Genomic DNA, 53498 nt, shown 5'->3' on the forward strand with positions numbered 1-53498 from the left:
ATCACTGGGATCACATCGAAGGGCAGGGTTCGCTTTATCATGTATCTTATTCCGGCGTGACCATGGCGCTGATCCATGGCGGCCAGCCGGATGCGCTGATCCTGTGCCACGAACCCACCCGGACCCATATGCGCGGCCTGCCGGAGTATTCTCTGCCAACGCTGCAAGAACTGCGCGACGCCGCCCTTCCGATGGCTCGGATCGCGAACCCGGCCTGTCAGGTTGTCGGTGTGTCGATCAACACGCAGAACCTGAGCGAAAAGGACGCTTTGGCCTATATCGCCGAGGTTGAGGCCGAGATGGGTCTGCCCGCCACTGATCCCTATCGGTTCGGTGCGGGTAAACTGGTGGATGCGCTGGCCGCGCTGTGATCTAAGCGCTGGGCCGGTGGCGTTTGTTGCCGGCCTTTTCGACACTAAACTGAAAGGGTAGGCGCGTGCAGATAGAAGTCTCTCGTGATGTGTTTCGGCTGGCGCAGGTGTTCACCATTTCGCGCGGGTCGCGGACCGAGGCAAAAGTTCTGACGGTCCGGTTGTCGGATGGCGTGCATCAGGGCTGGGGCGAATGTGTTCCTTACGCGCGTTATGACGAAACGCTGGAGTCCGTCGAGGCCGAGATCGCGGGTCTGCCAGCCGAATTTACACGCCAGTCGCTGATGGACCTGTTGCCCGCCGGGGCTGCACGAAATGCGGTGGACTGCGCTCTGTGGGATCTGGAGTGCAAACGCGCAGGGAGGCGTGCCTGGGACCTTGCTGGTCTGCCGGTTCCGGGGCCAGAGATAACCGCCTATACTCTTTCGCTGGACACGCCCGAGGCGATGCAGGCGCAGGCGGCGCAAAACGCGCATCGCCCATTGCTGAAGATCAAGCTGGGCACGCCGGACGACATGCCCCGGCTGGAGGCTGTTCGCGCAGGCGCGCCCGACGCGCAGATCATTGTCGACGCGAATGAGGGCTGGTCTGCTGCCGTTTATGCCGATCTGGCCCCGCATCTGGTGCGTCTGGGTGTTGCGCTGGTCGAGCAGCCCCTGCCCGCAGGTGAAGATGACGCGTTGATCGGGATAGAGCGCCCGGTGCCCGTCTGTGCTGACGAATCCTGTCATGACCGCGCCAGCCTTCCGGCGCTGAAAGGTAAATACGACGTGGTCAACATCAAGCTCGACAAAACCGGCGGCCTGACCGAGGCGTTGGAACTGCGCAAGCAGTCGCTGGCCGAGGGGTATCAAGTGATGGTCGGCTGCATGGTCGGCAGCTCGCTTGCGATGGCCCCTGCGACCTTGTTGGCGCAGGGTGCGATGGTAACGGACCTTGACGGCCCGCTTCTTCTGGCCGAAGACCGCACCAACCCGCTGATTTTTGATGACGCCGGAGTGCATCCGCCTTCAAGCGCGCTCTGGGGCTGAGGAGAACACCATGACCCGCACCGTTTACGTGAACGGAGAATACCTGCCCGAGACCGAGGCCAAGGTCTCGATCTTTGACCGTGGATTCCTGATGGCTGACGCCGTCTATGAGGTGACCAGTGTGCTGGACGGCAAGCTGATCGACTTTGAGGGTCACGCGGTGCGCCTGAAACGCTCGCTGGACGAATTGCAGATGGCCGAGCCGTGCGACAAAGATGAATTGCTGGAAATTCACCGCAAGTTGGTCGAACTGAACGGGATCGTCGAGGGCCTGATCTATTTGCAGGTCACACGCGGCAGCGATGGCGACCGGGATTTTGTGTTCCCTGCCGCAGACACCAAACCAACGCTGGTTCTGTTCACCCAGAACAAGCCAGGTCTGGCTGACAGTCCGGCGGCGCAGAAGGGGGTCAAGATCATCTCGATCGACGATATCCGCTGGGGCCGTCGCGACATCAAGACAACACAGCTGCTTTATCCGTCCTTGGGCAAGATGATGGCCAAGGCCGCCGGGTGCGACGATGCGTGGATGGTCGAAGATGGGTATGTCACCGAAGGCACCAGCAACAATGCTTACTTCGTGAAAAACGGTAAGATCGTCACCCGCCCACTGTCCAACGACATCCTGCACGGCATCACCCGCAAGGCCGTGCTGCGCATGGCGGCTGAGGCGCAGATGGAGGTCGAGGAACGTCTGTTCACCATCGACGAGGCGAAAGAGGCGGATGAGGCCTTTACCACTTCGGCCAGTGCTTTCGTGATGCCAGTGGTTGAGATCGACGGGGTTGCACTGGGCAACGGAACACCCGGCCCGATCGCCAAGCGCCTGCGCGAAATCTATTTGGACGAAAGCCGGAAAGCGGCAATCTGACTAAAATGGCCCGCTGGAATGGCGGGCCTTTTAGCTATATGACCTCAGCCTTTCTTGCCGACGTTTTCCTCAAACGAGACCTCGAAGGCAGCCTGTTTTTCGGGGCTGGCTTCGGTCTGATAATTGGCTTTCCATTCATCCATGGTCATGCCGTAGAAAATCTGGCGGGCCTCGTCCTTGCCCATCTCGATGCCTTTTTCATTGGCGGCTTCTTGATACCAGCGCGACAGGCAGTTGCGGCAGAACCCGGCCAGATTCATCATGTCGATGTTCTGAACATCGGTGCGGTCTTCCATCAGGTGTTTTTGCAAGCGGCGGAACGCGGCGGCCTGAAGTTCGATTTCGGTTTGCTTGTCCATGGTCTGGCTCCGGGTAAACACTATCGTTGTCTCTGACCTAGCGGTCCGGTGGTGATGTTTCAACAAACAGGACGTCACGCCAGCTTCAACGCAAGCCAAGGGACGATGCAGAAAATCAATGTCAGAATCTTGTAGTTGGCGAGATACCTGAAATAGGCCCGTTTCACGTCCGGGCGTTCCATCTGGAACATCCTGCCGTGGATACCGGCAATCCAGTCCTGCAAAAGCAGGACCATTGCTGTGGTAAACAGCAATACCGCGATGTTGAGTACGGCCATCCAACCAAAGACGGAGGTGAGGAATTCCTGAGTCACAGTCGCCCCCTTTCCCTCGAAATATATGTGTTGGCGGCGAACCTCACAATGTCGTGCGCTTAAAGGTCGCTGTCGTCCAGAGCGTCCTTCAGGACGACTGCCAACCGTTCAGCCCATGCGCGCTGTCCTGCATGATCGGCGATCAGGTCGTTGCGTAGCTCGATCAACGCATTGGGGCGGCCAAATCCCGTGCAGTGCTTGTCGATCGCGTCACCGGGCAGCACTCCGGTATAGGGTTCGTTGATGCCAACGCACAGATCGTCCTCGGACTGCAGTCGGTTGATCAGCGGGCGCGCAAAACGTTCGTCCGGGGTGTGCAGAACACCCACGTGCCAAGGGCGCGGATCACGGCCGCGAAGCTGCCGGGTGAAAGAATGCATCGACACAATCACCGCGTGGGGCAGGGCGGCCAATTCAGCCAGCGCATTGTGATACGGGCGATAGCACATGTTCAAGCGGCGTTCGCGCTCGGCGTTGTCGGCGTGGCGGTTGCCTGGAATGATCGAGCCGTCATAGAGCTTCATCAGCAAGGTCGGGTCATCCTCACCCCGGTTGGGGTCGATCACAAGGCGAGAGAAATTCGCGGCAATGACGGGTGCGTTCAGGATCTCGCCCAGATGCTTGGACACCTCATAGGCGCCAACGTCATAGGCGATGTGACGTTCCATATCCTCGCGCGGCAGGCCGAGATCGCCGCCGTTGATATCGGGCGGAACGGTGTTTGTTGCGTGGTCGCATGTAATCAGCCAGCGCGACGGGCGATCAGCGCCGTGGATAAAAAACGGAGAATACGTCATAAGCCTGTCATCTAGTTTGTCGCAGGTGTAGGGCAGTTGCTTTGAAAAGGGAATTGCGCAATAAGCAGCCTGCGGCAATGTTTGCGATAACATTGCCGCGAAGCCAAAAGACGACGTGAGGAGAGCAAGACCAATGCGACGCCTGAGAAGTGTAAAGATCGTGGCGACGCTGGGACCGGCGTCCAACGATTATGATACCATTCGTGCCCTGCACGAGGCGGGGGCAGATGTATTCCGCCTGAACATGAGCCATGGCAGTCATGATGAAATTCGCGAACGTCACCAGATCATTCGGCAGGTAGAGAAGGATCTGGACAGTCCGATTGCGATCCTTGCGGACCTTCAGGGCCCGAAACTGCGCGTGGGTGTCTTTGCCAACGATGCAGAAGAACTGGTTGAGGGTGCAGTCTTCCGGCTGGACCTTGATCCCAAGCCCGGGGATGTCAGCCGCGTTTGTTTGCCACACCCCGAGATTTTTGCCGCGCTGGAGCCAGGCGCGCGTCTTTTGGTGAATGATGGCAAGATCCGTCTGGTCGTGCAGGATTGTGGGCAGGACTTCGCCAACTGTTCTGTCGAAGTGGGCGGGACGATTTCAAATCGTAAGGGTGTGAACGTACCCGACGTCGTGCTGCCGCTTGCAGCACTGTCGGCGAAGGACCGTGACGATCTGGAATTTGTCTGCCAACTGGGTGTCGACTGGCTGGCGCTGAGCTTTGTGCAGCGCGCGAAGGACGTGTTTGAGGCTCGCGCATTGGCTGATGGTCGCGCGTCTATCTTGTCCAAGATCGAAAAACCGGCAGCGGTTGAAGCATTTGACGATATCCTTGATGCGTCTGACGGTATCATGGTCGCGCGGGGTGATCTGGGCGTCGAGCTGCCGGTGTCAGCCGTGCCGCCGATCCAAAAACGTCTGGTTCGGAAATGCCGTGGTGCGGCCAAGCCGGTAATTGTGGCGACGCAAATGCTGGAGAGCATGATCGAAAGCCCAATGCCAACGCGCGCCGAGGTGTCGGACGTGGCCACCGCAATTTACGAGGGCACCGACGCTATCATGCTCAGCGCTGAATCCGCTGCGGGCTCTTACCCGATTGAGGCGGTTCAGACGATGAATAAAGTCGCCATCGAGGTTGAGGCAGACCCAACTTATTCTCAGATCATCGCGTCTTCACGCTCGGCCAAGGGCACGTCTGTGGCCGACGGCATTGTTGCCGCCGCGCGAGAGATCGCGGAAAAAACTGAAATCAAGGCGATCTGCTGCTTTACACAAAGTGGAACGACCGCCTTGCTGACCGCGCGCGAGCGTCCGGCCGTTCCGATCCTTGCGTTGACTCCGGCCACGGGTACGGCCCGCCGCCTGTGCCTGACCTGGGGGTGTCATTGCGTGATGACGCCCGAGCTTGAGCGGTTCAAGGGCGCCGTGGTGAATGCAGCTCGAGCCGCCCGTTCCGGGGGGTTTGCAGCCGAAGCGGACCAGATCGTTGTCACGGCGGGTGTGCCCTTCAACGTGCCGGGTACGACCAACATCTTGCGTATCGCGCCCTGCGACGAGCGGTTGATTTACAACACTGATCCGGGTTGAACCAAGCGGGAGCGATCCCCAGTCAATGCCTGTAGCCTAAAAAATGGGCAAAAAAAGTATATATAAAGCAACAGTATATCTAAATGGAGGGTGAGTCTTTCAGTTTCCCCTCTATTTTTTGGTGTTTTTCTTGGATACTGATCCGCAAGGGCGGTCTACTCAGTAAGTTCCAGGTTCCGGCTGCCCGGCCGGGGGCACGGGCCCCGGTATAATCAACAAAATCGGAGGAACGTCATGACAACCAAAATTGTCATTGGACTGGACGGGACAGAAACCGGAGAGCGTGCGATCGCTTTTGCCAAGGATTTGGCTGAACGGATCGGAACGTGTGAGTTGCTGGTGGTTTACGTTATCGAATGGTCCCCTTTCACTTTCCAAACACCTGAAGAAAACGCGTTGCGGCACAAGCGGCGCGAAGAAGAGGTCGACTTGGCGACGACGCGGATCGTAAGCCCGGCCGTGGATGCGCTGACCGCTGCCGGATTTACGGCGCATGGCATCGTGCGTCACGGCGATGTGGCAGAAACGCTGAATGCAATCACAGTTGAAAATGGCGGGACGCAGATCATCGTTGGCCGCGCGTCGGCCGATGGGTTCAAGAAACGGCTGTTTGGCAGTTCAACGCAGAATCTAGTGATGCATGCCGATGTTCCGGTCACTGTAGTGAATTGAGGGGGTGACGATTATGAACATGTTGAAACACTTGGGTCTGGCCATAGCTGCCATGTTCCTTGCAAGCCCCGCGCTGGCGCAAGATGCACCGGGGCTGGACGAAAAAATCAATCAGGCTTTCGCCGATTTCACCGGGCCGTTTGTCAGCTTTATCTTCGCGCCCTTCCCGGGCACGGGATTCCCTTGGATCGTGGGATGGCTGGTCGTCGCGGCAACAGTCTTCACGCTGTATTTTGCCTTTGTTCAGCTTCGGTTCTTTGGTCATTCAATCAGCCTGGTCAAAGGCGACTATTCCGACCCTAACGACGCGGGTGAAGTCAGCCACTTTCAGGCGCTGGCGACGGCTCTGTCCGGGACGGTTGGTCTTGGTAACATCGCTGGTGTGGCGGTGGCTGTCGGGATCGGCGGGCCGGGTGCCACATTCTGGATGATCGTTGCGGGCCTTTTGGGTATGGCGTCGAAATTCACCGAATGTACGCTGGGCGTCAAATACCGCAATGAATACGAGGACGGCACGGTTTCCGGTGGTCCGATGTATTACATGTCCAAGGGCTTTGCCGAACTGGGTCTGCCCGGTGGTAAAATCCTTGCGGTTCTGTTCTCGATCTTCTGTATCCTTGGTGCGCTGGGCGGTGGCAACATGTTCCAGGCCAATCAGGCGCATCAGCAGATCGCGGGCATCGTCGGCGACTATCCGGGGTGGATCACAGGTCTGGTCTTTGCGGGTATCGTGTTTGCCGTGATCGTCGGTGGCTTGAAATCCATCGCGCGTGTGACTGAGAAGGTCGTACCGTTCATGGGCGTCATGTATGTATTGGCCGCGCTGGTCATCATCATCATGCACGCAGATCAGATCGGATGGGCCTTTGGTCAAATCTTCGCGGGTGCCTTTACAGGTCTTGGCGTTGCTGGCGGTATGGTCGGCGCGCTGATCCAGGGCTTCCGTCGTGCGGCGTTCTCGAACGAAGCGGGCGTTGGTTCTGCGGCGATTGCGCACTCGGCGGTGCGGACGAAAGAGCCGATCACCGAGGGCTTTGTGTCCCTGCTGGAGCCGTTCATCGACACCGTTGTGATCTGTACGATGACCGCGCTGGTGATCATCATCACCCAGCAGCTGATCATTGATCCGGCAACCGGCAACTACATGCTGAACGAAGCGGGCAACGCCATTGCGACGGTCGATGGAAACTCGGGCGTCAGCCTGACCTCGGCAGCCTTTGCCAGCGCCTTTGGATGGTTCCCCTATGTGTTGGCCATCGCGGTGGTTCTGTTTGCCTTCTCGACCATGATCAGTTGGTCCTACTATGGCCTCAAGGCCTGGACCTACCTGTTTGGCGAAGGTCACACCAAAGAGCTGATCTTCAAGATCATCTTCTGCGTTTTCGTGGTGATCGGTGCGGCGGCCAACCTTGGCCCGGTCATCGACTTCTCGGATGCGGCGATCTTTGCGATGGCGGTTGTGAACGTCTTTGCGCTCTACTTCCTGATGAAAGTGGTGCGCGAGGAACTGGCCAGCTACGCGGCCCGGTTGAAGAGCGGCGAAATCCGCAAATTCGGCCATTAAGTCTTTCTACCGGGGCGGCGCGTGTCGCCCCGGTACCTGACCGCCCTGCGAAAAGCGCAGATTCTGGTCAAAACCCCCTTGCCAGTATGATCGAACTTGCGTAAACGGCGCTTCTGATCGCGTGACCGGCCGGATGGCATGCCGAGTCGCGTTTTGTACCGAACCCGAAAAAGGAGACGGAAATGCCTAAGATGAAGACCAAGTCGAGCGCCAAGAAGCGCTTTAAGGTGACTGCGACCGGTAAGGTCCTTGCTGGCCAGGCCGGCAAACGGCACGGCATGATCAAGCGGACCAAAAAGTTCATCCGCGACGCCCGTGGCAACACCACCCTGTCCGCCCCCGACGCCAAGATCGTCAAGGGCTACATGCCCTACGACCGCTAAGAGGAGATTAAGAGATGTCCCGCGTTAAAGGTGGAACCGTAACTCACGCCCGTCACAAGAAGGTCATCAAGGCCGCCAAAGGTTACTATGGCCGCCGCAAGAGCACCTTCAAGGTTGCCCGCCAGGCCGTCGACAAGGCCAACCAGTATGCAACCCGCGACCGCAAGAACCGCAAGCGCAACTTCCGCGCGCTGTGGATCCAGCGTATCAACGCTGCTGTCCGTTCGCATGACGAGGCTCTGACATATTCCCGCTTCATCAACGGCCTGAACCTGGCCGGTATCGAAGTGGACCGCAAAGTTCTGGCTGATCTGGCCGTGCACGAACCGGAAGCGTTCGGCGCGATCGTCGCCAAAGCTCAGGCTGCCCTGGCTGCCTGATCCTCTGAAAAGAGACAGTGAAAGAAAGGCCGTCCTGTTTGGGGCGGCTTTTTTGTTGGTGGAGTGATCGTCCTCGTTTCTTCCTTAAACATGCTTCAAGTCTAGTTTCAGTTTTGATAAGCGGAAACCATGAAAAGTATCGAATTGATATATGGAGTTGAGCAGATCAACCTTGAGAAGCTTAGTTCTTCCATCCAAAACGAATATTGGGGGGAGACGTTGACGAAAGACCAAGTTCTCGCATCTTTTCAGCATTCATCTTGCGTCTCTGCCTTTCTTGGGGGTGATCAAATAGGCTTTGCTCGGGCAGTGTCTGACCGCGTGACCTGTTCACATATTAAGGATTTTCTAGTCTTTGCGGAACATCGCGGAAGGGGTGTAGGAAGATTGCTATTGCATGGTTTGCTGGACCACCCCGAACTAAAGGCCGTCAAAAGCTGGTATCTGGGGACAAAAGATGCACACGACTTTTATAGACCGTTTGGTTTCAAAGACTCTCCGGACGGAATAAATATGTTCTTGCATCGTAATTGACTGCCGTCACCTTGGGCTGTGGGTTGGGCAGTTTATTTCGTTTCATCCTTCTTCACCAACTGAGCCGCAAACGACACTCCGGTTCCCGGACCGGCATAGGTCACCATGATCACGTCATCCAGATAGACTCCGTTGAATATCCCCGAAGAAACGTCATCGCCGGAAATCCCCGCCTCGGCCAGAACAAAGCGGGTGGGATCGTCGAGCGCAAAGGTGCCCATCGCCTCTTCAACGATCCAGTCTTTGTCTCCGATCCGTCGCCAGCGATTGGTGGCGGTGATCAGGTTGCCGTCCAGCTTGGTGATCTCCAACTCCATCTCGGTCTTCAACAGGCCCTTGGCATGGTTCGGGTTCGATTTGGCAAACCCCACCAGATAGGTGCCGTGCCATGTGCCGACAATCTGCGGAAAGCCGCTGCCTTGTTCTGCAAAAGCGGGTGCGGTGAAAGCAAGAATGAGTACGGCAAAAAAGGCGCGGAACATCGGAGTATCTCCTGTCTAGAATAAAGGCAGGCTATCCGAGTTGCGTGTTTTGGCAAGATTTTGTTCGGGCACAAAAAAACCGGCGCGAAAGTACGCCGGTTTTCATTTTTCGAAGACTTAGCCGAACACACGCCCCAGCGCACCGTCGACGGCATCGGTGATTTGGTCGATATCGTCCGCTGTCGCGATCAGCGCGGGCGAGAAGCACAGCGTGTTGTTCTTGCCCGGCACCGAGCGGTTGGTCACGCCGATGATCACGCCCTGCGCCATACAGTCGGCCACAACAGCCTGTGCCAGTTTCTCATTCACAGGCTCACGGGTGGACCGGTCCGAGACCAGCTCGGCCCCAAGGAACAGCCCCTTGCCGCGCACGTCGCCGATGACCTTGTGCTTCTCCATCAGCTCCTGAAGGTTGCCCATCATGCGCGCGCCCATGTCGGTGCAGTTTTGCAGCAGGTTCTCATCCTCGATGATCCGCATGTTCTCGATCGCCGCAGCCGGACCTGCAGTGCAGCCGCCGAAGGTTGAGATATCGCGGAAATAGTTCATCGGGTCGTCCGCATTGTCCTTGAACATGTCAAAGATTTCCTCGGTCGTGACCATGCATGCAATCGCCGCATAGCCCGAGGCGACGCCCTTGGCCATGGTCACGAAATCAGGCTTCACCCCGTATTGCTGATAGCCGAACCAAGTGCCGGTGCGGCCGACACCACAGACGACCTCATCAATATGCAGAAGGATGTCGTATTTGTCGCAAATCTCCTGCACGCGCTGCCAATAGCCCTCGGGGGCCTCAATCACGCCGCCACCCGCGGTCACAGGCTCAAGGCACAGGGCGCCCACGGTGTCGGGGCCTTCACGCAGGATGACTTCTTCGATTTGATCAGCCGCCCATTCGCCGAAATTCTCTTCGGGGGCTCCGTCCAGCTCATGCTTGCGATATTCCATGCAATGCGGGACGCGCACGAAATCGGGTGCGAATGGGCCGTATTGCGCGTTGCGCTCGTCCTGACCGCCCGCCGACATCGCCGCCAGAGTTGATCCGTGATAATCGCGGTCGCGATACAGGATCTTGGTCTTCTTGCCGCCGTATTTCTTGTGGGCGATCTGGCGAACCATTTTAAAGGCTTTCTCATTCGCCTCTGAGCCCGAGTTCATATAGTAGACACGGCTCATCCCCGGCATTTTGCTGATAAGCTTTTCCGCAAAGATCGAGCCCGGAATGGACCCGGCCGAGTTTGCGAAATAGCACAGCTTCATCAACTGGTCATAGACAGCCTTGCAGATCGATTCGCGGCCATAGCCCACGTTCACAGTCCAGACCCCGCCCGAGACAGCATCCAGATGTTCCTTGCCGTTTTGATCCCAGACGCGCATGCCTTTGCCTTCGACGATGATGCGCGGGTCGTTGGTTTCAAAGGGTTTATGCTGGATCAGGTGATGCCAGATATGGGCGCGGTCTGCCTCGACCACGCGGGAAAGATCGTTTTCGTTGAACGTGCCGTCCATGACATGTCCTTTCAGAATTTCTTGGGTGCGCAGGATGCCGGAGCTTAATCCCGGCCCGTGTGTTTTAGATGGCTCAGATCACCGCGAAAGACCATCGGTAGATAGGGCCAGATTGCATCATCGCATATTGCCAGTCCAGACCTGCGCCGTATTTCTACGGGTTTGTCAGCCGGGCAACTTTGTGATCAAGTCGCGCGATCAGACAAAGGGAGGGGAAACCGATGACTGACGCCAACATTTATGAACGTCATCTGGATCAATGCCGCGCGAACCATACGCCGCTGTCACCGCTCAGTTTCCTTGAGCGGACGGCGCAGGTTTATCCCGATTACCCGTCCGTCGTGTACGGCGAACGCAGATATACCTGGGCCGATACATATATCCGGTGTCGGCGTCTGGCGGGGGCACTTGCTGCGCGTGGTATTGGAAAAGGCGACACGGTCTCGATCATCGCCGCCAATATCCCCGAGATGTACGAGGCGCATTTTGGTGTCCCGATGACCGGCGCGGTGTTGAACGCGATCAACACACGGCTGGATGCGCCGATCATTGCCTTCATCCTCAACCACGCTGAATCCAAGATATTGCTTGTCGACCCAGAGTTTTCGAGCGCGGTGAAAGAGGCATTGCAGCAGGTCGATCACGATCTGCTAGTCATCGATATTGAAGATGCCAGTTTTGATGGCGGAGAAAAGCTAGGGTCCCTGACCTACGAAGCGCTTCTGTCCGAGGGCGAACCAGACCATTCTTGGTCTTTGCCGGATGACGAGTGGGATGCGATTACTTTGAACTATACCTCGGGCACGACAGGCAATCCCAAGGGCGTTGTGTATCATCACCGAGGTGCCGCGCTGAATGCGCAGTCGGACCTGTTGGACTGGGACATGCCCAAACACTCGGTCTATCTATGGACCTTGCCGATGTTCCACTGCAATGGCTGGTGTTTTCCATGGGCGATGGCGGCGAATGCCGGGGTGTCGGTCTGTCTGCGCGCCGTGCGGGATGAGCCTATCTATGCGGCCTTCCGGGATGAGAAGGTCACGCATTTCTGTGGCGCGCCGATTGTTCTGAACATGCTGGCCAATGCGCCAGATCACCTCAAGGATTTCGATCACCAGATCAAGGTGATGACCGCAGGTGCCCCGCCGCCCGCCGCCGTGATCGCCAATATGGAGGGGATGGGTATCGAGGTCACCCATGTATACGGCCTGACCGAAACCTACGGCCCATCGGTTGTCTGCGCATGGAAGGACGAATGGAATGACAAACCCGCCGATGAGCGCGCCGCGCTGAAGGTCCGGCAGGGCGTGCGCTATACAGCTTTGTCCGGTCTGATGGTTGCCGATCCCGAAACGCTGGAACCTGTGCTTGCCGATGGCGAAACGATGGGTGAGATCTTCATGCAGGGCAATGTGGTGATGAAAGGGTATCTCAAAAACCCGGATGCCACGGACAAGGCGTTCAAAGGCGGGTGGTTTGCCTCGGGCGATCTTGGGGTCATGCACCCGGACGGCTATGTCGCGCTGAAGGATCGGTCCAAAGACATCATCATTTCGGGCGGCGAGAATATCTCATCCGTCGAGGTCGAGGACATTCTTTACAAACACCCCGCCGTGATGGAGGCCGCAGTCGTTGCCCGCCCGGACGAGAAATGGGGCGAAACGCCCTGCGCCTTTGTCGAGCTGAAGCCGGATGCGCAGGCAACAGACGCCGAGATCATCGCCTTCTGCCGGGATAATATGGCGCATTTCAAAGCGCCCAAGACGGTGGTGTTTGGTCCATTGCCCAAGACATCAACCGGAAAGATTCAGAAATTCAAACTGCGGGATCAAGCACGGGAACTGGGCTAGCGCCCCATCCTGTCAAAGATTGACAGGTCCAGCGCAAGCATCTCGCCCATCCAGATTGCACGGTCTCGATGATCCTCAAGATGCTGGCCGGTTTCGGGGTGGGTGAAGATGGTCAGCCCCTGCCGGTTCAGCATCAGCCAAGGGATGACCTGATCAAAGGCGTCTGCGGCGAAGGCCAACTGGCAACTCCAACACGGATGGGGTCCGACGTTCTTTGTGTGCATCCGACCCATCTCAACCGGGAACAGGCGCGCGGCGTCTTCACAGAGCTGCTGGGCGGTCTCTTGCGTATTGGCGTCGAAATAGACATGGGCGTGATAGCCGGTGATCTCGGGCATCTGGGCCTCCATCATTAGGTGTGATGAACGTAGGCCTGCGCCGCCCGGATGCCTATGGCCATGTGCACACAGACCCTGTGCAGCAGGTCAGGCGGGTACATGCCGGTCGGGGTGGGCATCTGCAAAGGCGGGGTGTACCGCGCAGACGGCCTCGACGCTCAGAATGTGGGGCAGGTCGGTCAGATCAACGCCCCAGCGACGCGCGTTATACATCTGCGGCATCAGGCATAGATCGGCCAGACCTGGTTGCGGCCCGGTGCAATAAGGGACCTGTTCGAATCCGCCCAAAAGCGCCTCGAACGCCAACAGGCCGGGGCGGATGAAGTGGCGCATCCAATCGTCCGGCATCCCTTCGGCATTTCCGCTCAGTTCTGTTGCATGGCGCGCGACCGAAAGGTTGCAGACCGGGTGCAAGTCGATGGCGATGGAATGCGCCAGCGCAAGTGCCCGAGCGCGCGCGGCGGGTTCCGCCGGCAGCAGGCCCATGCCGCGCGTCTGATCCAGATAGTCAATTATTGCCAGTGATTGTGTTAGCCGTTGGCCGTCAATCTCGAGGACCGGCACCAGACCCTGTGGATTGCGCGCCAGATGATCGCCGGATTTGTGATCGCCTGCGACCAGATCAATGGAAACCGGCTGATAGGCGATCCCGGCCAGATTTAACGCGATCCGCACGCGGTAGCTGGCTGAAGACCGCCAGTAATCATACAAAACCGCGTTCATTCGGACCTCCTGCCCAGTGTCAGTTGTCTTGGAGTCTGGCCGCTTTCAAAGCTTGGGACAACACTTCGGCATCTCCAATGTGATTGGCCAGAACCAAAACCAGCCGCGCATTCAGGGCGTCACTTTCGGCCCTGTCCAAGCCTTCGTGGGCGGTCAACAGTCCTGCATAGAAATCGTCGGCGCTGTCCAGATTGGGGGTGAGGATCAAATCGGTCATTTCGCTTACTCCTTACCGGTTGCTCGGCGGATTGCCTGGCGGAAAGCGTTTTCTTCGAAGTTGTCGCGCCGGGCCGCGACATGCTGGTCCGGACGGATCAAGTAGACGGCGCTGGTTGCGTCACCCAGATATCGCCGTTTCAAGTCCAGCGTCGGATCATCCTTTACCGACAACGCAAGCCGCTTGGCCACGACGCCGTCTTCTTCCAGGCTGTCCGGTGCGTCGGCATCAATCGTCAGCAGGGTGAACTTGCCCGCAAGCTTCGGCAACAGGAACGCATCGCCCAGCGGTGCATCCGGACAGGCCGAGCCGGGCCGTGTGATGTCAGGCCCGTTCAGGGCATCGGCCGAGTTCAGGGAGGACCCCGTATAGGTGCATGGGGCGCTCAGACGTCCGGAGTTTACCAGCGGACGGGCAAAGTCATAGTGTTCGCTGAGGTCCAGAACCGCATCTCGCAACAGGCGCGACATCTCGGACTTGGGCGTGATGAAATCGGTTGAGCGCGTGGACATGCTGATATTCTCATCCGCCGCCTGCACGCGTTCGCGGCTGTAGCTGTCCAGCAGCAATTCAGGTGCCTGCCCGTCGATCACCAGCTTCAGTTTCCAGCACAGGTTGTCCGTGTCCTGAATGCCGGAATTTGCACCACGCGCACCAAACGGACTGACCTGATGGGCGCTGTCCCCGGCAAAGAGGACACGACCATAGCGGAAACGCTCCATCCGGCGGCATTGGAAGGTATAGATAGACACCCATTCCAGATCGAACTCAACATCTTCACCCAGCATTTGTTTGAGGCGCGGGATTACGTTTTCGGGCCGTTTCTCACGCTCTTTGTCGATGTCCCATCCCAATTGCAGGTCGATACGCCAAACATTGTCGGGCTGTTTGTGCAGCAATGCAGACTGGCCGCGATTGAAGGGCGGGTCGAACCAGAACCAGCGTTCGGTCGGAAAATCGGCCTCCATCACCACATCGGCGATCAGGAAGTTGTCCTCGAACACACGCCCGTCAAAGTCCAGCCCCAGCATCCGGCGGGTCGGAGAATGCGCGCCGTCACAGGCGACCAGCCAGTCGGCTTCGACATTGTACGGACCTTCCGGCGTTTCAACCTCAAGCTTGACGTGATCGTCATGCGTGCCGATGGCCTCGACCTTGTTGCGGCCACGTATTTCCACGGGCGCGCCCTCAGCCTGAAGCGCACGGATGCGATCGACCAATATGCGCTCCAGATGATATTGCTGAAGGTTGATGAAGGCAGGGTTGCCATAGCCTTTTTCGGGCTGAAGGTTGAATTCGTAGACCTTGCGGTTATCAAAGAACACTTTACCTGCGTCCCACTGGACGCCGGTATCAACCATGGGTTTTCCGCCGCCCAAGCGATCGGCAATGTCCAGCGTGCGCTGCGAGAAACAGATGGCCCGGCTGCCAAAACTAACCTTGTCGTTTTCGTCCAGCACCACGACCTCAACCCCTCGTTGCGCAAGGTCGATTGCCGCGGTAAGCCCGATGGGTCCGGCCCCGATGACGATTACCTTGTGGCGCACCGGGGTAGACGCATCCTGATCGGGGCTGCGGTCATAGGCGTAAAGCGGCGTTTCGAAAATCTTGTTCATGGGTTCTCCCCCGATGCTTTAGCGCGATTGGCGCAAAACTCTAGGCCCCTGGGCATAGCCATGCCGGAGGTCATACACGATGATTTCACCGATTTTTCCGGTGCAAAACGATCTGGATCAAATGCGACGGTATGTCCCTAGCCCTGCAATGCCTCCCACATTTCAAGATCGCGCTGCGCGGTCCAGATGCGTGGGGTATCGATGCCGCGTGCCTCGTCATAGGCGCGGGCGACGTTGAATGGCAGGCAATGCTCATAGATCGCATAGTCCGAGAATTTGGGATCGCATTCGGCGCGAACGGCATCCCACGCTTCTTTCAAGGAACCGCCACGCGCGGCAACCCGGGCCGCCGGACGATAGGTGCTTTCCACAAAGTCGCGTGTGTTTTCGATGGCAGCGTTCACCATGCTTTTGCCCACCAGCGCGTCCCCGCGACCCGGCGCGATTGCGTCGACATCGAACCACTTGATTTCGTCCAGCGTGTCGCCCCAATCGCTGAAATGACCATCGCCGCAGTAGCAGGCCGAGTGATATTCGACGATGTCACCGGTGAACATAACATTCTGATCGGGCACGTGGATCACGATATCGCCTGCCGTGTGCGCGCGGCCCAGATGCATCAGATCAACCCGGCGGTCGCCCAGATAGACAGTCATCGTGTCGCTGAAGGTGGAGGTGGGCCATGTCAGGCCGGGGATGCTTTCGTGTCCTTCGAACAGGCGGGGGAAGCGTTGGAATTCGCTGTCCCAGTCTTCCTGCCCGCGTTCCACGACCATGGCGCGAGCCATGTCGGACATAATGATCTGTTGTGCACCAAAGGCGCTGGCACCCAGCACCCTGACAGCGTGATAGTGGGTCAGCGCGACATGGGTAATGGGTTTGTCCGTAACCGAACGCACGCATTCGATGACCTTGTTTGCCAGACGCGGCGTTGCCTGTGCCTCGACAATCATCACGCTGTCGTCGCCGATGATGACACCAGAATTCGGATCCCCTTCGGCGGTGAAGGCGTATAGGCCTTCGCCTACCTCAGTAAACGAGATGTTCTTTTCAGACATGTCCCCTTGGGACGCGAAAGCTTTTGCCATCGTTCAACCTTTTATTTCGTAGTCGATTTGCAGTATGCCGCCCGGCTGTTTCGTAACGTCCAGCAGCGTCAGATCGTGCTGTTTTCCGGGGGCAAAACAGGGCAGTCCCTGACCAAGCAGGGTTGGCATGACAAAAACACGAAGCGTGTCGAACATTCCGGCGTCAATCGCTGCGCGCTGTGTTTTGCCACCGCCAAGAATCCAGACCTTCTTATGCCCGGCTTCCAAAATGGCAGTTTTCAGGGACTCTATGCTGCCCGCAGCGGCGATATGCGCGCCTTTGATCTTGGTCTGCCGGGTCATCACATAGGCGGGCCGTTCGCCATATGGCCAGCCCCATCCAAGAACCTGATCATAAGTCGCGCGACCGATGATCAGCGCGTCGATGGACGATATGAATTCTCCGTAGCCCCCGTCGCCCCCGTCCGAGGCCAGGGCTTCGTTGAACGGGTTCAGCCAATCAACACTGCCGTCGGGATCAGCGATGAATCCGTCCAGGCTCATCGCGATGTATCCGACATACGAGGGGTTCGCCGTCATGGGTTAGCGCCCGTAAGGGTCTTGCAGGGCAGGCAGGACCGTGCCCACGCAGTCACCAAACCCGATTGTGTAGCCTTCGCCCTTCGCCTCACCGGTCAGGGTCAGTGTATCGCCGTCTTCGATGAAAGTGCGGGATTCGCCCGTGTCCAGAGTAAGCGGTTCTTTCCCGCCCCAGCTCAGTTCCAGAAGCGAGCCGCGCTCGGGCTTTGTTGGCCCCGAAATTGTGCCGGATCCTAGCAGATCGCCGGTGTTCATTGGGCAGCCCGAGGTCGAGTGATGGGCCAGTTGCTGCGCCGAGGAATAGTACATCTCTTTGTAATTCGTTCTGGCGATTGTTGTGGCGGGCTTCCCGTCGGGCGCCATCGTTACCGACAGATCAATGTCATACAGCATCGGACCGCAGTCTTTCAGGTGATCCAGCAACTCGAATTCGCGCGCAGGCGTATCGCACCGGAACGGGTCCAGCGCCGCCTTGGTGACAATCCAGGGGCTGATGGATGTGGCTGTGGCCTTGGCTTGAAAGGGACCAAGCGGCTGATATTCCCACGCCTGAATGTCGCGCGCGGACCAGTCGTTCAGCAGGACATAGCCAAAGATATTATTGTCAGCTTCCTGCACCGTGATCGGCCCGTCAGACGGCGTGCCCACGAGCGCGCCCATTTCCAGTTCGATGTCGAAACGACGGCTGGGCAAAAAGGCCGGGCGGTCGTGTTCGGGCGATTTCAACTGACCCCAGGGGCGGCGGATATCGGTGCCGGACACCACCACTGAAGACGCGCGACCGTTATAGCCAATAGGAATGTGCAGCCAGTTCGGCGGCAGGGCGTTATCGGGGCCACGGAACATGGTGCCGACATTCTGCGCGTGATGCCGCCCGGCGTAGAAATCGGTGTATTCGCTGACAGCGACAGGCATGTGCATCTCAGCGTCGCTTTGGGCGATCAGCAGGTGTTCGATGTCGGATCGTGCCTCGCTGCCTTCGGCCAGAAGATCTGTCAGCCGGTCCCGCAGCGCGGCCCAGACCGCTGGGCCTTGTTCCATCAGCGGGTTCCAGAAGGGCAGGTCGAACAGCGGCTCGTCCGCCAATTGGATCAAACCTTCGGCTTCGGCGGCGGTGACATCAAAGATCATGTCGCCGATCGCCACGCCACAGCGCGGTTCATCGCCTTCGACCGAGAATACGCCATAAGGCAGGTTGTTCAGCGGAAACGGGTGGTGGGCGTCATTGGCCGAGGCCACCCAGGATGTCTTTAAAGGCATCTGTGATCCTTGTTTTCTGATTTTTAAACGTCCCGCAGGGATTTCAGGCCCAGCAGAAGGGCCGCCAATATCATGAAGCTGCCACCGGCCCGATCCAACCACAGCCGGGCGGACCCTTTCAGGCGCGTGGCCAGCCAACTGGCGCTTCCGCCATAGGCAGTCAGGAATAGTCCATCGAGGGTCAGATACGTGGCCGAGAGGATTGCGAATTGTGGCCAGAACGGAAGCGCCCCGTCGATGAACAGGGGAAACAGCGCAGCGAAAAAAACCACGGCCTTGGGGTTCGCGGCCGAGGTGATAAAACCCTGTGTCCAGAGCGCTTTGCGACTGGCAGGTCGCGCCGTTTGGGTCTGCTTTCCTCCGGCTTTCGCAATCATGCGAAGTCCAAGATAAACCAGATAAGCCACGCCCAGCCATTTGATCACCGTCAGCGCTGTGCCCGACGCTGCGATGATTACGGCAAGGCCCAACCCGGCCGCCAGCATCTGCAACAGGTTCGCCGTCAGATCACCTGCCGCTGTGAATAGGCCGCGCTTCAACCCATTTGCCGCCGAATTCGACAGCATCAGCAACTGGCTGGGGCCCGGTGTGCTCATCAAAAGCAGCACTGTTGCGACATAGGTGATCCAGATATCGAAGCTCATCACTTTTTCCCCGGTGTCCCGTCGAACTTTTTCTCAAGAGAGGTCCAGCAGTCAATGTAGTCATCCTGCAACGGGGCTTCACTTGCAGCAAATGGGGTCAGATGTTGAGGGAACCGGGTTTCGAACATGAACGACATGGTGTTGTCCAGTTTGTCCGGGCCAAGGTTCGCGTTGGACGCTTTTTCGAATGCCTCGCGGTCGGGGCCGTGGGGCAGCATCATGTTGTGCAGGCTCATGCCGCCGGGAACAAAGCCCTGCGGTTTGGCGTCGTACTGACCGTAGATATTACCCATCAGCTCGGACATGATGTTCTTATGATACCACGGCGGGCGGAATGTGTCCTCGGCCACCATCCAGCGTTCGCGGAACAGGACAAAGTCGATATTGGCCGTGCCCGGCTGCCCCGAGGGCGCGGTCAGCACGGTAAAGATCGACGGGTCAGGATGGTCGAACAGGATCGCGCCGACCGGGCAATAGGTACGCAGATCGTATTTGTAAGGGGCATAATTGCCGTGCCACGCCACCACGTCCAACGGGCTTTGACCGATCTTCGTCGTATGGAACTGCCCGCACCATTTGACGGTGACAGTCGATGGAACCTCACGGTCCTCAAACGCCGCGACAGGGGCCTTGAAGTCGCGCGGATTGGCCATGCAGTTGGCTCCGATCGGACCTCGGCCGGGCAATTCGAACTTTTGCCCGTAGTTTTCGCAGACGAACCCGCGCGCGGGACCTTCCAGTACCTCAACCCGGTACACCAGACCGCGCGGGATGATGGCGATCTCTTTCGGCTCCAGGTCGATGATCCCCAATTCGGTCGCAAAGCGCAGGCGGCCTTCCTGCGGCACCACCAGCAATTCGGAATCGGCCGAGAAGAAGTAGTCGTCCACCATGGACTCGGTGACCAGATAGATATGGCTGGCCATGCCCACCTGCGTGTTCACATCGCCAGCCGTGGTCATGGTGCGCATCCCGGTCAACCAATTCAGCCCTTCGTCCGAATGGGTAACCGCGTCCCAGCGGTACTGGCCCAGACTGATCACATCAGGATCAACATAAGGTGCGGATTTCCAATAGGGCAGGTCGATCTTTTCGTAGCGATGCGAATGTTTCACCGAAGGGCGAATGCGATAGCACCACGTCCGTTCAGGCGGGTTGGCTGTAAAGGCGGTGCCGCTGAGTTGCTCGCCATACAGTCCGTAGTTGCAGCGCTGCGGGCTGTTCATTCCTTGGGGCAAAGCGCCGGGCAGGGCTTCGGTTTCGAAGTCGTTGCCAAAGCCGGGCATATAGCCTTCGTGCGTCCCCACCGGGCTGCTGGCTTGTGTCAGGCTGTGCGGATCAGTCGGACGATTCATCCCGTGTTCCTCCATTTGCTGCTTGTCGGATAATAGTTGATTTTGTAACTAACAAGCATGACAAACATGGTTTCCGACAAAAAAGATGAATTTGATCTGCGGGTTTTCCTGCCCTATCTGCTGAACCGGGCGGCCGAGGAAAGTTCGTTAGAGTTTCAGCGCGCCTATAAGGACAGGTATGGGATGTTGCGCACCGAGTGGCGCGTATTGTTCCATCTGGGCAACTACGGCGAGATGACCGCGAAAGAGATTTGTGAGCGCGCGCGGATCCACAAGACTAAGATCAGTCGTGCGGTCAGCAAGCTTGAACAGCGCAGATATCTGTTACGCAAACGAAGCTACACAGATCGCCGGGTTGAGATGCTTACACTGACGGCCGCCGGGCAAACGGTTTATCGCGAATTATGCGATATTGCCCAGCGATACGACGAAAAGCTGGCGGGGATGTTCAGTGCGGACGAAGTTGCCCTTTTGCGCCAAATGCTGCGGCGACTGGCGGATATGGTGTAAGGACTGGTAATCTGTTCGTGATGACCCCAGATGAAACCCTGAGTGGACGCAGGATTTAGACATGACAGCCCCGGACCCCAACGCGGCGAAAACGAACGATCTTATCAATTGGCTGGTATCGCGCGGCCTAGCTGGTGCTGAAAAGGAAGAACTTCTGGACGGGTATTGTACGCGGCTTGTCGATATGGGCGTGCCGCTGATGCGGTTTCACGCGGCGCAATCCGCGTTGCACCCGGTTTATGGCGGTACAGGTTATAGCTGGTATCAGGGGCGCGGCGGGGATTATCAAAAGTTCGAGTACTCGGAAGATGTCAGCGAGGATTGGCAGCAAAGCCCGCTTTTTGCCATTCTCAACGAAGATGTCGAGGTTGTGCATGAACGTATGGTGGATCAGAACGAACCCAGCCGGTTTCCCCTGATCAATGATCTCAGAGAGAGTGGGGCGACCGAATATTACGCGCGTGGGGTGACGTTTGATGTCCCAACCCACAACGCGCCGCGGGACGCCAAGAAGCCCGTGGATGGGGTGTTGCTGTCCTGGACGTCCAACGCACCAGAAGGATTCCGTGACGGCGATCTGGAGTTGATAAATACCGCGTTGCCCCATTTGGGGTTGGCCTTGAAATCGGCGTCGAATGCGCGGGTATCAAAGGACCTAATGCGTGTCTATCTGGGGCGCGAAGCCGGTCGTCGAGTTCTTTCGGGTGAAATACGGCGCGGCTCCTTGCAGCAGATTGATGCCGTGATCTGGAACTTTGATTTAGAGGGGTTCACCAGCCTATCCGAAGAATTGCCGGGCAGCGAAATCATCGACATGCTGAATGACTACCTGGCTGTGGCCGTCGGAGTGGTGCATGACAATGACGGAAACATCCTGAAGTTTATGGGCGACGGGCTGATGGCCATGTTCGACGTGGGCGAAATTGACGAAGACGCCCGTGCGGCCTTGAAGGCTGTGCCTATGCTGCAGGACCGTATCGGGACGCTGAACGAAGAGCGCAGCGCCGCTGGCCTTCCGGTTGCCAATTTCACGCTAGCCCTTCACGCGGGTGAAATTTTGTACGGCAACATAGGGTCGGAAAGCCGCCTTGATTTCACTGTTATCGGACCTGCGGTAAATCAGACAGCAAGGATCGCAGGTATGCACCGGTCGCTGGGTCAGCGCATTCTGATTTCAGACGATGTGGCGCAAGCGGCCATGCCATGCAGTCAGGATTTGATCTCGGTCGGGCGTTACATGCTGCGCGGTGTGGCGGAACCGAAAGAGCTGTTTACCGTGTATAACGGTTAAAAATCTATCTCGACGCCCGGCAGGTTCAGCTCTTTCATCATGTCGCGCAATTCCTGACGCGCGGCGATGTTCGAGATGTTGAGCTGCTTGACCCCGATATCCTTGAGGTCCAGCAAGGTCAGGCCACGTGGGAACAACTCGCGGAAGATCACGCGTTCGGAAAAGCCCGAGGCGACGCGGAACCCGATGCGTTGCGACAGCATCTCGATCGCGCGCTGCATCTTTTCCTTGTTAACCATGCGCTGCGTGCCCACACGGTTGCGTACAACAACCCAGTCGATCGGTTTCAGACCAGCTTGCGCGCGCAACTGTCGTGCGTTCCAGACCATCTCGGAATAGACCGACGGGCCGAGGATTTTCTCGCCCTTTGAATCAATCCGCGCCAGCAGGTCAAAGTCGATGAAGCTGTCGTTCAGCGGCGTGATCAGCGTATCGGCCAGTGAATGCGCCACCTGGCTGAGACGCGTATGCGAGCCGGGGCAGTCAATCAGGATGAAATCGCTGTCGCTTTCCAACTCGGCAACTGCGGCAGACAGGCGGTGGTCATAGATGTTCTCGCCCGGCTTCAATTTGGCGGCGTCGATCTCGGGCAGGTCGTGGTGACGCGGTGTCGGCAGGGTCAGGTCCGAGTTTTTCAGAAAATTAGAGCGATTTTCGAAATAACGCCCCAGGCTGCGCTGCCGAAGATCAAGGTCCAGCGTGCTGACCTTGTGGCCCAGCCGTGCCAGTGCTGTGGCGACGTGCATCGAAACGGTTGACTTACCTGCGCCGCCCTTTTCGTTCCCCACTACGATGATATGTGCCATGCCTGTATTCCCACATCCCGCCGTGTTTGACCACACGTTGTTGAAAACCACTATATGTTGTGGAAACGGGGAAGGGAAGAACCCGAAACACTGTCAGCGCGCAATAAAATTCGCTGTTGCTGAAATCTCAGGGTGGATTTGGTCGCGCGCTTGCCAAACATTGCCACCTGTTTCACTGTTGGAATTACGAATTTGGATCAGGGGCTTGCAGTGGACCATCTGTTTCTGAATGTTCTGAACGTGGTCCTGCCCGTGCTGATCTGCGCCGGGATCGGGTACAGTCTGGCGTTGTTCAAAGCCCCGTTCGACAACAAGGTCATCGGTGGAATTGTGTCTCGGGTCGGGTATCCGACGCTGATCATCTCGCACCTTTCGACGACAAAGATCGCGGTGGCCACGTTCTTGGACGTGATGGCTGCGGCGGCACTGGCGATTGCAGGCTTTGGCGCATTGGGGTTTGTGGCGCTCAGGGCCATGCGCCTGCCGGTTCGCGCGTTTCTCACGCCTTTGATGCACGGGAATGTCGGCAATATCGGCCTCCCGATTACGCTTTTGGCGCTGGGCGACGCTGGGATGGCCTATACGATGGGATTTGTGGTGGTCGTCCTAATCAGCATCTTCACCGTGGGCATGTGGATTCCGGCTGGAGAGTTTTCCCCCAAGAAACTGGCCACGTCCCCGATCATCTACGCAGTAATCGTTTCACTGGTGCTGATGGCGACGGGGTACAGCCTGCCGCAACCTGTGGCCAAGTCGTTTGATATTCTCGGCGGTCTTTCCATCCCGCTGATGCTTTTGACACTGGGTCACACGCTTGCAAGCCTTCAGGTGCACCGCCTTGGCCGCGCTGTGATCCTGACCGTGTTGCACCTGATTATGGCGATTGCAATTGCAACTGCTTTGGTCTGGGCGTTCGGCTTTTCCGGTGCAGAGCGCGGGGCGGTTATCCTTTGCTGCCTGATGCCGTCATCGGTGGCGACTTACCTTTTCATTGATCAGCACATGCCGGAATACGGTCCGGATGTGGCCGGATTTATTCTGGTATCCACACTGGCAACGATCGTCGTGTTGCCGATGGCCCTGTCCTATTGGATCTGAGGCTATGCGCTGGGCAAAAACCTGCTAAGGTGTTGATGTGGCGTCCCAAAGACGTCAGGTGGGTTTGAGGGCGGAGCGATGTCACAGGCGAATTCACATCCCAATGGCGCGCGGGTTGTTCTGGCTATGACCGCGATCTGCATGATGGTTGTTGGGTTCAACACCACCGCAGTCGCGACAATCCTGCCCAACCTCAAGGCCGAGTTCGATCTGACCCCGTCGGGCCTGCAGTGGGTTATGGCGACTTACACCGTCGCCAGCGCCACCTTGGTGACTATCGTCAGTCGGTTGGGGGATATCACGGGTAAGATGGGTGTGTTCTTCTTTGGCATGGTCGTCTTTGCGGTGGGGTCCTCTCTTGTTCTTTTCGCCCAAGATGGCACGATGCTTTTGCTCGGGCGCGGCGCACAAGGGGCGGGCGCTGCGGCGCTGTTTGGCACCTCACTGTCGCTGCTGACTGCGGCGACGCCCGAGGAACAACGCGCCAGCGTGACCGGAGCTTGGGGCGCCATCGTAGGGTTGGCAATTGGCGTTGGTCCAATTGTTGGTGGTGCCTTTGCCCATTACGTCAGTTGGCGCGCCGTGTTTGCAACCGACCTGATCCTTTTGGTGATTGCGTTTGCCATCGGCTTGAATGTCAGCAAACGAAAATACGTCCCGGATACGCGTCTGGCCGGGGCGCGGTTCGATTTTCTGGGGGCCATTGCAATCCTGCTGTTTCTGGGGCCGTTGTCGTTTGCGCTCAGCAACGGGGAAAGCAACGGTTGGGGCACGCCCATGACGCTGGTGCCGCTGGCCGTCGCAGCGCTGGCAACGGTTGGTATTGTTCTCGCAGCGCGCCGCAGTGATGATCCGCTGATCGAGCTGAGGTATTTTCACCATCCACGCTATTTCATGGCCGCAGCAGGGATGTTTTTCACCGGCTTCACGCTGTTTGGGTTCTTTGTCTATTTCAACACTTTCGTGCAGTCGCCGGACGCCTTTGGGTATTCCTCCGTAAGCGCGGGGCTGGCGATCATGCCGCTCAGCCTTAGCATGTTCGTGATTTCGGTCACGGCACCGCGGTTTCTGGCCCCCTACAGTTTCCGGTGGCCGGTTGTCATCGGGTTGGGGGCAATGGCGTGCGGGTTCCTGTTGCTGATGGCGACAACGAATACCACGCAGTATGGCGAAATCTGGTGGAAGTTGATGGTCGTTGGGATCGGGCTGGGCATCTGTTTCTCGCTTTTGCCGCGCCTCGGCCTGCGACTGCTGCCAGAAGAGCATGTGGGGCAAGGGTCGGGCGTGATAAACGCATGTCTCTATTTTGGGGCAACCCTGGGGGCGGTCGTGTGCGGACTAGCCGAAGCGATCACCACCCGTCGCGGCCTGTCTGAGGTGATTGACGCCTTGCCCGCAGGCTCGACCCAACGCGAAGATCTGGCCCATGCGTTGACGCACGGCACGCCCAGCCAGATTCAGCAGTTGATCGCTGGGATGGAGCCGCAAAGCGGAACGGCGTTGGCCAAAGCCTTGCGAGATTTGCAGGACAATGCTTTTGACAGCGCGATGATGATTACGGCCCTTGCTGCACTGATTGGAATGGTGCTGGCGTTGCTGCTGCTGCGTGGGCCGGTACCGCCATTGCACAGCGCGACCGAGTTAACGCGTAAGGCGCAGTAAGCAGGTTGTTGATGTGTCCCGGGATTTCCTCGCGGCCTGCGCTGACACTATGGTTCTTTGTGCAGATTGCAGCATCCAAAGCCCATTGCTGCGTCGGAAAAAGAAAAAGGCCGCCCGAAGGGACGGCCTTTTGCATTTGAACCGGGTCAGGCTTAGAAGCCCAGACCTTCGTATTTCTTCTTGAACTTCGACACGCGGCCGCCGGCGTCCATCAGGCGCGCGCCGCCACCGGTCCATGCGGGGTGCACGGAGGGGTCGATTTCCAGGGCCAACTGGTCGCCCTCGGCGCCCCAGGTGGATTTCATCTGAACCACGGTGCCATCGGTCAGTTTGACGTCGATGATGTGGTAGTCGGGATGGATGTCTTTTTTCATCTTTCCGCTCCTTACGCCTCGGCGCCAGCCTTGGGCTTGTAGTTGGTGACCTCTGCGATACGTGCGGATTTACCGCGACGGGTGCGCAGATAGTACAGTTTGGCGCGACGGACGCGGCCACGGCGGACAACGGTGATGCTGTCGATGTTGGTCGAATGCAGCGGGAACACACGCTCCACGCCTTCGCCGAACGAAATTTTGCGGACGGTGAACGAACCGGCGATGCCGCTGCCACCTTTGCGCGCGATGCAGACACCTTCGTAGTTCTGCACACGGGTACGCGACCCTTCGGTCACTTTAAAGCCGACACGGATGGTGTCACCGGCTTTGAAATCGGGGATGTCTTTCCCCAGGGCGGCAATCTGTTCCGCCTCAAGCTGTGCGATCAGGTCCATCGCATTCACTCCTATCTGCTCGTGGTTGGTCCACGAAGTTTGGGCACGGGCTGAGAGCTCTTGGTCTTCACCGGGTCCTGCGTACAGCCCGCCAGAGGTCAGATCGAATGTTCCTTGGTGCGGTTTGTTCCGCCGCGCCGGGGCCGAAGAAAGCCGGGCGTCACGACATGGACCAAACCAAAACACCGGAGTCGCGTAAATGCGGCACCGGATTGCGGTCGTTTAAGGGCTTTGAACGCAGGGATCAAGCCCAAATCGTCATATTTTACAGGGCCGGTTGGTGAGTTTTTGCCACCCAAAAAACAACACCGTTGCCTTACAGGATCGATCAGGCATTCTGGAAGGCAATTATACGAGCAGAAATTTATACAGGAACAGATCATGCGCACAGCTCTGATGCTGGCATTCATTGCCTTTGCGACCCTGTCCTGCGGTCGCAACAGCCCTCCACCCCAGCAGGTCGAGGCCAAAGCCTTTCTGGATACAACGTCGCCTTCGGTGGTCTTCCCATCCTTTGGCGATGCCGACCCCCACGACTGGGAAGGGCGGCATCCCGGCCAATACCCGGTGCACGGGCTGGATGTGTCGCGGTGGCAAGGGCCAATTGACTGGCGGCGTGCCAAGGCGTCGGGTGTCAGTTTCGTATTCATCAAGGCCACCGAGGGCGGAGACGTCGCAGACCCGATGTTTGAAGCGCATCGCGTCGGCGCGCGCGCGGCTGGGGTGCCATGGGGCGCGTATCACTATTACTATTTCTGCCGTCCCGCCCATGAGCAGGCGCGCTGGTTCATCCAGAACGTGCCCCGGGGATCAGACCTGCCGCATGTGCTGGACATGGAGTGGACGCCGCATTCCAAGACCTGCACTTTGCGCCCCGATGGCGCAACCGTTCGGGCCGAAGCACAGCGGTTCCTTGATATTTTGGAACGCCACTATGGGCGCCGTCCGATCGTCTATACGACCGTGGATTTCTATGGCGATACAGAAATCGGCCGCCTGCCCAAGACCGAATTCTGGCTGCGGTCTGTCGCGGGGCATCCGCGCACCGTTTATCCCAAAGCGGTCTGGCGGTTTTGGCAGTACACCGGAACCGGGCTGGTTCCCGGCGTAGATGGGCCGGTGGATATCAATACGTTCAATGGCCCGCCCGATATCTGGACGCGGTGGAAAGCAGGTTAGTCGCGCGACTTGCGATAGGCGTCCCACAGGTCGGGCCGGCGTTCGCGGGTGATCTGCTCGGACATGTCGTGTCGCCATTCAGCGATGCGACCGTGGTGACCGGACATCAGGATATCGGGGATCGGACGCCCCTTCCATTCGGCGGGGCGGGTATATTGAGGGTGTTCCAACAGCCCGGAAGAAAAGCTTTCCTCCTCGGCTGAGGCTTGGTTGCCCAAAACGCCCGGGATCAGACGCACTGTTGCGTCGATCAGCGCCTGAGCGGCGATTTCGCCGCCTGTCATGACAAAATCGCCCAACGAGACCTCTTGAACGCCGTAATGCTCAAGCACACGCTCGTCCACGCCCTCAAACCGACCGCAAAGCAGGGTCATGCCGTCACAACGCGCAAGGTTCTGCATCATGCGCTGGTCCATCCGGCGTCCGCGCGGGCTGAGATAGATCAACGGCCAATTCCCCCTCACCCCGGCCATCGTATGTTCAATCGCCTCGCCCAAGACATCAGCGCGCAGAACCATTCCTGCGCCGCCTCCGGCTGGGGTGTCGTCCACATTGCGGTGCTTGCCAACGCCGAACTGACGCAGGTCGATTGTCTCGAGCTGCCACAACCCTTCCTGCAACGCTTTGCCTGTCAGACTTTCGCCCAACACACCGGGAAAGGCTGACGGGAACAACGTGATGATCTTTGCCTTCCAAACGCCGTGCAGGTCCGGAGTTGGGGTCAGCAGTTCACGCGGTTTCAGGGTCGGTCGGATCGCCTTGCGACCGTGGGACTTTGAGGGTTTGTCAGTCATATCGTGCCAATCAGAGCCTTTTGCGCGCGTTCGACGATGGCCTTCTTTTGCGCGACCAGAGCGGCCTCGTCCAGACGTGAACGATTCAGGTCCAGCAATTCTGCCAGGATGTCCTCTGGCAGTCCGGGATTCGAATGTGCAGGCGGGGCCAGCAGGTTGGCTTTCTCTTGGTGCAGGTCCAGAAAATCAGCAAAAGGTGCTCCCGGGCCAAACCGCTGCTTTTGCAAATCTTCCAGCCACTCGGACAGAACCGTGACATTCGGAAGCGCTTCGCTAATCCGGTCCACTGTGGCTTGCAGCGGGGCGAGGGTTTCCATGCTTTCGCAATATGTTTCGAAGTCCTGCACTTGCCGCATGCGTTGCAGATCGTGCGCCCAAAGGCTGCGCAGCCAGTTTCCACGCTCCCGAAGGGACAGATAGATGGTAATCTCGACCTCTTGCCCAGCAAACCTATGCCGGACAGCGTTCACAAGGCTGGCTGCAAGCTCGGGTGTGGCGGCGTAACCTTGTTCCAGATTGCGGCTGGGACGGAGGCCCGCGAAATTCTCTTCGCTGACTATCAGCCCGCGCTTTTCGCCGAAATCGAGCGTATCCAGAAAGGCCGATATCTCGCGTTCGAACTCTGAAAGAGTTCCGGCCAGTCTATAGACAGAATGATTGGTGGCAGCCCGTGACAGCCCGGAATTGCGTGTGCGGTAAGGAAGCACCAGCGCAAAGTGGGGCCAGATCAATTCGCGGTTTTCGAAAAGAAAAGACTGTGCAGCCGTCGTGCCTGTTTTGTGTAAACCCAGATGCAGCAGGATTCGCCGCATCAGATCAACCCTTCGGGGGGATCGGCGACGATACGGCCTTTTTCAAGATCAACAGTCGGAACGGCCTCAAGCGTGAAGGGCAGCAAGACGGTGGATTTCAGCCCCGACCCGTGCAATTCCAACAAATCAGCGGCGCCGTGGTTTTGCACCGATTTTACTCGGCCCAGCAGGGTGCCGCCGGTGTCATAGACCTCAAGCCCGATCAGGTCAGTATGATAGAACTCATCATCCGGCAATGAAGGCAATTGATCACGGCGCGCAAACAGGCGCAGACCCTTCAGTGTATCCGCCTGCTCCTTTGTCTCGATGCCGCCCAGTCGCGCAGCGAAACCGTTCTTGATCGAACGGGTCAGGACCAGAGGGTACCGCTCGTCGCCCGCCTCGTTGGTCAGGGGCGAATAGGCTTCGATATCTTCGGGGATGGCGCAGTAGCTTTTCAGCCGCACCTCGCCGCGCACGCCGTACGACCCGGCAATACTGCCGACGCAGATCAGATCACTCATTTGTCCCATCCGTCACACATAGCCCGTCTTCCCATTGCCCGCGTGTTTCGCACACCTCGCGCTGGTTCGAGCGTTCGAAGAACACGCCGACAATAAAGGCGATCATCATCAGAATGGGAAGGCGTAACAATCCGAACATCTGCTTAGCGCACCTCGACAGGCAGGCTGTCGTTGCGGTTTTCCCATCCGACCTGCTCCAGTTCGGGCGTGTCCGAAACGTCTTTGGGATATCCAACGCAGAAATAACCGATCAGCCGCCAATCATCAGGCACATCCAGATCGCGTGCCATCTGGTCAGGGTCCAGAATTGACACCCAGCCCAATCCCAGCCCCTCAGCCCGCAAAGCCAGCCAGAACAGGGTTATGGCTGAAACTACAGAATAGCGCCGCATCTCGGGCATTGTGCCTGCGCCCAGGCCTTGCCCCTTGTCGGTGGCGTCGTCGCAGAACACGGCCAGTTGCACCGGGGCCTCTTGCATCCCCGACAGTTTCAGGCGGCTGTATAGCTGCGCCTTTTCGCCGGAATAGCCTTCCAACGCCTGCGCGTTGGCGGTTTGAAAGTTTTGCAGCGCCGCGTCGCGCGCGGGCTGACTTTCGACGCGGATCACGCGCCAGGGTTCGCTCAGCCCCACCGAAGGGGCCAACCGAAACGCGTCGAGGCAGCGCGTCAGCACTGCCTCGTCAATGGCGTCGGTGCGGAACCGGCGCACATCACGCCTGAGCCGCAGCAACAGGTCAAACTGCGTGCGAAAATCGTTGGTGAACGTCTGATCCCGCACGCGCCCGCCTGCTTATTCTTCTGCAGCCGCTTCTTCAGCCGGTGCAGCAGCAGCTTCTGCCGCTTCAGCAGCCTTGGCCGCTTTTTCTTCGGCGCGCTCTTGGGCTTTCTTGCCCGGGGTACCCTTGTTGGGGTTGTTGCGCTCGGCTTTGTCACGGGTGCCGGCAGCTTCCAGCATACGTGCGATCCGGTCGGTGGGCTGGGCGCCCTGATCCAGCCAGTACTGGATGCGCTCCATGTTCATTTTCACGCGCTCTTCGCTGTCTTTGGGCAGCAGCGGGTTGTAGGTGCCCAGTTTCTCGATGAAACGGCCGTCGCGGGGCATACGGCTGTCGGCCGCAACGATGCGGTAGAAAGGACGCTTTTTCGAGCCGCCGCGGGCGAGACGAATTTTCATTGCCATGGTGGTATCTCCTTTGAATGGCATCACGCCAGAGGCGTGTATTTTTTAAAGACCGGGGTCTTGTCCGGCTATTCTTGGTATTTGTGGAAACGGGTTATTCTTGGTGTTTCCGGTGGTGTCGGATGACTTCCTGAATGATGAAATTCAGAAAAGCCTTGGCGAAGTCAGGGTCCAGATCGGCCTCTTTCGCCAGGTCTTCTAACCGAGCGATCTGCGCGGCTTCGCGCGTGGGATCGGACGGGGGAAGGTCGTGCTCAGCCTTGAGCTTGCCAACGGCCTGCGTGTGCTTGAACCTCTCACCCAGCGTATAGACAAGAATCGCGTCCAGTCGGTCGATGCTTTCGCGATGCTCTTTCAACAGCGTGGCAGCCTGTGTCACGGGGTTGGTCATTGGGCGGTCCTCTCAGGCGTCAAAGCAGGGTCGGAAATATCGAGTTTCGGGTGCCGCCAAACCTGGCAGGGGGTGCCGACAACCTCGCCTTCGCGCTCGTATGTGGCACCAAGACGTTCCGCAAGCGCGCGCGAGCGGTCATTGTCATGGGCGATATACGAGATCGGGGCGTTCAAACCCTGATGGCGTGCGGCATAGGCGCGGGCAGCTTTTGCAGCTTCAAACGCGATGCCCTTGCCTTCGAATCCGTCCATGACGACCCAGCCCAGTTCGGGTTCGTCCCAGCCCGGCGCGTTGATCATTCCTGTCCAGCCCGCAAACGCGTTGCTGGCCTTCTCGACGATATGCCAGCCGCCATAACCCAGCACCGCCCAGTGCCCGAACCGCCCCATGAACGAACGCCATGTTTCCAGCGCCGTTTTGGGGCCGCCGACCATATGGCTGCGTTCGGATGCAAAGAATGCTGTCATCGCAGGCAAATCGTCTTGATGAGGGGCGCGCAGGATCAGTTTATCGGTCTCGATAGTGGGGATGGTGAAAGAGGTCATGCGTAAGCCTCCATCCCGCCTTGCAGTTCATCCGGGTGAGGATGGCGATACACAACATCCGCAGGGTCCGGGCGCGCCGAGGATTTGTCTTTGATCGCACCCAAACGTTTTGCCAAAGCAATCGAGCGCGCGTTGTCGTTGTCGATATAGCTGACCAACGTGCTAAGCGCTGTATTTTCAAAGGCCCAATCGCGTGCGGCGCAAGCCGCCTCAAACGCCAGTCCTTGACCCTCAAAGCCTGGGAAGATGCACCACCCCAATTCCACTTCGGGGAAACGCGGCGGTTTGTTGACGCCAACCTGCCCAATGAGTTCGCCGGTTTCAGTCAGATCCACGGCCCAACTGCCATAGCCCAGCCATTGCCAACTGGTGACTTCCGCACCCAGCCAACGCCACAATTCGTCATCTGAAATGGGCCCACCCATATACTTTGCCCACTCCGATGCGAACAGCGCAGCCATAGGCTTGAAATCCTCAAGCCGATGATGGCGCAGCGTCAGGCGCGCAGTGGTTATGGTGGGGGCGACGGTCACAGTTTACTTCTTCTTCCCAAAGCCACTGAGACCCGGAGGCAGCGCCATGCCGCCACCCATTCCGGGCATGCCGCCGGGCATCTTGCCCATCGCCTTGGCCGCTTGTTCCAGTGCCTTGGGGTCCATGCCCGCAGCCATTTCCTCGGGCGAGGGGCCGCCTTTACCGAACAAGCCCTTCATGGCCTGCTTCAGCATCTTGCCTTTGCCCATCTTGCCCATCTTTTTCATCATGTCCGACATCTGCCGGTGCATCTTGAGCAGCTTGTTGAGGTCGCTGACTTCCATCCCCGAACCCGCCGCGATCCGCTTTTTGCGGCTGGCCTGCAATAGCTGCGGATTGGCGCGTTCGCGTTTGGTCATTGACTGGATCATGGCGATCTGGCGCTTGAGCACCTTGTCGTCCATGCCTGCCTCTTCGACTTGTTTGGCCATCTTGCCCATGCCCGGCATCATGCCCATCATGCCCTGCATGCCGCCCATCTGAATCATTTGTTCAAGCTGCATTTTTAGGTCGTTCATGTTGAACTGACCCTTGACCATGCGCTTCATCATGCGCTCGGTCTGTTCCATCTCCATCGTTTCCTGGGCTTTTTCGACCAGGGCAACAATGTCGCCCATGCCCAGAATACGACCGGCGATCCGGTCCGGCTCGAAAGTTTCGAGCGCGTCCATCTTTTCGCCCAGACCGACAAAGCGAATGGGCTTGCCAGTGACCGCGCGCATCGACAGCGCCGCACCACCGCGCCCGTCGCCGTCCATCCGGGTCAGAACCACGCCCGAGATGCCGACCTTGGCGTCGAACTCTTCGGCGACCTCAACGGCGACCTGTCCGGTCAAACCGTCGACGACCAGCAAGGTTTCGCGTGGATCGACCGCGTTGCGGACCTGCTCGACCTCGTCCATCAGGACTTCGTCGATATGCAGTCGACCCGCGGTGTCCAGCATGTAGACGTCATAGCCGCCCAGCGTCGCCTGTTGCTTGGCGCGCTTGGCAATGTCGACGGGTTTCTGACCCGGCACGATCGGCAACGTATCGACTCCGACCTGCGTGCCCAGAACCGCCAGCTGATCCATCGCCGCCGGGCGATAGACGTCGAGCGAGGCCATGAGGACTTTCTTGCCCTCTTTCTCTTTCAGGCGTTTCGCCAGCTTACCGGTGGTGGTCGTCTTACCCGAGCCTTGCAGGCCGACCATCAGGATCGGCGCAGGTGGGTTGTCAATCTTCAGCTTGCCGGGGTCTTCCTCGCCGCGCAGGGTATCGACCAGCGCGTCGTGTACGATTTTGACGACCTGCTGACCGGGGGTGATCGACTTGGTCACCGCCTGACCGGTTGCCTGTTCCTGCACCTTCTTGACGAATTCACGTGCAACCGGCAGCGAGACATCGGCCTCAAGAAGCGCAACGCGAACTTCGCGCAGGGCGGTCTTGACGTCTTCTTCAGACAGCGCGCCCTGTTTCGTCAGCCGGTCAAAGACGCCAGAGAGGCGTTCGGATAGATTTTCAAACATGCCTTCGGCCTCCTTAGCCGGTTATCTGGTGGCGCTTCTCAGATAAGAAGCACGGGTTAAATGCACAATTGCCCCCTCCCACTGAATTAGACGTGGGGGTAATGCCAAATGGCATTGCCCCCACGGGCGAAACTCGCTGGTGGGGGGCGATCCCTGAACGACTCAAGGGACCGGAAGGTCAGACGCTTCCGGATGTTTGGATGGGGCTTTAGGCTGATTGATTGTCAGAGTCAACCGCGCGTGCCGGAAGCCAGTCATTGACGGCATCAACCAACCGATGAGACCCGTGCCCGCTGACATAGGCGCTGACGATGGGGTGGCGTCCCGCGCTCATCCCTTGTCCAAGGATCAAAACGGGCCGGTGCGTCGTGCTGGAGCCGTTGTTGCCGTTCGACGTGGTGGTCTCGACCTCGGCATGTGAAAGGTTGGACAAAACATGCCGGACCGTTTCATAGCCAAAGATGGATTGCCGACGGATCAGAATGCTGTCTGTGCTACGGTCCAGAATGACCTGTACGCGGCGAACAAATATGCAGAACGCACCAAATCCCATCCCGCCGCCAAACAGCGCAACGAGTATGCCGGACCAGTTACCTTCGCTGATCATAGTCAGGCCAGCCCCTACAAAACAAAGAATGAAGAAGACCAGCATGACGCCAATCAACCACGGCCTGTTGGACAGGATCAATTGGTTCGGAGTGTTGCGCGTCACTTTCATGGCTGAACGCTAACATTGAATTCCCACGCTGTCGTGGCTTGAAATTACCGCCACGTTACGCGATGAGCGCAGAAAATTCAGGAGAGTATCATGGACGCCTCATCCGCCTTTCAGGACACGTTGCCGCTCAGCTCTGACGCGCTGCTGGCCAAGCTGGATGATTGGGGGCTGGCTTATACGCTGCACACGCATGTCCCCTTGCGCACGGTGGAAGAGTCAAAGGCGGTTGAAGATCAGTTCATGGTTCCCGGTGAGAACGCGCTGCGCCTGAAAAACCTTTATCTGCGCGACAAGAAAAAGCGGAGCTATCTGGTGACGTTGGAACAAAGCCGAGACATTGACCTCAAGGCGCTGGGCGCGGAACTGGGTGTTGGGAACCTTTCGTTCGGTTCGGCGGATCGGTTGATGCAGAACCTTGGAATTCGGCCCGGTGCGGTCAGCCCGCTGGCGATGATAAACGGTGTGGAAAACAACGTCCGGTTCTTTATGGATGCAGCGGGCCAGCAGGCCGACGTGATCTATATGCACCCTCTCGTCAATGACCGCACCGTTGCAATTGCGCGCACGGACCTGATGGCGTTTTTCGACCGGATCGGCTGTGACGTGACTTGGCTGCCCTGATCAGGCTTCAAGCGCCTCTTTCAACGCCGCCGCGACATGAGCCGCCGAGGGATTGACGAAAAGATGTCCGTCCGCCTCAAACACCGGGTCGTCCAGATTGTCGGGGAAGGCGAGCGGCAGTTCGGTACAGGCCAGCAGGATCGCGGTTCCGGGCTCGGCGTGTTTGTTGCAATAGGCCACCAGCCGCGCACGTGCTGTTACAGATGCGCCGCCGTAGAAATCCGTGTCGATCATATTCTGCATCTTGGCAATCTCGGCGTCCGGCAGTGTTGCGTTGGCGTTAATCTGTGCGTCGGCCAGCCTATCGGCATAGTTCGATGCCTGCATCGTAACAGTTGTGCCCAAAACTAGGGCTTGCGTGGCTCCGGTCGCGGCGGTTGCTTCGGCTGAGGCGTCGAAGATACTGAGGATGGGCATGGAAACGCCTTGCCGGATTGCGTGCAGGCGCATGTGCGGCGTGTTGGAGGCGATGATGCCGAAATCGCAGCCCGCATGTTCCAGCGTCAGCAAGGCATCGCGAAAGACGGCGTCAAAGGCGGCCCAGCTTTCTTCATCTCCGGCGACGCCTCTCAGTGAACGGGTCTTGGCCTGTGTGACGGATTCGATTGTCATGGGCGGGATCGGCAGAGGGGATCCATGACCACGCTCTGCAAAATACTGCCCTGCGCCCTGCGCGATGGCCCTGTAATAATCAACGGTCGAGGCCCAGCCCACACCGCCCAAAATTCCGATTTTCTTCATAATAAACGCCCAGTCTGCACAATCCTGTTCAACTGCAGACTGGACGTTTGAAATTGCAAAGGCCAGAGGTCAATCAGGCGGCCAGTTCTGAAACTGCCTGACGCGCGTTGTCCAGCGTGGCTTCGGCGTCCAATGCCATCTGATCAGCGGCAATAACATCGACCGTGTGAATCCCGATAAAGCCCAGTACGTGTTTTGCATAGTCAGTGGCAAAGTCGATGTCTGATCCCACAGCCGTTCCGCCCGACGCGATGGCCAGTACTGCGCGTTTGCCTTCCAACAGGCCTTTGGGACCGTTCTCGGTATAGGAAAAGGTCAAGCCAACCCGGGCAACAAGGTCTATCCAAGCTTTGAAGGCCGCCGGGACTGAGAAGTTATAGATTGGTAGGCCGATGACGATTGTGTCCGCCTGCTGCAACTCTGCTACCAGATCGTCAGACAGGGAAAGTTGGTCACGCTGGACCTCGTCGCGTTGATCGGCTGGGGTAAAGTTCGCGGCAATCCAGTCCTCGGTCAAAAGCGGTAGCGGAGTCGCCAGATCCCGGCGAATGATACGTCCGGCGTTCAGGTGTTTCACGATCCGGTCGGACAGGTCACGGGTGGTAGATCCTTCTCGGCGGGCCGAGGCGTCTATGTGCAGGATGGTCTTGGTCATTGGGTTCAGTCCTGATTGAGTAAAGTTTTTCGCTCTGGTCCCAATATGATTGTTGCGCCTGTGAACAAAACTCTGATACTCCAACAATGAATGTTGAAATTTGCACAATGGAACCGATGCAATGGACAATTGGGACGAGGTGAGAACCGCCTATCAGGTCGCGCGCATGGGCACGGTCAGCGGCGCGGCCGAAATACTGGGGGTGCATCACGCCACGGTCATCCGGCATATCGATGCAATCGAGGCGCGGTTAGGCATCAAACTGTTCCAGCGTCATGCGCGCGGCTACACCCCCACCGAGGCCGGGGAAGACCTGCTGCGCGTCGCGCAGGCAACCGAAGATCAGTTCAACCAACTGGTCGGGCGCATGAAAGGACGCGGGGATGATGTGTCGGGCGAGTTGGTTGTAACGTCACTGTCCTCTTTGGCACCCCTTGTCGTTCCGGTCCTGAGCGAGTTTCAACGCGTGCACCCGGACCTGATCGTGCGTTACCTGACGGGCGACAGGTTGTTTCGATTGGAATATGGCGAGGCGCATGTGGCCATCCGTGCGGGCTCGGCCCCTGATCAGCCAGACAATGTTGTGCAACCTTTTATCACGCAGGAAGTCGGTCTCTATGCCAGTAGGGATTATATTGACCGGTACGGCAAGCCGTCGACCATCGAGGATTTTGCAAACCACTACTTCGTCAGCACGGATGATGAAAACAGCCGTGCTCCGTTTTCACGCTGGTTACGTCAGACAGTGCCGGTCGAACGGATCACGTTCCGCTGCACCAACAACTTTTGCATTCGCGAGGCAGTGCTTTCTGGCGCAGGTATCGGTTTCATGGCCCGGTGGGAGGCCGCCCGCGATCCGAGTCTGGTCGAGGTCATTGAGCCGATGCCGGAATGGTTCGGTAATTTGTGGCTGGTCACTCATGTTGATCTGCATCGCACGACCAAGGTGCAGGCGTTCCTGACTTTTTTGAAAGAACAATCCAAAAGTTGGTTGCCATGAGCCCGCAAGCCCGTGGCCATTTGGCCATGCTTGTTTTTTCAGCGTTGGTGGCGGGCAGTTTCTCATTGGGTTCCATGATCGCCAACCAAATTGCCCCCGAGGTCGTTACGGCGGCACGGTTCGCTATTGCTGCGGTAGTGATCGGGATAGCTGCGCTTTTGACAACCGGTCTGCCGCGCAGCGCAGCACGAGCGCCTTGGCGCTACCTGGTGCTGGGCGGGCTGTTTGCCACCTATTTCGTTCTTATGTTCCATGGCCTGAAAACAGCCCCACCTGTCAGCGCCGCAGCCGTCTTTACTCTGACGCCGGTTCTGTCGGCCGTGGCGGGCTGGGTTTTGCTTCGGCAAGTGACCACACCCCGAATGGCGTTGGCGCTTACCATCGGGGCAGTCGGCGCGCTGTGGGTTATTTTCAAGGCGGATTGGCAGGCATTTACGGCCTTCCAAATCGGGACCGGAGAAATCATCTATTTCTGGGGGTGTGTCGCGCATGCGATCTACACGCCGATGGTGCGCAAGCTCAACCGCGGCGAACCGGCGGTCGTGTTTGCATTTGGCACGATATTGGCAGGATGCCTGATGCTGACGCTGTATGGCTGGTCCGACATTCGTGCAACCGATTGGGCAAACCTGCCGATGATCGTTTGGGCCGGATTGCTGTACGTCTCGATCTTTGCCACCGCTGCCAGTTTTGTGCTGGTTCAGTTCTCGGCCCTGCGCCTGCCGTCCGCTAAAGTGATGGCCTATACGTATCTTGTGCCCAGTTGGGTGATCCTGTGGGAAATTGCGCTTGGAAATGGTGTCCCGGCTGCATTGATCCTGGTTGGGGTGGTTCTGACCTGTGCCGCATTGCTCATGCTGCTGCGTCCGGACGAGGCACCTGATGCAAAGCCCGCTCTTGAGACAGATCAAAGCTGATAAATGCGGGTTTTCCTATGCTCGGGCCAAGGAGGGTTGCACCATGTATAACCACATCATGTTTCCGGTTGACCTGCATTTGCCGCCCGAGGTTCGCAAAGCCGCACATGTCGCCGCCGAAATCGCCAAGTGGCAAGGCGCCAAGATCACAATTGTCAGCGTCACGGGAACCCAGCCCGGTGACCCCGTCCAAACAGACGCCACAATTGGCGATAATCTGCGGGAATTTGCGGATCATCTGGCCAAGAGCAGCGGCACAGAAGTCGCCTTTCAAAATATCCATTCCGTTGACGTCGCGGTCGAGGTGGACGCAGATCTGGCCAAGGCAGCGGAAGACATCGGAGCGGACCTGATCGTGGTCGGCACACATGCGCCCCGCATCATGGATTATATCTTTTCAAGCCACGCCGGGTATCTGGCCAAGCACGCCCACGTTTCCGTCTTTGTCGTGCGGTGATTGTGTTATTCTTCGGCCGTCGGTAGCTCAACTTCAAGGAACCGTTCGAACGCGTCCAAGTTTACCGGTTCAAACTGTCCAAACCCCTGCATCCAAACCGACGCCGCGCGCAGCGCGTCGGGCTCTAGCTTGCACCACTTTACCCGCCCGCGTTTTTCCTGACTGATCAACCCGGCCTTGGTCAGGATCACCAGATGTTTCGAGATCGCCGCCAGCGACATCTCGAACGGCTCTGCCACGTCGGTCACGGCCATGTCGTCCTCAAGCAACATCGCAAGGATGGTGCGGCGCGTGGGATCGGCGAGGGCAGCAAAAACGGTATCGAGATCGTTGGACATGGTTCCGCTGAACCACAGCGCCCGGGTTTGGTCAACCATTTGGTTGAATATGCGATTTCACCGGTTTTGAGCGCAAGCCCTTGGGTGCGGTTGACGTGCCGGGCTGATGGTTTGATGGAAAATGTATTTAAAACATTCACTTACATTGCGTGTATCCAAGCGTTCAATGCCGTTGACTCTGCGCCCCTTGCCCCTTAGCACCCTACCCAAGACTGTGCGAAGGAAACGCCCGTGACTGATGATGACCAAAAGCAGCGTATGGCGCAGCTTGAGGCCAAGATCGACGCGGCGAAAAAGGCCAAAGAGCCACCCAAGCGCGCAGACAGTGACATATCCGGGGGCGAGCTTGCCTGGAGGATGGTCATCGAAATGGTATCCGGTCTAGGGATCGGATTTGGCATCGGATACGGGCTGGACAGCCTGCTCGGGACGATCCCGATCTTTCTGGTGCTGTTCACATTGCTGGGCCTTGTCGCGGGCGTGAAGGTTATGCTCCGCAGCGCGAAAGAGGTTCAAGAGAAACAAGCGGCGGCGACGGCTGCCGAGAAGGACGAGAGGGACTGAACGTGGCAACCGAGACCACCGCAGCAGAAGGCAGCAGCCTGGTATTCCACCCAATGGATCAGTTCATCGTCAAACCGCTGTTTGGCGACGGCGCAGTTGGCATGTTCACCATCACCAACGTGACCCTGTGGCTGTTCTTTGCGATCGCCGCGGTTGTTCTGCTGCTGGTTCTGCCCACATCGAAGCGTGCGATCGTTCCGACACGTATGCAGTCGGTCGCAGAGCTGACCTACGGTTTCGTCTACAAGATGCTGGAAGACATCTGCGGCAAGGAAGGCGTTAAGTTCTTCCCCTATGTCATGACCCTGTTCATGTTCATTGTCTGCGCCAACTTCCTGGGCCTGATCCCGACCTCGTTCACCACAACCTCGCATTTCGCGGTCACTATCCCGCTGGCGCTGGCTGTGTTCCTGACTGTGACCGTTCTGGGCTTTGTCAAAAACGGTGCCGCGTTTCTGGGCCTGTTCTGGGTCTCCAGCGCGCCTCTGGCGCTGCGCCCGATTCTGGCGATCATCGAGCTGATCTCGTACTTCGTACGCCCGGTCAGCCACTCCATTCGTCTTGCCGGTAACGTCATGGCGGGCCACGCGGTGATCAAGGTGTTCGCAGGCTTCGCTGCGGTAGCCGTGATCTCGCCCGTGTCCGTTCTGGCGATCACCGCAATGTATGGCCTCGAGGTCCTGGTGGCCTTCATTCAGGCATACGTTTTCACCATTCTGACCTGTGTTTATCTGAAAGATGCGCTGCATCCGTCGCACTAAGGTCCGAACACCCAACATCGAAACTTCCAATTCGTAAGGAGATACATCATGGAAGGCGATCTCGCACACATCGGCGCAGGCCTGGCAGCAATCGGTTCCGGCGCAGCCGCAATCGGGGTGGGCAACGTAGCAGGCAACTTCCTGGCCGGCGCCCTGCGCAACCCTTCGGCGGCTGCTTCGCAGACCGCAACCCTCTTCATCGGTATCGCATTCGCAGAAGCTCTGGGGATCTTCGCATTCCTGGTCTCGCTGCTGCTGATGTTCGCCGTATAATCTGCGGAACCTGATCCTTACGCGCAGGTGGGCCCAAGCCATAGCGGCCCACCTGTTGTAAAGACAAGTTTCCGACGGAGGATATCATGGCGACTGAACCCCTTACAAAAGAGGTAGCTGGCTCGTGCGTCGACTCCTATGGCTCTGCCATCGGGATGCCGCAGCTCTGCTTCGATTGGTTCCCCAACCAGATTTTCTGGCTGGTCATTACGCTGGTCGTCATCTTTCTGGTCCTGTCTCGCGTGGCTCTGCCCCGCATCGCGGCAATCCTGGCTGAACGTCAGGGGACCATTACAAATGACCTGGCTGCGGCCGAAGATCTGAAGGCCAAGGCGGTCGAGGCCGAAGAGGCCTATAACAAGGCGCTGGCCGATGCCCGTTCTGAGGCACAGCGTATCGCAGCGGAAGCCCGTGCTGAAATTCAGTCCGGTCTGGATGACGCGATTGCCAAGGCGGACGCGGAAATCGCTGCAAAGGCGGCTGAATCGGAAAAGGCAATTGCCGAAATCCGTGCCGGTGCGCTGGAAAGCATTCAAGTGGTTGCCAAGGATACGGCGGCTGAACTGGTCACTGCACTGGGCGGAGAGGCGGATGCCAAAGCCATCGACAGTGCAATTGACGCGCAGACGAAAGGATAAGTGACATGCGGAATACTCTTGCCCTTATCCTGACCGTCGGTGCCGCTAGCCCCGCGCTGGCCGCAAGCGGCCCGTTCTTCTCGCTTGGCAACACCGACTTTGTGGTCCTGCTGGGCTTCATCGTCTTCATCGCGGTTCTGTTCTACTTCAAAGTACCCGGCATGATCGGCGGCGCTTTGGACAACCGGGCCGACGGCATCAAGTCCGAACTGGACGAAGCCCGCGCTCTGCATGAAGAAGCGCGCAGTTTGCTTGCCTCGTATGAGCGCAAGCAGCGTGAAGTGCAGACGCAGGCAGACGCCATCGTTGCGGCGGCCAAGGACGACGCGGCTCTGGCTGCTGAACAAGCCAAGGTCGATCTGGAAAAATCCATCGCACGCCGACTGGCGGCTGCGCAGGATCAGATTGCATCGGCTGAGGCGTCGGCTGTGAAAGAAGTCCGTGATCAGGCCATCACCGTTGCAGTTTCCGCAGCAAACGCGGTTCTGGCCAAACAGATGACTGCCACACAAGCCAACAAGCTTATCGACGCGGCAATCGCCGATGTAGGCGAAAAGCTGCACTAAGCTGTTGCGCAATCCGAACAAGAAACCCGGCCGTTGAGCCGGGTTTTTTGTTTGTCACAGTTCGGATGCGGTACTGCCACTCATTACCCCGGCAACTTGCTAAGGGCGCTTTCGTAATCCGGCGAGGCCACAAACAAATCCGGCAAATCCGCCAGAGCCCTGTCGATGGGGTCGTAAACCTGAGCAGCCTTCGCCAGAATTTCGTCAGGGATAGACTTGCGCGCCCGTTCAGCCCGCTCTGGCAGAGTGAACTTCAATCCCAGAAAATCTTCGACATCTTCTTGTCTGCGCCAAATCGCGTCGTAGTTGAGGCACAGAACAGGGACGTCCTGAAAAGTGCCCCACTGCCTCATCTGTTCGACCTGATTGAGAACGTCAAATTCGAACAGATCATCGAATGTCCCCTTGGCGTGAAGGTGTTCAAAGTGCTGGTCTACCCAATCACGCCCAAATCTCTCCAACGCGGAATAGACGGAAAGGGCAGAGTCTTTCGTGGGGCCAAAACAGAACAGAACCTTGACGTTTTCGCGGCCCTTCAGGCCAGCCGGAAAATCATGGGTCTTGATCAGAGATCCCGCAGGCAATTCAGCCGTTGCTAATTCCGGTTCAAACCCTGCCTTTGGTTTTCGGAACCAGCGGCGACGCTTGCAGGCCACCCAAAGTGCGTCAAACATCAGCGTGCTGCCCGATCTGCCATTGCTGGCCACAATTATGCAGGGGTCATCTTTGCTGTTCAGGCCGAAAGTAAGTTTGGACATTTTGATAACCAGGGTTCCCACACGGGTTCGGGATTTACCGGCACTAGATGTCTAACTTTCGGCAAAAGGTCCAGCGATTAGCCGACGTCTCGTGCAGGCTTATCAGTCCGCGTGTGACTTTATAGCTGTGCGGAAACGTACCAAAGCGCCCTTACGCCTGTCCGGTTTCGTGATCCAGCCTTTGCTGCGCGATCGCCTCGTTACGGAGGGCTTTTTGGTGGTCTTCCATACATTGCCGCACAAAGCTCAGGTGGCGATGTACTGCTTCTCTGGCACCGTCTGGGTCGCGGGCCTGAAGCGCGGCGTTGATGTCGCGGTGCTGGTCTAGAATAGCCTCGCGCGTGGTGCGCTGGTTGAACATCATTTGGCGATTGTAGAACACCCCTTGCCGCAGCAAGTCAAACATGGATCGCATCATGTGCAGCATCACGACGTTATGGCTGGCGTCGATGATGGCCATATGAAACTGGGCGTCCAGATGAGCTTCGTCTTCCGGGGCATTGCGCGTGTGGGCGGCTTCCATTTTGTCAAAGATCGTCTGAACGACCTTCAAATCGCTTTCCGACCCCAGTCGCGCCGCGCGCTCGGCTGCCAACCCCTCCATATCCCGGCGGAAAGACAGATAGTCCGAAACCGCCTCATCATGGCTGCTGAACAGTCGGATCAGGGCAGGGGAAAAGGCTGATCCCAAAACCTCGGCCACATAGATGCCAGATCCGGCTTTTGCAGTCAGCAGGCCTTGGTCCTGCAGTTCGGATATTGCTTCGCGCAGGGACGGGCGGGACACGCCCAGTCGTTCGGCCAGTTCACGCTCGGCCGGAAGGCGCTCGCCGGGGCGTAGGATGCCTCGCAGGATCAGCAATTCGATTTGCCGCACCACTGCTATTGAGAGCTTTTCGGTCTGAACTTTTTGAAAGGGCATGGGGATGTCGTTTTGAGAATTGGTCAAATCATATGACCACGGTTTGCGGGGCGGTTCAAGAAGAGCAGATCACAGGGTTCGAAACATTAGGTCAGTAATATTGACATTAATGTGCGAGTCACTAGTGTTCACCCATTCAAGAGCGGAGGAGGCTCATGACCAACCACGAGTTGTTTGCAACGCGGGCGTCGCGCATGAAGGCGTCGGAAATTCGCGAATTGCTGAAGCTGCTGGATCAGCCCGGAATCATTTCCTTTGCGGGCGGGATTCCAGACCCGGCCTTGTTTCCCGCAGACGCGTTCGCGCAGGCTTTTCAGGTTGCGCTTGGCCCCAAAAAGCAGGCGCAGGCCCTGCAATATTCGGTCAGCGAGGGCTATGCCCCGTTGCGCGAATGGCTTGTCGGCCACATGCGCGAGATCGGCGTTGTCTGCGACATCGACAATATTCTGATTACCTCTGGGTCACAGCAAGCGTTGGACTATTTGGGTAAGCTTTACCTGTCACCCGGCGACACGGCGCTTGTTGGTTGGCCGACATATCTGGGCGCGCTGGCCGCATTCAACGCTTATGAACCGCGGTTCGACCGGCTAAGCGTCAATGGCAACCGGGGTGCTGACGAATACGCAACCGCTGCCGCGGCGGGCAGGGTCAAGTTTGCCTACCTGTCTCCGGATTTTGCCAATCCAACGGGCGAGGCCGTGGATTTGCGGGGCCGCGAGGCTTTGCTGGATCTTGCTGATGACCTGAACTGCGCCGTGATCGAAGACGGGGCGTATCAGGCGTTGCGATATGAAGGGGAGACGATCCCTCCGGTTTTGGCATTGGAACTGGCGCGGAAGGGGTCGATCGAGGACTGTCGCACGATCTATTGCGGCAGCTTCTCCAAGACGCTGTCGCCGGGTCTTAGGGTCGGGTGGGTTGTTGCGGCCAAACCCGTGATCTCTCAACTGGTTCTGATGAAGCAGGCTGCTGATCTTCACTCGGCGACCATTAACCAGATGGCGATCGAAAAAGTGGCTCGGGCGTGTTTCGACACGCATATCCCAATGCTGCGGCAGACTTATGGCGCGCGCCGGGGAGCGATACTGGATGCGTTGGAAAAATACATGCCGAAAGGGGTGGAGTGGACGAAGCCTGAAGGGGGGATGTTTATCTGGCTAACGCTGCCTGTTGGCACCGATGGCGCCGCGTTGCTGTCTCGCGCTTTGGAAACGGTCAAAGTGGCCTTTGTTCCGGGTCAGGCATTTTTCCCCGATGGCTCGGGTGAAAACACGATCCGATTGAGCTTTTCAAATTCGGACGAGGCGACAATTCGCCAAGGTATACGCCGCTTGGGCGAGGTCTTGCAGACCTGAATGCGCAATAAGGGTCTGTTAACTAATTCCGGCCATTGACCGGGGTATGAAACGGTTTCTGACTTTGCTGCTGATGTCGGCCGCTTGTTCGGCTGGCACACCGCATTTCAACGATGTTCCGGCCACCCGTATTGCTGTCAACGGCAGCGTATTTGACGTGCGCGTAAGAGGAGAGTTGGCCGAGGCTGTGCGGATCAACACGCAATATGCCCCGCGCCTAGGCCCAATCCGCGAACGTGCAGCCCTTGCGATGGCACAGGTATCAGGCTGCCCTATTCTGGATGTTCTTGGCGATGCGGCTGTCACCGTCGGCGTTTTGGGGTGTGTTCGCCAGTCAGGTGAACGCTTGTTGCTGACCTCGATTTCCGTGCCAAACTACGAATGTATTGATTTTGGCACCTATGAAAGTTCAGGTGACGGCGGTTATCAGGTTTTTGAGTGCACGCCCTATTGATTCAGGCTGAGACCGGCGGAAATCAGCAAGATATTGTGGATAACTCGTGCCGATATCCCATATCCTGCGCAACCTCGTTGACTCAGCCCCAATCTGTTGCGCAGACTTCCAGATATAGGAATCATGGGACCCGTCGCCTTTGCGCTTTAGCAAACTCAAACTTACCGGCTTCAAAAGCTTTGTTGATCCGACCGACCTGATCATCGCGGACGGGTTGACCGGAGTTGTGGGCCCAAACGGCTGCGGCAAGTCCAATCTTCTGGAAGCGTTGCGTTGGGTGATGGGGGAAAACCGCCCCAAATCCATGCGCGGTGGTGCGATGGAGGACGTGATTTTTGCGGGGGCGGCCACACGTCCCGCCCGCAATTTTGCCGAAGTTGTTCTGACCATGGACAACTCGGAGCGGCTGGCCCCGTCAGGGTTCAACGAAACCGATCAGCTTGAGATCGTGCGCCGTATCACCCGTGATGTGGGCAGCGCCTATAAGACCAATGGCAAGGACGTACGGGCGCGTGATGTGCAGATGCTGTTCGCGGATGCCTCGACCGGCGCGCATTCGCCCGCGCTTGTGGGTCAGAACCGCATCGCCGAATTGATCAATGCCAAACCCCGCGCGCGTCGACGTATTCTGGAAGAGGCTGCGGGGATCTCCGGTCTGTACCAGCGTCGGCATGAGGCCGAGTTGAAGCTGAAAGGCACTGAATCCAACCTGACGCGCGTCGATGACGTTCTGGAGCAGCTTGGAACGCAGCTTGCACAGTTGGCCCGACAAGCACGTCAGGCCGCGCGCTATCGCGAGATTGGCGAGCAGTTGCGGCAGGCCGAGGGGATGCTGCTGTATCGTCGCTGGAAAGAGGCCGACATGGCCCGTCAACAGGCCGAAGAAAAGCTGCGCGAGCGCATTACCGAGGCGTCCCGCGCCGAGGCCGAAGCGCGTGAAGCGGCGGCCAAACGCGCCGAGATCGAGGAAACTCTGCCCCCTCTGCGTGAGGAAGAGGCCATAGCTGCCGCCGTGTTGCAGCGCCAGCAGGTGCAGCGCGATCAATTGGCCGATCAGGAAACACGCGCCCGCCAAACGATCGAAACCTTGACCAACCGCATTCAGCAGTTGGGCAACGATATTGAGCGCGAGGCTGGCCTGAACCGCGACGCAGGTCAGATGATCGAACGGTTGGAGTGGGAGGCGAGAGAGCTTGCCAAGGCCGCCGAAGGGCATGATGAGAAAGTCGCCGAAGCCGCCGAGATTGCGCGCGAGGCGGCGTCTGTCCTGCAGGACCGGGAGGATCACCTCTCGCAGGAAACTGAGGACATGGCGCGGCTTGTCGCCCGACACCAATCGGCGCAGCGTTTGGTTGAAGACAGCCGCAAGACGCTGGCCCGGTCTGAGGGCGAAGAAGAAAAAGCCCGTGTCGCGGTGGACGAAGCCCGTGACGCACTGAGCCGCGCAACCGACGCATTCGAGGCAGCCCAGGAGGGTGAGGAAGAAGCCCGCGAATCTGCTGAGGCCGCCGAAGAAGCACTGGCCGCTGCGGATGAGTTGCGCACCGAGACACAGGCCAGAGAGGCCGAGGCCCGTGCCCAACGGTCCGAAGCCGAAGGTGAGCTTGGCGCCATTCGCGCCGAAACCGCGGCCCTTGCGAAACTGGTCGAACGTGATACGGCCGAAGGCGGGCAGGTGCTTGACCTGCTGCGCGTGGCGCCGGGTTACGAAAAGGCGCTGGGTGCGGCGCTGGCCGATGACCTGCGCGCGCCTCTGGTCGAAGGTGATGGACCGTCCGGCTGGGTTCAGGTTGCCGGATACGATACTGATCAGCCCCTGCCAGACGGCGCTGAACCGCTAGCGTTGCATGTGTCAGGGCCGGATCGTCTGAGCCGCCGGATTGCTCAGATCGGGTTGGTCGACGCAGAACAAGGTGCGCGGCTGCAGGCCTCGCTGCAACCGGGGCAACGTCTGGTGTCGCGCTCGGGTGATCTGTGGCGCTGGGACGGGTTCCGGGCCTGGGCCGAGGACGCGCCAAGCGCAGCTGCCCTTCGGCTGGAGCAATTGAACAAGCTGGAAGCGCTGAAACAGGAACTGGCCCGGACTGAGGCGCAAGCTGATGGCGCGCGCGCCGCGCATGAGGCGCTGTCGCAGCAACTGGCCGATGTCACCGAAGCAGACCGCCGGGCGCGTGAAGCCCGCCGTGCTGCTGATCAGCGTATGGCGGAAACTGCGCGGCAACTCAGCCGGGCCGAGGCCGACCGCAATCTGGCACAGGGCAAGCTTGAGACCTTGACCCTTGCCGTCGACCGCCACAAGGAAGACGCCATGTCTGCCCGCGCCCAACTGCGCGAGGCCGAGGGCGCGCTGACCGGTTTGGGTGATCTGGACAGTGCCCGCGCGCAGGTTGAGGACATCAAACAGACGGTCGAGGCCGCGCGGATCACCATGCTGACCCACCGCTCGTCCCATGATGAACTGCGCCGCGAAGGTGAAGCCCGAACCCGGCGCACGCAAGAGGTGACGAAAGACCTGAGCGGTTGGCGTCATCGTCTGGACAGTGCCGAAAAGCGGATATCGGAACTGGCAGAGCGCAAGGAAAGCTCGGAAGACGAGCTGTCCGAAGCCACGGCCGCCCCCGGTGAAATTGCCGAGGCGCGCGAAGAACTTAACGAGTTGATCGAAACCGCCGAAGCGCGTCGGGCCGAGGCTGCGGATAAGCTGGCTCAGGCCGAAACCCAGCAGCGCGAAGTTGTCATGGCCGAGCGGGATGCAGAGCGCGTCGCTTCCGAGGCCCGCGAAACCCGAGCGGCTGCTGAGGCGCGGTGTGACGCCGCAAAAGAAGGGGTAACTGCAGCGGCTGAACGCATCGCCGAAGATCAACAATTAACCCCGAACCAGTTGCTGAACCAATTGGATGTGAACCCCGATCAGATGCCCGCCGCCGACGCGCTTGAGGCCGAGGTAAACCGCCACAAACGCCAGCGTGACGCGATGGGCGCGGTGAACTTGCGCGCCGAAGATGATGCGAAAGAGGTTCAGGAAGAATTCGACACGCTGAACGGGGAAAAGGCCGATTTGGAAGAGGCGATCAAGGCCCTGCGCAGCGGGATTGCCAGCCTCAACCGCGAAGGGCGCGAGCGCCTGCTGACAGCGTTTGAACAGGTGAATTCGAACTTCGCCATGCTGTTCAAGCACCTGTTCGGCGGGGGTGAGGCCAATCTGGTCATGGTCGAAAGCGACGATCCCCTGGATGCTGGGCTTGAGATTATGTGCCAGCCCCCGGGCAAGAAGCTCTCAACCCTAAGCCTTCTGTCGGGCGGCGAACAGACCCTGACCGCGACCGCGCTGATCTTTGGCGTGTTCCTGGCCAATCCCGCGCCGATCTGTGTGCTGGACGAGGTCGACGCGCCGCTGGACGACGCCAACGTGACGCGCTTCTGCGACTTGCTGGACGAGATGTGCCGCCAGACCGACACGCGGTTTCTGATCATCACCCACCACGCGGTGACGATGGCGCGGATGGATCGTCTGTTCGGCGTGACCATGCAGGAACAAGGCGTCAGCCAACTGGTTTCCGTCGATCTGAAGAAGGCCGAGCAGATGGTCGCCTGACCGCTCACTGTATCGTGACGCCTGTTGCGGGGCTTTCACGATAGGGTCGCGGTATGACCCGATACCTGATCCTTGCCTTGCTGGTTGCCAGCCCGGCCTTATCCGCCGATTGGCCGACCAAACCCGGAGACACCCCCCTGTCGCCTGAAGAGCTGGACGCGCTGGCGGGTCAAACGTTCACCTTCTACGATGATGGTCAGGCCGCATTCTCGGCTGGAGGTGCCTACTCCTATACCTACGCCAGCGGCGACGCGGCCTTTGGCACCTATTCCATCGCCGAAGATGGCAGCGTTTGCATCGCTTATCGCAACGGATTCAGCCGCTGTGATCTATACGTGCGCAGTGGAGAACGCTTGATCCTGATTGATGAGAAAGGCGATCGGTATCCGGTCAGGCCGGAGTGAAGGTGGAAGCGATCTCTCGAGCGCTTCTTTCCATGGATACTATGCGGAGAGAGGCAGGACTTTGTTCTTACGTGCCTAAACTCAAAACCGGAAACACATTCTTTGCCGGCTAAATCAATAGGCCGTGCTATTCTGGATTCGATTGCGAGACAATTTGTGAGGGTCCCATGCGCTTAGCCCCGATTGTAGCCTGCACAACTGCGTTGCTATGTTTGTTTGCCTTTGCCGCCCACTCTAATCCACTAAGTAGGTGGCAAATTTCGTGTGGCGTTGACGCTGGGTCGATTGCGAAAAAGGGCAAGACCTATACTTTTAAGACAAGCTCCAATCAATGTCCGGGCGACGGCCCTCAATGGAAGCAACGTGCTGAGATCTATTCAGATCGTGTCAAGCCAGACCACATGGGATCCTATTTGTTCTCAAGCACGATTTCCATGACGACAAACGCTCAGCAAAAGTGGGACATATTTCAAATTCATGACGGGCGAAGAAGTTGTGCCCCCCCGCTCAAAGTTTCTGTGCTTGGAAATGGCCATCTGGAACTTACTAGCGATGTAAATACCGGTGCCGGTGAAGAAAATTGCATACGAGGTAAGCTTTCCAAATCTCGCTCACCCCAAAAACAAAAACTCAACGGAACAACGCAAAAGCTGGATGTACTGATTGAATTCACGGGTGAGGCTGGATTTATTGCGACGGTTTGGCTGGACGATAAAGTTCAATTGCAGGGAACATATCAACCACCAAATACACCGGGCGCATTTCAGTCAAAGTTCTTTTACTTCAAGCACGGCGTTTATTCACCCGAGCGTTGGGACTATGTTTTGGTTTCGGAGGATTTGAGCGTTAAGAAAGTCAAAGTGAAATAGTAAATTAAGCACCGAAGATTAAAAGCTTACTATTACCTAACGAAAATGTTGGCATCAAACTTGCGCGGCCGCTCCGGGCGCGAACCATGGACCGCGTCACAACCGCCCCAGCAACTCCACCGTCGGCCACGCATCCGCGGGCAGGCCCAGTCGTTGCTGTTCGGCCTGAACAGCCGCCCGTGTTCCGGCCCCAAGAATGCCGTCGATCTTTCCTACATCATGGCCGCGCGCCTGCAGTTTGGTTTGTAGCTGCTTCATCTGCACGCCTGTCAAACCCTGCGCTGGATTGCCCGCGTCATAGATCTGCGCACCCTCCAGACGGGTGCCGAAATAGGCGGCTGTCAGGACATAGACAAAGCTCTGGTTCCACTCGAAATAGACGTCGAAATTGGGGTAAGCTAGAAACGCCGGCCCCTTATGTCCCTGTGGCAGGATCAGTGACGCCGGCAAGTTGGACAGTGAACCGCTGCGGGCCTGCACGCCCATCGCTTGCCAGTCAGACATGGGGCGAGGCTTGCCCGGGCCGGACAGGGACCAATCCATTTGGTCCGGAACCGTGACCTCCTGCAGCCACGGCTGGCCCGGTTGCCACCCAAGATGCGACAGCATCTTTGCGCCGGACATCAGCGCATCCGGGGCCGAGGTTTTCAGCGAAACCGTTCCGTCTCCGTCGCCGTCCACGCCATTGTCCAGAATATCCTGTGGCAGCATCTGGACCATGCCGATCTCACCCGCCCACGCACCGGTCGTTCGGGCGGGGTCGAAATTGCCCTGACTGTACAATTCCAGCGCCGCAAATATCTGAGGGCGGAACAGTTCGGGCCGGCGGCAATCATGGGCCAATGTCACCAGTGCGTTGCGGGTGTTGAAATCCCCCTGAACCGCGCCGTAGTCGGTTTCAAACGCCCAGAATGCCAGCAACACGCCGCGAGATACCCCATATTCCCGCTCAATCCGGTCAAAAACAGCGTCGTATTTGCGTGACATGGCCTGCCCGCGATCAATCCGGTTTTGCGAGATCAGGCGGCGAGAGAAATCAATGAATGGTTTCTGAAAGACGCCTTGCGCGCGGTCAGCTCTGAGAACGGCGCCATCCTGCTGAACACCTTGAAAGAAAGCGTCGATAGTAGAATTATCAAACCCTTTGCCGACCGCCTCGGTTTTTAGCCCATTCACAAAGGAATTGAACCCGCCGCCACATTGGGCAAAGGCGGGTGTGATGAATAGGGTGGCTGCAACAAGACCAAAAAGAAAACGCATGGGTGGCACCGTTAGAGAATAAAGTTAAGCCCAGCCCACACCGACACGAGGCCCAGCGCAAGCCCCCAAACGGTCCACAGCATGTTGCATGCGCGGAAAACCTCCGGTGCACCGATCTCACGCGGGGCGTCGCCGTTGACCCAAGCCAGATCCCGAAGCTTCCCGTCATAGCTGCGCGGCCCGGCAAGTGCTACGTTCAGGGCGCGGGCCATGGCGGCCTCGGGCCAGCCTGCGTTGGGTGAGATATGGCGGCGCGCGTCCGAGGTGATTGCTGGCCATTGCGCCCACTGACCCGATAGCGCGACGATCATGGCACTGGTCAGGCGGGCGGGGATCAGGTTCAGAACATCATCCAAACGGGCGGCGGCCCATCCAAACTCATGATATTTTTCTGAGCGGTAGCCGATCATGCTGTCGGCGGTGTTGACCGCCTTGTAGATCAGCAGACCCGGCAGTCCGGCAACCAAAAACCAGAAGGCGGGCGCAATGACACCGTCGCTCAGGTTTTCGGCGGCACTTTCGATCGCTGATCGGGCGACCTGTGCCTCGGTCATGTCGCGTGTGTCCCGTGAGACAATCATGGCTACTTTCGCGCGCCCTTGGTCAAGCGAGGCGCTCAGCCCCTCGGCCACATCTCGCACATGCGTCACAAGGGATTTCTGGGCCAGGAGAATGGCGCAGATCACAAGTTCAAACACAGGGCCAAGTTGGGCCAGCGCACCCCCGAGTATCATCGCGCCGATGACCAGCAGGGCGACAACGGCAACCCCTTTCAAGCGCCGGTGCCCACCATTGTTCAATCGTTTGTCCAGCAGGCCGATAAGGTTGCCGATCATCACCGCGGGGTGCCTTACCCGAGACCACAGCCAATCCGGCTCCCCCAGCGCAGCGTCTAGACACATGGCGCAGACCAACAGGAAAGGGGTGCTCACCACGCGGCCTCCAGCCGTGCCCAGCCATTTGCGTGCGGAAGCCCCAGCCGCAGGTAGGTTTGCGAATAGGGAAAGATGCGGCTCCAGATATGCGCACGGGCCAGACGGTCTTGCCAATCGGCGGCGTTGTCGACCTCATAAAGACGGAACAGCGTGGTTCCCCCCACTAGCCGCGCGCCCTTCCGCGTCAGAACGGTATCCAGCCCGGCTGTTTCCTCGGTCAGGCGTTGGCGTGTGGCGTCGGCCCAAGCGGTATCGCTCAGGGCTTGTTCTCCGATCCGTAGGGCGGGGCCGGAAACGGCCCAGGGTCCGGTCAGGTCGTTCAGGCGGGCAATCAGGTTCGGGTCGCCGATTGCGAAGCCAAGGCGTAATCCCGCCAACCCCCAGAACTTGCCAAAGCTTTTCAGTACGATCACACCCGGTTTTGTCGCCAAATGGATCAGGGACGCTTCGGGACAGACATCGCAAAAGCTTTCGTCAATCACGGTTAGTGGGGCATTTGCGTCGGCTTCGGTCCATATCCGCCCATCAGGGTTATTTGGGTGTACGATAACGCGGGCTTCGGTCGGCCCGTCGGACTGAACTGACCATCCATGCGCTAAAAAAGCGGCTGCGTGTTCGTTGTAGGTGGGCGGCG

The 53498-nt window shown here is 58.3% G+C and carries 65 protein-coding genes (2 of these 65 running past the window's edge); 29 read left to right on the top strand and 36 right to left on the bottom strand.

The genetic code is table 11. The features are described 5' to 3' along the window. The 3 genes from dgcN to RUESEDTHA_RS16105 form a co-directional block, all read left to right on the top strand. Positions 1–371, top strand: partial view of an N-acetyltransferase DgcN gene (dgcN, locus tag RUESEDTHA_RS16095; protein ID WP_180887744.1) — the 3' portion only. The gene continues 631 nt to the left of window position 1, outside the view; the window shows 371 of its 1002 coding nt (coding positions 632–1002); its start codon lies off the left edge, out of view; its stop codon occupies positions 369–371. Positions 372–436: 65 nt separating this feature from the next. Further along, positions 437–1402 carry an N-acetyl-D-Glu racemase DgcA gene (dgcA, locus tag RUESEDTHA_RS16100; RefSeq protein ID WP_180887745.1) on the top strand — a complete coding sequence of 322 codons (966 nt, stop codon included), beginning with the start codon at positions 437–439 and terminating at the stop codon, positions 1400–1402. Positions 1403–1412: 10 nt separating this feature from the next. Beyond that, complete coding sequence (locus RUESEDTHA_RS16105) at positions 1413–2273, top strand: D-amino-acid transaminase (RefSeq protein WP_180887746.1); 861 nt, start codon at positions 1413–1415, stop codon at positions 2271–2273. A 44-nt stretch (positions 2274–2317) separates the two neighbouring features. On the opposite strand, the gene RUESEDTHA_RS16110 is transcribed toward RUESEDTHA_RS16105, so the two are convergent. From RUESEDTHA_RS16110 to RUESEDTHA_RS16120, 3 genes are all read right to left on the bottom strand, one after another. Beyond that, positions 2318–2632 carry a DUF1244 domain-containing protein gene (locus RUESEDTHA_RS16110; protein WP_180887747.1) on the bottom strand — a complete coding sequence of 105 codons (315 nt, stop codon included), beginning with the start codon at positions 2630–2632 and terminating at the stop codon, positions 2318–2320. 74 nt (positions 2633–2706) lie between these two features. Continuing rightward, positions 2707–2946: a DUF6868 family protein gene (locus RUESEDTHA_RS16115; RefSeq protein ID WP_171126911.1), complete on the bottom strand. Its 240-nt coding sequence runs from the start codon at positions 2944–2946 to the stop codon at positions 2707–2709. Positions 2947–3005: 59 nt separating this feature from the next. Then, entirely contained in the window at positions 3006–3743 is a 738-nt protein-coding gene (locus RUESEDTHA_RS16120) for an N-formylglutamate amidohydrolase (protein WP_180887748.1), read from the bottom strand. Between the two features lie 133 nt (positions 3744–3876). Here RUESEDTHA_RS16120 and pyk point away from each other — a divergent pair, with 133 nt between their 5' ends. From pyk to RUESEDTHA_RS16150, 6 genes are all read left to right on the top strand, one after another. Beyond that, positions 3877–5322: a pyruvate kinase gene (gene pyk / locus RUESEDTHA_RS16125; protein ID WP_180887749.1), complete on the top strand. Its 1446-nt coding sequence runs from the start codon at positions 3877–3879 to the stop codon at positions 5320–5322. 234 nt (positions 5323–5556) lie between these two features. Beyond that, on the top strand, positions 5557–5994 hold the full coding sequence (locus RUESEDTHA_RS16130; protein WP_180887750.1) for a universal stress protein: 438 nt from the start codon (positions 5557–5559) through the stop codon (positions 5992–5994). Between the two features lie 13 nt (positions 5995–6007). Continuing rightward, positions 6008–7558: a sodium:alanine symporter family protein gene (locus RUESEDTHA_RS16135; RefSeq protein WP_180887751.1), complete on the top strand. Its 1551-nt coding sequence runs from the start codon at positions 6008–6010 to the stop codon at positions 7556–7558. Between the two features lie 182 nt (positions 7559–7740). Further along, the gene (gene rpmI / locus RUESEDTHA_RS16140) at positions 7741–7941 is read left to right on the top strand and encodes a 50S ribosomal protein L35 (protein ID WP_010443552.1); all 201 of its coding nucleotides are present in this window, start codon (positions 7741–7743) and stop codon (positions 7939–7941) included. Between the two features lie 14 nt (positions 7942–7955). Further along, positions 7956–8321: a 50S ribosomal protein L20 gene (rplT, locus tag RUESEDTHA_RS16145; protein ID WP_008756009.1), complete on the top strand. Its 366-nt coding sequence runs from the start codon at positions 7956–7958 to the stop codon at positions 8319–8321. Between the two features lie 129 nt (positions 8322–8450). Next, positions 8451–8855 (top strand): GNAT family N-acetyltransferase, encoded by a 405-nt coding sequence (locus RUESEDTHA_RS16150; protein WP_180887752.1) that lies wholly within the window; start codon positions 8451–8453, stop codon positions 8853–8855. A gap of 32 nt (positions 8856–8887) precedes the next feature. Here the strand turns inward: RUESEDTHA_RS16150 and RUESEDTHA_RS16155 are convergent, their stop codons facing one another. Further along, a complete protein-coding gene (locus tag RUESEDTHA_RS16155) occupies positions 8888–9337 on the bottom strand; it encodes a hypothetical protein (RefSeq protein ID WP_180887753.1) in 450 nt (149 codons plus the stop codon). Between the two features lie 117 nt (positions 9338–9454). Beyond that, positions 9455–10846 (bottom strand): aspartate aminotransferase family protein, encoded by a 1392-nt coding sequence (locus RUESEDTHA_RS16160; RefSeq protein WP_180887754.1) that lies wholly within the window; start codon positions 10844–10846, stop codon positions 9455–9457. Positions 10847–11067: 221 nt separating this feature from the next. Between RUESEDTHA_RS16160 and RUESEDTHA_RS16165 the strand changes: the two genes are divergently transcribed. Continuing rightward, complete coding sequence (locus RUESEDTHA_RS16165; protein ID WP_180887755.1) at positions 11068–12696, top strand: acyl-CoA synthetase; 1629 nt, start codon at positions 11068–11070, stop codon at positions 12694–12696. Here the strand turns inward: RUESEDTHA_RS16165 and RUESEDTHA_RS16170 are convergent. The 9 genes from RUESEDTHA_RS16170 to hmgA form a co-directional block, all read right to left on the bottom strand. Further along, positions 12693–13034, bottom strand: coding sequence for a DOPA 4,5-dioxygenase family protein (locus RUESEDTHA_RS16170; protein WP_180887756.1), 342 nt, complete (start codon positions 13032–13034; stop codon positions 12693–12695). The two genes, RUESEDTHA_RS16165 and RUESEDTHA_RS16170, sit on opposite strands and share 4 nt — an antisense overlap. Before the next feature lie 87 nt (positions 13035–13121). Beyond that, positions 13122–13757 carry a maleylacetoacetate isomerase gene (gene maiA, locus RUESEDTHA_RS16175; protein WP_180887757.1) on the bottom strand — a complete coding sequence of 212 codons (636 nt, stop codon included), beginning with the start codon at positions 13755–13757 and terminating at the stop codon, positions 13122–13124. A gap of 19 nt (positions 13758–13776) precedes the next feature. Continuing rightward, positions 13777–13974, bottom strand: a complete 198-nt coding sequence (locus tag RUESEDTHA_RS16180) for a DUF2783 domain-containing protein (protein WP_180887758.1) — start codon at positions 13972–13974, stop codon at positions 13777–13779. 5 nt (positions 13975–13979) lie between these two features. Then, positions 13980–15590, bottom strand: a complete 1611-nt coding sequence (locus RUESEDTHA_RS16185; RefSeq protein WP_180887759.1) for an FAD-dependent oxidoreductase — start codon at positions 15588–15590, stop codon at positions 13980–13982. A 137-nt stretch (positions 15591–15727) separates the two neighbouring features. Continuing rightward, positions 15728–16678, bottom strand: a complete 951-nt coding sequence (locus RUESEDTHA_RS16190) for an MBL fold metallo-hydrolase (RefSeq protein WP_180887760.1) — start codon at positions 16676–16678, stop codon at positions 15728–15730. 3 nt (positions 16679–16681) lie between these two features. Beyond that, complete coding sequence (locus tag RUESEDTHA_RS16195; protein WP_180887761.1) at positions 16682–17218, bottom strand: dihydrofolate reductase family protein; 537 nt, start codon at positions 17216–17218, stop codon at positions 16682–16684. A gap of 3 nt (positions 17219–17221) precedes the next feature. Then, complete coding sequence (fahA, locus tag RUESEDTHA_RS16200) at positions 17222–18478, bottom strand: fumarylacetoacetase (RefSeq protein WP_180887762.1); 1257 nt, start codon at positions 18476–18478, stop codon at positions 17222–17224. Positions 18479–18501: 23 nt separating this feature from the next. Beyond that, positions 18502–19122: a LysE family translocator gene (locus RUESEDTHA_RS16205; RefSeq protein ID WP_180887763.1), complete on the bottom strand. Its 621-nt coding sequence runs from the start codon at positions 19120–19122 to the stop codon at positions 18502–18504. Continuing rightward, complete coding sequence (gene hmgA, locus RUESEDTHA_RS16210; RefSeq protein ID WP_180887764.1) at positions 19122–20477, bottom strand: homogentisate 1,2-dioxygenase; 1356 nt, start codon at positions 20475–20477, stop codon at positions 19122–19124. Before hmgA ends, RUESEDTHA_RS16205 begins: the two co-directional genes overlap by 1 nt. A gap of 66 nt (positions 20478–20543) precedes the next feature. Here hmgA and RUESEDTHA_RS16215 point away from each other — a divergent pair, with 66 nt between their 5' ends. Together RUESEDTHA_RS16215 and RUESEDTHA_RS16220 are read left to right on the top strand one after the other, a co-directional pair. Then, positions 20544–20987, top strand: a complete 444-nt coding sequence (locus RUESEDTHA_RS16215; protein ID WP_370456805.1) for a MarR family winged helix-turn-helix transcriptional regulator — start codon at positions 20544–20546, stop codon at positions 20985–20987. 61 nt (positions 20988–21048) lie between these two features. Next, a complete protein-coding gene (locus tag RUESEDTHA_RS16220) occupies positions 21049–22278 on the top strand; it encodes an adenylate/guanylate cyclase domain-containing protein (protein ID WP_180887766.1) in 1230 nt (409 codons plus the stop codon). Here the strand turns inward: RUESEDTHA_RS16220 and RUESEDTHA_RS16225 are convergent. Then, complete coding sequence (locus tag RUESEDTHA_RS16225) at positions 22275–23084, bottom strand: division plane positioning ATPase MipZ (RefSeq protein WP_180887767.1); 810 nt, start codon at positions 23082–23084, stop codon at positions 22275–22277. The genes RUESEDTHA_RS16220 and RUESEDTHA_RS16225 overlap by 4 nt on opposite strands. A 210-nt stretch (positions 23085–23294) precedes the next feature. Here RUESEDTHA_RS16225 and RUESEDTHA_RS16230 point away from each other — a divergent pair, with 210 nt between their 5' ends. Further along, a complete protein-coding gene (locus tag RUESEDTHA_RS16230; protein ID WP_180887768.1) occupies positions 23295–24182 on the top strand; it encodes an AEC family transporter in 888 nt (295 codons plus the stop codon). A gap of 78 nt (positions 24183–24260) precedes the next feature. Beyond that, the gene (locus RUESEDTHA_RS16235) at positions 24261–25844 is read left to right on the top strand and encodes an MFS transporter (RefSeq protein WP_180887769.1); all 1584 of its coding nucleotides are present in this window, start codon (positions 24261–24263) and stop codon (positions 25842–25844) included. 152 nt (positions 25845–25996) lie between these two features. Here the strand turns inward: RUESEDTHA_RS16235 and rpmE are convergent, their stop codons facing one another. Both rpmE and rplS read right to left on the bottom strand, forming a co-directional pair. Beyond that, positions 25997–26218: a 50S ribosomal protein L31 gene (rpmE, locus tag RUESEDTHA_RS16240; RefSeq protein WP_170388151.1), complete on the bottom strand. Its 222-nt coding sequence runs from the start codon at positions 26216–26218 to the stop codon at positions 25997–25999. Between the two features lie 11 nt (positions 26219–26229). Beyond that, complete coding sequence (gene rplS / locus RUESEDTHA_RS16245; protein ID WP_039541573.1) at positions 26230–26613, bottom strand: 50S ribosomal protein L19; 384 nt, start codon at positions 26611–26613, stop codon at positions 26230–26232. 381 nt (positions 26614–26994) lie between these two features. On the opposite strand from rplS, the gene RUESEDTHA_RS16250 reads away from it, so the two are divergent. Then, entirely contained in the window at positions 26995–27792 is a 798-nt protein-coding gene (locus tag RUESEDTHA_RS16250; protein WP_171125359.1) for a GH25 family lysozyme, read from the top strand. On the opposite strand, the gene trmD is transcribed toward RUESEDTHA_RS16250, so the two are convergent. The 11 genes from trmD to RUESEDTHA_RS16305 all read right to left on the bottom strand — a co-directional run bounded on the left by trmD (position 27789) and on the right by RUESEDTHA_RS16305 (position 34781). Beyond that, complete coding sequence (trmD, locus tag RUESEDTHA_RS16255; RefSeq protein ID WP_171212644.1) at positions 27789–28586, bottom strand: tRNA (guanosine(37)-N1)-methyltransferase TrmD; 798 nt, start codon at positions 28584–28586, stop codon at positions 27789–27791. The two genes, RUESEDTHA_RS16250 and trmD, sit on opposite strands and share 4 nt — an antisense overlap. Beyond that, positions 28583–29398 (bottom strand): hypothetical protein, encoded by an 816-nt coding sequence (locus RUESEDTHA_RS16260; RefSeq protein WP_180887770.1) that lies wholly within the window; start codon positions 29396–29398, stop codon positions 28583–28585. The genes trmD and RUESEDTHA_RS16260 overlap by 4 nt, the downstream gene beginning before the upstream one ends. Further along, positions 29398–29901 carry a ribosome maturation factor RimM gene (rimM, locus tag RUESEDTHA_RS16265; protein WP_180887771.1) on the bottom strand — a complete coding sequence of 168 codons (504 nt, stop codon included), beginning with the start codon at positions 29899–29901 and terminating at the stop codon, positions 29398–29400. Before rimM ends, RUESEDTHA_RS16260 begins: the two co-directional genes overlap by 1 nt. Next, positions 29894–30040, bottom strand: a complete 147-nt coding sequence (locus RUESEDTHA_RS16270; RefSeq protein ID WP_171125351.1) for a hypothetical protein — start codon at positions 30038–30040, stop codon at positions 29894–29896. Before RUESEDTHA_RS16270 ends, rimM begins: the two co-directional genes overlap by 8 nt. Positions 30041–30044: 4 nt before the next feature. Next, positions 30045–30680 (bottom strand): 5,6-dimethylbenzimidazole synthase, encoded by a 636-nt coding sequence (gene bluB, locus RUESEDTHA_RS16275; protein ID WP_180887772.1) that lies wholly within the window; start codon positions 30678–30680, stop codon positions 30045–30047. A gap of 12 nt (positions 30681–30692) precedes the next feature. Then, on the bottom strand, positions 30693–31082 hold the full coding sequence (gene rpsP, locus RUESEDTHA_RS16280; RefSeq protein ID WP_170350323.1) for a 30S ribosomal protein S16: 390 nt from the start codon (positions 31080–31082) through the stop codon (positions 30693–30695). A gap of 94 nt (positions 31083–31176) precedes the next feature. Then, positions 31177–31473: a chorismate mutase gene (locus RUESEDTHA_RS16285; protein ID WP_170380494.1), complete on the bottom strand. Its 297-nt coding sequence runs from the start codon at positions 31471–31473 to the stop codon at positions 31177–31179. Further along, a complete protein-coding gene (locus RUESEDTHA_RS16290) occupies positions 31470–32021 on the bottom strand; it encodes a GNAT family N-acetyltransferase (RefSeq protein ID WP_180887773.1) in 552 nt (183 codons plus the stop codon). Before RUESEDTHA_RS16290 ends, RUESEDTHA_RS16285 begins: the two co-directional genes overlap by 4 nt. Continuing rightward, positions 32018–32554 (bottom strand): GNAT family N-acetyltransferase, encoded by a 537-nt coding sequence (locus RUESEDTHA_RS16295; RefSeq protein WP_180887774.1) that lies wholly within the window; start codon positions 32552–32554, stop codon positions 32018–32020. Before RUESEDTHA_RS16295 ends, RUESEDTHA_RS16290 begins: the two co-directional genes overlap by 4 nt. Before the next feature lie 3 nt (positions 32555–32557). After that, positions 32558–34063: a signal recognition particle protein gene (gene ffh / locus RUESEDTHA_RS16300; RefSeq protein WP_180887775.1), complete on the bottom strand. Its 1506-nt coding sequence runs from the start codon at positions 34061–34063 to the stop codon at positions 32558–32560. A gap of 208 nt (positions 34064–34271) precedes the next feature. Then, positions 34272–34781, bottom strand: coding sequence for a hypothetical protein (locus tag RUESEDTHA_RS16305; protein ID WP_180887776.1), 510 nt, complete (start codon positions 34779–34781; stop codon positions 34272–34274). A gap of 90 nt (positions 34782–34871) precedes the next feature. On the opposite strand from RUESEDTHA_RS16305, the gene RUESEDTHA_RS16310 reads away from it, so the two are divergent. Next, positions 34872–35402 carry a prolyl-tRNA synthetase associated domain-containing protein gene (locus RUESEDTHA_RS16310; RefSeq protein WP_180887777.1) on the top strand — a complete coding sequence of 177 codons (531 nt, stop codon included), beginning with the start codon at positions 34872–34874 and terminating at the stop codon, positions 35400–35402. Here the strand turns inward: RUESEDTHA_RS16310 and RUESEDTHA_RS16315 are convergent, their stop codons facing one another. Both RUESEDTHA_RS16315 and RUESEDTHA_RS16320 read right to left on the bottom strand, forming a co-directional pair. Further along, positions 35403–36143: an aspartate/glutamate racemase family protein gene (locus tag RUESEDTHA_RS16315; RefSeq protein WP_180887778.1), complete on the bottom strand. Its 741-nt coding sequence runs from the start codon at positions 36141–36143 to the stop codon at positions 35403–35405. Positions 36144–36216: 73 nt separating this feature from the next. After that, positions 36217–36798, bottom strand: a complete 582-nt coding sequence (locus tag RUESEDTHA_RS16320; protein WP_171212635.1) for an FMN-dependent NADH-azoreductase — start codon at positions 36796–36798, stop codon at positions 36217–36219. A 121-nt stretch (positions 36799–36919) separates the two neighbouring features. On the opposite strand from RUESEDTHA_RS16320, the gene RUESEDTHA_RS16325 reads away from it, so the two are divergent. Genes RUESEDTHA_RS16325 through RUESEDTHA_RS16335 form a run of 3 tightly spaced genes read left to right on the top strand, consistent with a single transcriptional unit; the run spans position 36920 to position 39172 of the window. Then, positions 36920–37798 (top strand): LysR family transcriptional regulator, encoded by an 879-nt coding sequence (locus tag RUESEDTHA_RS16325; protein ID WP_180887779.1) that lies wholly within the window; start codon positions 36920–36922, stop codon positions 37796–37798. Beyond that, positions 37795–38715 (top strand): DMT family transporter, encoded by a 921-nt coding sequence (locus tag RUESEDTHA_RS16330; RefSeq protein ID WP_180887780.1) that lies wholly within the window; start codon positions 37795–37797, stop codon positions 38713–38715. The genes RUESEDTHA_RS16325 and RUESEDTHA_RS16330 overlap by 4 nt, the downstream gene beginning before the upstream one ends. A 43-nt stretch (positions 38716–38758) precedes the next feature. Beyond that, positions 38759–39172, top strand: a complete 414-nt coding sequence (locus tag RUESEDTHA_RS16335) for a universal stress protein (protein WP_180887781.1) — start codon at positions 38759–38761, stop codon at positions 39170–39172. Positions 39173–39177: 5 nt separating this feature from the next. Here the strand turns inward: RUESEDTHA_RS16335 and RUESEDTHA_RS16340 are convergent, their stop codons facing one another. Then, positions 39178–39510, bottom strand: coding sequence for a metalloregulator ArsR/SmtB family transcription factor (locus tag RUESEDTHA_RS16340; RefSeq protein ID WP_171125509.1), 333 nt, complete (start codon positions 39508–39510; stop codon positions 39178–39180). A gap of 231 nt (positions 39511–39741) precedes the next feature. On the opposite strand from RUESEDTHA_RS16340, the gene RUESEDTHA_RS16345 reads away from it, so the two are divergent. The 5 genes from RUESEDTHA_RS16345 (at position 39742) to RUESEDTHA_RS16365 (ending at position 42312) form a co-directional block, all read left to right on the top strand. Next, entirely contained in the window at positions 39742–40074 is a 333-nt protein-coding gene (locus RUESEDTHA_RS16345; protein ID WP_171212633.1) for an AtpZ/AtpI family protein, read from the top strand. A 2-nt stretch (positions 40075–40076) separates the two neighbouring features. Beyond that, positions 40077–40835, top strand: coding sequence for a F0F1 ATP synthase subunit A (locus RUESEDTHA_RS16350; RefSeq protein ID WP_171126877.1), 759 nt, complete (start codon positions 40077–40079; stop codon positions 40833–40835). A 48-nt stretch (positions 40836–40883) separates the two neighbouring features. Then, positions 40884–41108: a F0F1 ATP synthase subunit C gene (locus RUESEDTHA_RS16355; RefSeq protein WP_005981269.1), complete on the top strand. Its 225-nt coding sequence runs from the start codon at positions 40884–40886 to the stop codon at positions 41106–41108. 86 nt (positions 41109–41194) lie between these two features. Further along, a complete protein-coding gene (locus RUESEDTHA_RS16360; RefSeq protein ID WP_171125327.1) occupies positions 41195–41746 on the top strand; it encodes a F0F1 ATP synthase subunit B' in 552 nt (183 codons plus the stop codon). Positions 41747–41751: 5 nt separating this feature from the next. After that, the gene (locus RUESEDTHA_RS16365; RefSeq protein ID WP_180887782.1) at positions 41752–42312 is read left to right on the top strand and encodes a F0F1 ATP synthase subunit B; all 561 of its coding nucleotides are present in this window, start codon (positions 41752–41754) and stop codon (positions 42310–42312) included. A gap of 83 nt (positions 42313–42395) precedes the next feature. On the opposite strand, the gene RUESEDTHA_RS16370 is transcribed toward RUESEDTHA_RS16365, so the two are convergent. Both RUESEDTHA_RS16370 and RUESEDTHA_RS16375 read right to left on the bottom strand, forming a co-directional pair. Next, on the bottom strand, positions 42396–43070 hold the full coding sequence (locus RUESEDTHA_RS16370) for a hypothetical protein (protein WP_180887783.1): 675 nt from the start codon (positions 43068–43070) through the stop codon (positions 42396–42398). Between the two features lie 151 nt (positions 43071–43221). Next, entirely contained in the window at positions 43222–43992 is a 771-nt protein-coding gene (locus tag RUESEDTHA_RS16375; RefSeq protein WP_180887784.1) for a FadR/GntR family transcriptional regulator, read from the bottom strand. A 155-nt stretch (positions 43993–44147) separates the two neighbouring features. Here RUESEDTHA_RS16375 and RUESEDTHA_RS16380 point away from each other — a divergent pair, with 155 nt between their 5' ends. The 5 genes from RUESEDTHA_RS16380 to RUESEDTHA_RS16400 all read left to right on the top strand — a co-directional run bounded on the left by RUESEDTHA_RS16380 (position 44148) and on the right by RUESEDTHA_RS16400 (position 50669). Beyond that, entirely contained in the window at positions 44148–45347 is a 1200-nt protein-coding gene (locus RUESEDTHA_RS16380; protein WP_180887785.1) for a PLP-dependent aminotransferase family protein, read from the top strand. Between the two features lie 46 nt (positions 45348–45393). Then, a complete protein-coding gene (locus tag RUESEDTHA_RS16385) occupies positions 45394–45801 on the top strand; it encodes a hypothetical protein (protein WP_180887786.1) in 408 nt (135 codons plus the stop codon). A 139-nt stretch (positions 45802–45940) separates the two neighbouring features. Then, complete coding sequence (locus RUESEDTHA_RS16390; protein ID WP_180887787.1) at positions 45941–49396, top strand: chromosome segregation SMC family protein; 3456 nt, start codon at positions 45941–45943, stop codon at positions 49394–49396. Between the two features lie 53 nt (positions 49397–49449). Further along, positions 49450–49800, top strand: coding sequence for a hypothetical protein (locus tag RUESEDTHA_RS16395; protein WP_180887788.1), 351 nt, complete (start codon positions 49450–49452; stop codon positions 49798–49800). 167 nt (positions 49801–49967) lie between these two features. After that, positions 49968–50669, top strand: a complete 702-nt coding sequence (locus tag RUESEDTHA_RS16400; protein ID WP_180887789.1) for a heparin lyase I family protein — start codon at positions 49968–49970, stop codon at positions 50667–50669. Between the two features lie 96 nt (positions 50670–50765). On the opposite strand, the gene RUESEDTHA_RS16405 is transcribed toward RUESEDTHA_RS16400, so the two are convergent. The 3 genes in view from RUESEDTHA_RS16405 to RUESEDTHA_RS16415 are tightly spaced (at most 11 nt apart) and all read right to left on the bottom strand, a layout consistent with a single transcriptional unit that may run on beyond the window. After that, positions 50766–51929, bottom strand: a complete 1164-nt coding sequence (locus RUESEDTHA_RS16405) for a lytic murein transglycosylase (protein WP_180887790.1) — start codon at positions 51927–51929, stop codon at positions 50766–50768. 11 nt (positions 51930–51940) lie between these two features. Then, complete coding sequence (cbiB, locus tag RUESEDTHA_RS16410; RefSeq protein WP_180887791.1) at positions 51941–52861, bottom strand: adenosylcobinamide-phosphate synthase CbiB; 921 nt, start codon at positions 52859–52861, stop codon at positions 51941–51943. Next, on the bottom strand, positions 52858–53498 hold the 3' portion of the coding sequence (locus tag RUESEDTHA_RS16415) for a threonine-phosphate decarboxylase (protein ID WP_180887792.1). The gene runs 325 nt beyond the window's last position; 641 of the gene's 966 nt are visible here — the last part of the coding sequence; the start codon falls outside the window, past its right edge — the gene reads right to left on this strand; its stop codon occupies positions 52858–52860. Before RUESEDTHA_RS16415 ends, cbiB begins: the two co-directional genes overlap by 4 nt.

Source organism: Ruegeria sp. THAF57 (genome assembly GCF_903914075.1).
GTDB lineage: Bacteria > Pseudomonadota > Alphaproteobacteria > Rhodobacterales > Rhodobacteraceae > Ruegeria.

Bases quoted from the DNA above. Each gene is read 5' to 3' on its own strand.
- RUESEDTHA_RS16105 (WP_180887746.1), top strand. From the start codon at position 1,413: ATGACCCGCACCGTTTACGTGAACGGAGAATACCTGCCCGAGACCGAG.
- RUESEDTHA_RS16110 (WP_180887747.1), bottom strand. From the start codon at position 2,632: ATGGACAAGCAAACCGAAATCGAACTTCAGGCCGCCGCGTTCCGCCGC.
- RUESEDTHA_RS16120 (WP_180887748.1), bottom strand. From the start codon at position 3,743: ATGACGTATTCTCCGTTTTTTATCCACGGCGCTGATCGCCCGTCGCGC.
- pyk (WP_180887749.1), top strand. From the start codon at position 3,877: ATGCGACGCCTGAGAAGTGTAAAGATCGTGGCGACGCTGGGACCGGCG.
- RUESEDTHA_RS16130 (WP_180887750.1), top strand. From the start codon at position 5,557: ATGACAACCAAAATTGTCATTGGACTGGACGGGACAGAAACCGGAGAG.
- RUESEDTHA_RS16135 (WP_180887751.1), top strand. From the start codon at position 6,008: ATGAACATGTTGAAACACTTGGGTCTGGCCATAGCTGCCATGTTCCTT.
- rpmI (WP_010443552.1), top strand. From the start codon at position 7,741: ATGCCTAAGATGAAGACCAAGTCGAGCGCCAAGAAGCGCTTTAAGGTG.
- rplT (WP_008756009.1), top strand. From the start codon at position 7,956: ATGTCCCGCGTTAAAGGTGGAACCGTAACTCACGCCCGTCACAAGAAG.
- RUESEDTHA_RS16150 (WP_180887752.1), top strand. From the start codon at position 8,451: ATGAAAAGTATCGAATTGATATATGGAGTTGAGCAGATCAACCTTGAG.
- RUESEDTHA_RS16155 (WP_180887753.1), bottom strand. From the start codon at position 9,337: ATGTTCCGCGCCTTTTTTGCCGTACTCATTCTTGCTTTCACCGCACCC.
- RUESEDTHA_RS16160 (WP_180887754.1), bottom strand. From the start codon at position 10,846: ATGGACGGCACGTTCAACGAAAACGATCTTTCCCGCGTGGTCGAGGCA.
- RUESEDTHA_RS16165 (WP_180887755.1), top strand. From the start codon at position 11,068: ATGACTGACGCCAACATTTATGAACGTCATCTGGATCAATGCCGCGCG.
- RUESEDTHA_RS16170 (WP_180887756.1), bottom strand. From the start codon at position 13,034: ATGCCCGAGATCACCGGCTATCACGCCCATGTCTATTTCGACGCCAAT.
- maiA (WP_180887757.1), bottom strand. From the start codon at position 13,757: ATGAACGCGGTTTTGTATGATTACTGGCGGTCTTCAGCCAGCTACCGC.
- RUESEDTHA_RS16180 (WP_180887758.1), bottom strand. From the start codon at position 13,974: ATGACCGATTTGATCCTCACCCCCAATCTGGACAGCGCCGACGATTTC.
- RUESEDTHA_RS16185 (WP_180887759.1), bottom strand. From the start codon at position 15,590: ATGAACAAGATTTTCGAAACGCCGCTTTACGCCTATGACCGCAGCCCC.
- RUESEDTHA_RS16190 (WP_180887760.1), bottom strand. From the start codon at position 16,678: ATGGCAAAAGCTTTCGCGTCCCAAGGGGACATGTCTGAAAAGAACATC.
- RUESEDTHA_RS16195 (WP_180887761.1), bottom strand. From the start codon at position 17,218: ATGACGGCGAACCCCTCGTATGTCGGATACATCGCGATGAGCCTGGAC.
- fahA (WP_180887762.1), bottom strand. From the start codon at position 18,478: ATGCCTTTAAAGACATCCTGGGTGGCCTCGGCCAATGACGCCCACCAC.
- RUESEDTHA_RS16205 (WP_180887763.1), bottom strand. From the start codon at position 19,122: ATGAGCTTCGATATCTGGATCACCTATGTCGCAACAGTGCTGCTTTTG.
- hmgA (WP_180887764.1), bottom strand. From the start codon at position 20,477: ATGAATCGTCCGACTGATCCGCACAGCCTGACACAAGCCAGCAGCCCG.
- RUESEDTHA_RS16215 (WP_370456805.1), top strand. From the start codon at position 20,544: ATGGTTTCCGACAAAAAAGATGAATTTGATCTGCGGGTTTTCCTGCCC.
- RUESEDTHA_RS16220 (WP_180887766.1), top strand. From the start codon at position 21,049: ATGACAGCCCCGGACCCCAACGCGGCGAAAACGAACGATCTTATCAAT.
- RUESEDTHA_RS16225 (WP_180887767.1), bottom strand. From the start codon at position 23,084: ATGGCACATATCATCGTAGTGGGGAACGAAAAGGGCGGCGCAGGTAAG.
- RUESEDTHA_RS16235 (WP_180887769.1), top strand. From the start codon at position 24,261: ATGTCACAGGCGAATTCACATCCCAATGGCGCGCGGGTTGTTCTGGCT.
- rpmE (WP_170388151.1), bottom strand. From the start codon at position 26,218: ATGAAAAAAGACATCCATCCCGACTACCACATCATCGACGTCAAACTG.
- rplS (WP_039541573.1), bottom strand. From the start codon at position 26,613: ATGGACCTGATCGCACAGCTTGAGGCGGAACAGATTGCCGCCCTGGGG.
- RUESEDTHA_RS16250 (WP_171125359.1), top strand. From the start codon at position 26,995: ATGCGCACAGCTCTGATGCTGGCATTCATTGCCTTTGCGACCCTGTCC.
- trmD (WP_171212644.1), bottom strand. From the start codon at position 28,586: ATGACTGACAAACCCTCAAAGTCCCACGGTCGCAAGGCGATCCGACCG.
- RUESEDTHA_RS16260 (WP_180887770.1), bottom strand. From the start codon at position 29,398: ATGCGGCGAATCCTGCTGCATCTGGGTTTACACAAAACAGGCACGACG.
- rimM (WP_180887771.1), bottom strand. From the start codon at position 29,901: ATGAGTGATCTGATCTGCGTCGGCAGTATTGCCGGGTCGTACGGCGTG.
- RUESEDTHA_RS16270 (WP_171125351.1), bottom strand. From the start codon at position 30,040: ATGTTCGGATTGTTACGCCTTCCCATTCTGATGATGATCGCCTTTATT.
- rpsP (WP_170350323.1), bottom strand. From the start codon at position 31,082: ATGGCAATGAAAATTCGTCTCGCCCGCGGCGGCTCGAAAAAGCGTCCT.
- RUESEDTHA_RS16285 (WP_170380494.1), bottom strand. From the start codon at position 31,473: ATGACCAACCCCGTGACACAGGCTGCCACGCTGTTGAAAGAGCATCGC.
- RUESEDTHA_RS16290 (WP_180887773.1), bottom strand. From the start codon at position 32,021: ATGACCTCTTTCACCATCCCCACTATCGAGACCGATAAACTGATCCTG.
- ffh (WP_180887775.1), bottom strand. From the start codon at position 34,063: ATGTTTGAAAATCTATCCGAACGCCTCTCTGGCGTCTTTGACCGGCTG.
- RUESEDTHA_RS16305 (WP_180887776.1), bottom strand. From the start codon at position 34,781: ATGAAAGTGACGCGCAACACTCCGAACCAATTGATCCTGTCCAACAGG.
- RUESEDTHA_RS16310 (WP_180887777.1), top strand. From the start codon at position 34,872: ATGGACGCCTCATCCGCCTTTCAGGACACGTTGCCGCTCAGCTCTGAC.
- RUESEDTHA_RS16315 (WP_180887778.1), bottom strand. From the start codon at position 36,143: ATGAAGAAAATCGGAATTTTGGGCGGTGTGGGCTGGGCCTCGACCGTT.
- RUESEDTHA_RS16320 (WP_171212635.1), bottom strand. From the start codon at position 36,798: ATGACCAAGACCATCCTGCACATAGACGCCTCGGCCCGCCGAGAAGGA.
- RUESEDTHA_RS16325 (WP_180887779.1), top strand. From the start codon at position 36,920: ATGGACAATTGGGACGAGGTGAGAACCGCCTATCAGGTCGCGCGCATG.
- RUESEDTHA_RS16330 (WP_180887780.1), top strand. From the start codon at position 37,795: ATGAGCCCGCAAGCCCGTGGCCATTTGGCCATGCTTGTTTTTTCAGCG.
- RUESEDTHA_RS16335 (WP_180887781.1), top strand. From the start codon at position 38,759: ATGTATAACCACATCATGTTTCCGGTTGACCTGCATTTGCCGCCCGAG.
- RUESEDTHA_RS16340 (WP_171125509.1), bottom strand. From the start codon at position 39,510: ATGTCCAACGATCTCGATACCGTTTTTGCTGCCCTCGCCGATCCCACG.
- RUESEDTHA_RS16355 (WP_005981269.1), top strand. From the start codon at position 40,884: ATGGAAGGCGATCTCGCACACATCGGCGCAGGCCTGGCAGCAATCGGT.
- RUESEDTHA_RS16360 (WP_171125327.1), top strand. From the start codon at position 41,195: ATGGCGACTGAACCCCTTACAAAAGAGGTAGCTGGCTCGTGCGTCGAC.
- RUESEDTHA_RS16365 (WP_180887782.1), top strand. From the start codon at position 41,752: ATGCGGAATACTCTTGCCCTTATCCTGACCGTCGGTGCCGCTAGCCCC.
- RUESEDTHA_RS16370 (WP_180887783.1), bottom strand. From the start codon at position 43,070: ATGTCCAAACTTACTTTCGGCCTGAACAGCAAAGATGACCCCTGCATA.
- RUESEDTHA_RS16375 (WP_180887784.1), bottom strand. From the start codon at position 43,992: ATGCCCTTTCAAAAAGTTCAGACCGAAAAGCTCTCAATAGCAGTGGTG.
- RUESEDTHA_RS16380 (WP_180887785.1), top strand. From the start codon at position 44,148: ATGACCAACCACGAGTTGTTTGCAACGCGGGCGTCGCGCATGAAGGCG.
- RUESEDTHA_RS16385 (WP_180887786.1), top strand. From the start codon at position 45,394: ATGAAACGGTTTCTGACTTTGCTGCTGATGTCGGCCGCTTGTTCGGCT.
- RUESEDTHA_RS16395 (WP_180887788.1), top strand. From the start codon at position 49,450: ATGACCCGATACCTGATCCTTGCCTTGCTGGTTGCCAGCCCGGCCTTA.
- RUESEDTHA_RS16400 (WP_180887789.1), top strand. From the start codon at position 49,968: ATGCGCTTAGCCCCGATTGTAGCCTGCACAACTGCGTTGCTATGTTTG.
- RUESEDTHA_RS16405 (WP_180887790.1), bottom strand. From the start codon at position 51,929: ATGCGTTTTCTTTTTGGTCTTGTTGCAGCCACCCTATTCATCACACCC.